At 61.6% G+C, this 57,671-nt stretch carries 46 protein-coding genes, 2 tRNA genes and 1 other RNA gene (1 of these 49 running past the window's edge); 28 read left to right on the forward strand and 21 right to left on the reverse strand.

Features of this window, described 5'->3' with window-relative positions; translation table 11 throughout:
- Positions 1 to 232: 232 nt before the first annotated feature.
- The 5 genes from ssrA to ACI2KG_RS22385 form a co-directional block, all read right to left on the reverse strand.
- Positions 233 to 624, reverse strand: a transfer-messenger RNA (tmRNA) gene (ssrA, locus tag ACI2KG_RS22365).
- A gap of 99 nt (positions 625 to 723) precedes the next feature.
- Positions 724 to 1,020, reverse strand: coding sequence for a hypothetical protein (locus tag ACI2KG_RS22370; protein ID WP_404663334.1), 297 nt, complete (start codon positions 1,018 to 1,020; stop codon positions 724 to 726).
- A gap of 302 nt (positions 1,021 to 1,322) precedes the next feature.
- Positions 1,323 to 4,133, reverse strand: a complete 2,811-nt coding sequence (locus tag ACI2KG_RS22375; protein WP_404663335.1) for an FAD-binding and (Fe-S)-binding domain-containing protein — start codon at positions 4,131 to 4,133, stop codon at positions 1,323 to 1,325.
- 75 nt (positions 4,134 to 4,208) lie between these two features.
- Positions 4,209 to 5,354, reverse strand: coding sequence for an FMN-dependent L-lactate dehydrogenase LldD (gene lldD, locus ACI2KG_RS22380; RefSeq protein WP_404663336.1), 1,146 nt, complete (start codon positions 5,352 to 5,354; stop codon positions 4,209 to 4,211).
- Positions 5,355 to 5,417: 63 nt separating this feature from the next.
- Positions 5,418 to 7,088 carry a lactate permease LctP family transporter gene (locus ACI2KG_RS22385; protein WP_400618394.1) on the reverse strand — a complete coding sequence of 557 codons (1,671 nt, stop codon included), beginning with the start codon at positions 7,086 to 7,088 and terminating at the stop codon, positions 5,418 to 5,420.
- Between the two features lie 256 nt (positions 7,089 to 7,344).
- On the opposite strand from ACI2KG_RS22385, the gene ACI2KG_RS22390 reads away from it, so the two are divergent.
- On the forward strand, positions 7,345 to 8,112 hold the full coding sequence (locus tag ACI2KG_RS22390; protein ID WP_201200044.1) for a GntR family transcriptional regulator: 768 nt from the start codon (positions 7,345 to 7,347) through the stop codon (positions 8,110 to 8,112).
- 71 nt (positions 8,113 to 8,183) lie between these two features.
- Here ACI2KG_RS22390 and smpB read toward each other — a convergent pair whose 3' ends face one another.
- Positions 8,184 to 8,666, reverse strand: a complete 483-nt coding sequence (gene smpB / locus ACI2KG_RS22395) for an SsrA-binding protein SmpB (RefSeq protein ID WP_266031246.1) — start codon at positions 8,664 to 8,666, stop codon at positions 8,184 to 8,186.
- A gap of 163 nt (positions 8,667 to 8,829) precedes the next feature.
- Here smpB and ACI2KG_RS22400 point away from each other — a divergent pair, with 163 nt between their 5' ends.
- The gene (locus ACI2KG_RS22400; protein ID WP_400618398.1) at positions 8,830 to 9,264 is read left to right on the forward strand and encodes a type II toxin-antitoxin system RatA family toxin; all 435 of its coding nucleotides are present in this window, start codon (positions 8,830 to 8,832) and stop codon (positions 9,262 to 9,264) included.
- 57 nt (positions 9,265 to 9,321) lie between these two features.
- Here ACI2KG_RS22400 and ACI2KG_RS22405 read toward each other — a convergent pair whose 3' ends face one another.
- Positions 9,322 to 9,858: an outer membrane protein assembly factor BamE gene (locus ACI2KG_RS22405; RefSeq protein WP_404663337.1), complete on the reverse strand. Its 537-nt coding sequence runs from the start codon at positions 9,856 to 9,858 to the stop codon at positions 9,322 to 9,324.
- Between the two features lie 97 nt (positions 9,859 to 9,955).
- Between ACI2KG_RS22405 and fur the strand changes: the two genes are divergently transcribed.
- Positions 9,956 to 10,360 (forward strand): ferric iron uptake transcriptional regulator, encoded by a 405-nt coding sequence (fur, locus tag ACI2KG_RS22410; protein WP_400618404.1) that lies wholly within the window; start codon positions 9,956 to 9,958, stop codon positions 10,358 to 10,360.
- 225 nt (positions 10,361 to 10,585) lie between these two features.
- On the opposite strand, the gene recN is transcribed toward fur, so the two are convergent.
- The gene (recN, locus tag ACI2KG_RS22415) at positions 10,586 to 12,259 is read right to left on the reverse strand and encodes a DNA repair protein RecN (protein ID WP_404663338.1); all 1,674 of its coding nucleotides are present in this window, start codon (positions 12,257 to 12,259) and stop codon (positions 10,586 to 10,588) included.
- Between the two features lie 192 nt (positions 12,260 to 12,451).
- Between recN and grpE the strand changes: the two genes are divergently transcribed.
- The 8 genes from grpE to ACI2KG_RS22455 all read left to right on the forward strand — a co-directional run bounded on the left by grpE (position 12,452) and on the right by ACI2KG_RS22455 (position 22,908).
- Entirely contained in the window at positions 12,452 to 13,009 is a 558-nt protein-coding gene (gene grpE / locus ACI2KG_RS22420; RefSeq protein ID WP_400618409.1) for a nucleotide exchange factor GrpE, read from the forward strand.
- A 101-nt stretch (positions 13,010 to 13,110) separates the two neighbouring features.
- Positions 13,111 to 15,036, forward strand: coding sequence for a molecular chaperone DnaK (dnaK, locus tag ACI2KG_RS22425; RefSeq protein WP_400618412.1), 1,926 nt, complete (start codon positions 13,111 to 13,113; stop codon positions 15,034 to 15,036).
- Between the two features lie 197 nt (positions 15,037 to 15,233).
- The gene (gene dnaJ, locus ACI2KG_RS22430) at positions 15,234 to 16,358 is read left to right on the forward strand and encodes a molecular chaperone DnaJ (RefSeq protein WP_201200031.1); all 1,125 of its coding nucleotides are present in this window, start codon (positions 15,234 to 15,236) and stop codon (positions 16,356 to 16,358) included.
- Positions 16,359 to 16,371: 13 nt separating this feature from the next.
- Positions 16,372 to 17,175, forward strand: a complete 804-nt coding sequence (dapB, locus tag ACI2KG_RS22435; protein WP_404663339.1) for a 4-hydroxy-tetrahydrodipicolinate reductase — start codon at positions 16,372 to 16,374, stop codon at positions 17,173 to 17,175.
- 372 nt (positions 17,176 to 17,547) lie between these two features.
- Entirely contained in the window at positions 17,548 to 18,684 is a 1,137-nt protein-coding gene (gene carA, locus ACI2KG_RS22440) for a glutamine-hydrolyzing carbamoyl-phosphate synthase small subunit (protein WP_400618419.1), read from the forward strand.
- 105 nt (positions 18,685 to 18,789) lie between these two features.
- Positions 18,790 to 22,011 carry a carbamoyl-phosphate synthase large subunit gene (carB, locus tag ACI2KG_RS22445; RefSeq protein WP_404663340.1) on the forward strand — a complete coding sequence of 1,074 codons (3,222 nt, stop codon included), beginning with the start codon at positions 18,790 to 18,792 and terminating at the stop codon, positions 22,009 to 22,011.
- Complete coding sequence (greA, locus tag ACI2KG_RS22450; protein ID WP_016501645.1) at positions 22,008 to 22,490, forward strand: transcription elongation factor GreA; 483 nt, start codon at positions 22,008 to 22,010, stop codon at positions 22,488 to 22,490. Before carB ends, greA begins: the two co-directional genes overlap by 4 nt.
- Positions 22,468 to 22,908, forward strand: a complete 441-nt coding sequence (locus ACI2KG_RS22455) for an MFS transporter (protein ID WP_085625696.1) — start codon at positions 22,468 to 22,470, stop codon at positions 22,906 to 22,908. Before greA ends, ACI2KG_RS22455 begins: the two co-directional genes overlap by 23 nt.
- Before the next feature lie 159 nt (positions 22,909 to 23,067).
- Here the strand turns inward: ACI2KG_RS22455 and ACI2KG_RS22460 are convergent, their stop codons facing one another.
- Positions 23,068 to 23,376 (reverse strand): YhbY family RNA-binding protein, encoded by a 309-nt coding sequence (locus ACI2KG_RS22460; protein WP_400618426.1) that lies wholly within the window; start codon positions 23,374 to 23,376, stop codon positions 23,068 to 23,070.
- A 102-nt stretch (positions 23,377 to 23,478) separates the two neighbouring features.
- On the opposite strand from ACI2KG_RS22460, the gene rlmE reads away from it, so the two are divergent.
- The 16 genes from rlmE (at position 23,479) to ACI2KG_RS22540 (ending at position 39,447) form a co-directional block, all read left to right on the forward strand.
- A complete protein-coding gene (gene rlmE / locus ACI2KG_RS22465; RefSeq protein ID WP_201200023.1) occupies positions 23,479 to 24,105 on the forward strand; it encodes a 23S rRNA (uridine(2552)-2'-O)-methyltransferase RlmE in 627 nt (208 codons plus the stop codon).
- Positions 24,106 to 24,308: 203 nt separating this feature from the next.
- Positions 24,309 to 26,213 carry an ATP-dependent zinc metalloprotease FtsH gene (gene ftsH / locus ACI2KG_RS22470; RefSeq protein WP_404663341.1) on the forward strand — a complete coding sequence of 635 codons (1,905 nt, stop codon included), beginning with the start codon at positions 24,309 to 24,311 and terminating at the stop codon, positions 26,211 to 26,213.
- 8 nt (positions 26,214 to 26,221) lie between these two features.
- Positions 26,222 to 27,073 carry a dihydropteroate synthase gene (gene folP / locus ACI2KG_RS22475; protein ID WP_404663342.1) on the forward strand — a complete coding sequence of 284 codons (852 nt, stop codon included), beginning with the start codon at positions 26,222 to 26,224 and terminating at the stop codon, positions 27,071 to 27,073.
- 16 nt (positions 27,074 to 27,089) lie between these two features.
- The gene (glmM, locus tag ACI2KG_RS22480; RefSeq protein WP_404663343.1) at positions 27,090 to 28,430 is read left to right on the forward strand and encodes a phosphoglucosamine mutase; all 1,341 of its coding nucleotides are present in this window, start codon (positions 27,090 to 27,092) and stop codon (positions 28,428 to 28,430) included.
- Between the two features lie 65 nt (positions 28,431 to 28,495).
- On the forward strand, positions 28,496 to 29,251 hold the full coding sequence (tpiA, locus tag ACI2KG_RS22485; RefSeq protein ID WP_201200014.1) for a triose-phosphate isomerase: 756 nt from the start codon (positions 28,496 to 28,498) through the stop codon (positions 29,249 to 29,251).
- 4 nt (positions 29,252 to 29,255) lie between these two features.
- Entirely contained in the window at positions 29,256 to 29,654 is a 399-nt protein-coding gene (gene secG, locus ACI2KG_RS22490; protein WP_016489169.1) for a preprotein translocase subunit SecG, read from the forward strand.
- 21 nt (positions 29,655 to 29,675) lie between these two features.
- A tRNA-Leu gene (locus ACI2KG_RS22495) sits at positions 29,676 to 29,761 on the forward strand.
- A 100-nt stretch (positions 29,762 to 29,861) separates the two neighbouring features.
- Positions 29,862 to 29,938, forward strand: a tRNA-Met gene (locus ACI2KG_RS22500).
- 130 nt (positions 29,939 to 30,068) lie between these two features.
- Positions 30,069 to 30,527 (forward strand): ribosome maturation factor RimP, encoded by a 459-nt coding sequence (gene rimP / locus ACI2KG_RS22505; RefSeq protein ID WP_400618438.1) that lies wholly within the window; start codon positions 30,069 to 30,071, stop codon positions 30,525 to 30,527.
- 59 nt (positions 30,528 to 30,586) lie between these two features.
- Positions 30,587 to 32,068: a transcription termination factor NusA gene (gene nusA / locus ACI2KG_RS22510; protein ID WP_201200013.1), complete on the forward strand. Its 1,482-nt coding sequence runs from the start codon at positions 30,587 to 30,589 to the stop codon at positions 32,066 to 32,068.
- A 27-nt stretch (positions 32,069 to 32,095) separates the two neighbouring features.
- Entirely contained in the window at positions 32,096 to 34,624 is a 2,529-nt protein-coding gene (gene infB, locus ACI2KG_RS22515; protein ID WP_404663344.1) for a translation initiation factor IF-2, read from the forward strand.
- A 116-nt stretch (positions 34,625 to 34,740) separates the two neighbouring features.
- The gene (gene rbfA / locus ACI2KG_RS22520) at positions 34,741 to 35,139 is read left to right on the forward strand and encodes a 30S ribosome-binding factor RbfA (protein WP_201200009.1); all 399 of its coding nucleotides are present in this window, start codon (positions 34,741 to 34,743) and stop codon (positions 35,137 to 35,139) included.
- 3 nt (positions 35,140 to 35,142) lie between these two features.
- Positions 35,143 to 36,060, forward strand: a complete 918-nt coding sequence (gene truB, locus ACI2KG_RS22525; protein ID WP_404663345.1) for a tRNA pseudouridine(55) synthase TruB — start codon at positions 35,143 to 35,145, stop codon at positions 36,058 to 36,060.
- A 147-nt stretch (positions 36,061 to 36,207) separates the two neighbouring features.
- A complete protein-coding gene (gene rpsO / locus ACI2KG_RS22530) occupies positions 36,208 to 36,477 on the forward strand; it encodes a 30S ribosomal protein S15 (RefSeq protein WP_012274241.1) in 270 nt (89 codons plus the stop codon).
- Between the two features lie 250 nt (positions 36,478 to 36,727).
- Positions 36,728 to 38,833, forward strand: coding sequence for a polyribonucleotide nucleotidyltransferase (gene pnp / locus ACI2KG_RS22535; protein WP_400618451.1), 2,106 nt, complete (start codon positions 36,728 to 36,730; stop codon positions 38,831 to 38,833).
- Positions 38,834 to 39,096: 263 nt separating this feature from the next.
- Complete coding sequence (locus ACI2KG_RS22540; protein WP_021784324.1) at positions 39,097 to 39,447, forward strand: BON domain-containing protein; 351 nt, start codon at positions 39,097 to 39,099, stop codon at positions 39,445 to 39,447.
- A gap of 77 nt (positions 39,448 to 39,524) precedes the next feature.
- On the opposite strand, the gene ACI2KG_RS22545 is transcribed toward ACI2KG_RS22540, so the two are convergent.
- Positions 39,525 to 39,827 carry a putative quinol monooxygenase gene (locus tag ACI2KG_RS22545; protein ID WP_404663346.1) on the reverse strand — a complete coding sequence of 101 codons (303 nt, stop codon included), beginning with the start codon at positions 39,825 to 39,827 and terminating at the stop codon, positions 39,525 to 39,527.
- A gap of 60 nt (positions 39,828 to 39,887) precedes the next feature.
- On the opposite strand from ACI2KG_RS22545, the gene ACI2KG_RS22550 reads away from it, so the two are divergent.
- On the forward strand, positions 39,888 to 40,301 hold the full coding sequence (locus ACI2KG_RS22550) for a VOC family protein (RefSeq protein WP_404663347.1): 414 nt from the start codon (positions 39,888 to 39,890) through the stop codon (positions 40,299 to 40,301).
- 121 nt (positions 40,302 to 40,422) lie between these two features.
- On the opposite strand, the gene ACI2KG_RS22555 is transcribed toward ACI2KG_RS22550, so the two are convergent.
- The 11 genes from ACI2KG_RS22555 to ACI2KG_RS22605 all read right to left on the reverse strand — a co-directional run.
- A complete protein-coding gene (locus ACI2KG_RS22555) occupies positions 40,423 to 43,359 on the reverse strand; it encodes a DUF748 domain-containing protein (RefSeq protein WP_404663348.1) in 2,937 nt (978 codons plus the stop codon).
- Positions 43,360 to 43,437: 78 nt separating this feature from the next.
- Entirely contained in the window at positions 43,438 to 44,307 is an 870-nt protein-coding gene (locus ACI2KG_RS22560) for an oxygenase MpaB family protein (protein ID WP_404663349.1), read from the reverse strand.
- Between the two features lie 42 nt (positions 44,308 to 44,349).
- A complete protein-coding gene (acs, locus tag ACI2KG_RS22565) occupies positions 44,350 to 46,284 on the reverse strand; it encodes an acetate--CoA ligase (protein WP_404663350.1) in 1,935 nt (644 codons plus the stop codon).
- A 260-nt stretch (positions 46,285 to 46,544) separates the two neighbouring features.
- Complete coding sequence (pgi, locus tag ACI2KG_RS22570) at positions 46,545 to 48,209, reverse strand: glucose-6-phosphate isomerase (RefSeq protein WP_404663351.1); 1,665 nt, start codon at positions 48,207 to 48,209, stop codon at positions 46,545 to 46,547.
- Positions 48,210 to 48,395: 186 nt separating this feature from the next.
- The gene (panC, locus tag ACI2KG_RS22575) at positions 48,396 to 49,259 is read right to left on the reverse strand and encodes a pantoate--beta-alanine ligase (RefSeq protein WP_400618469.1); all 864 of its coding nucleotides are present in this window, start codon (positions 49,257 to 49,259) and stop codon (positions 48,396 to 48,398) included.
- Positions 49,256 to 50,056, reverse strand: coding sequence for a 3-methyl-2-oxobutanoate hydroxymethyltransferase (panB, locus tag ACI2KG_RS22580; protein WP_404663352.1), 801 nt, complete (start codon positions 50,054 to 50,056; stop codon positions 49,256 to 49,258). The genes panC and panB overlap by 4 nt, the downstream gene beginning before the upstream one ends.
- A 262-nt stretch (positions 50,057 to 50,318) precedes the next feature.
- Positions 50,319 to 50,798: a 2-amino-4-hydroxy-6-hydroxymethyldihydropteridine diphosphokinase gene (folK, locus tag ACI2KG_RS22585; RefSeq protein ID WP_404663353.1), complete on the reverse strand. Its 480-nt coding sequence runs from the start codon at positions 50,796 to 50,798 to the stop codon at positions 50,319 to 50,321.
- Positions 50,795 to 52,186, reverse strand: a complete 1,392-nt coding sequence (locus tag ACI2KG_RS22590; RefSeq protein WP_404663354.1) for a polynucleotide adenylyltransferase PcnB — start codon at positions 52,184 to 52,186, stop codon at positions 50,795 to 50,797. The genes folK and ACI2KG_RS22590 overlap by 4 nt, the downstream gene beginning before the upstream one ends.
- Positions 52,187 to 53,177: 991 nt before the next feature.
- A complete protein-coding gene (locus tag ACI2KG_RS22595; RefSeq protein WP_404663355.1) occupies positions 53,178 to 54,620 on the reverse strand; it encodes a sigma-54-dependent transcriptional regulator in 1,443 nt (480 codons plus the stop codon).
- Between the two features lie 4 nt (positions 54,621 to 54,624).
- Entirely contained in the window at positions 54,625 to 57,600 is a 2,976-nt protein-coding gene (locus ACI2KG_RS22600; protein ID WP_400618484.1) for an ATP-binding protein, read from the reverse strand.
- Positions 57,584 to 57,671 carry the 3' end of a hypothetical protein gene (locus tag ACI2KG_RS22605; protein WP_003250005.1) on the reverse strand. Its footprint extends 89 nt past the window's final position, so only the last 88 of its 177 coding nucleotides appear in the window; its start codon lies off the right edge, out of view — the gene reads right to left on this strand; it ends in the stop codon at positions 57,584 to 57,586. The genes ACI2KG_RS22600 and ACI2KG_RS22605 overlap by 17 nt, the downstream gene beginning before the upstream one ends.

The raw sequence follows: 57,671 nt of genomic DNA on the forward strand, positions 1-57,671 counted from the left end.
GGGCGGCCCGAGGTGATCTCACAGGAAAGACTGGCCCGAAACAGATGTGGGAGCGGCCTTGTGCCGCGAAGCGCCGCGCGGGCGGCGCTCGATCTAACAGGCAACCAAAATCCCAAGGCAAACACCCGAAAGCCCCTGCCGCTTATTCGTGTGGCCCTGGTTTTCATCCTCACTTCCGGCAAATTTCAGACACAAAAAAAAAGACGCCCGAGGGCGTCTTCTTTTTTGGATTTGGTGGAGCCGGGGGGATTTGAACCCCCGTCCGCCAGTACTCCGCTGTCGGTACTACATGCTTAGCCGTGTCTACTGAGTTAATCCGCAGCCGCCCGACGGGCAGGGTGCTTTGGACGAGTTGGGTAAGTTTTAGTCGCTTTGCCCCCAACGTGCTACACGACGATCCTGTTCTGTATGACAATCATTTCGGGTTTACAGGCATCCCCTGATGATTGCTGGAGCCGAAGCTACCAGGAGAGCGGGCTCAGCTGCTTACGCAGCGAGAGCGTAACCCTCGTAGTTTTCGTCATTGGCAACTATAGAAAGTTGCAACAGTGGATTTACGAGTTCTGTTACCAACTCGGCATGCACCTAGAGTTTCGCTACCGGCGTCGAATCCTAATCGGCCCCGCACTAGCTCTTGGCTAACGCACCTTACGGCACGTAGGGCGGAGTATACGCCATTGTGCGGGCGACGTCGACAGCCGGTCCTGTCGCCCGCGCTTTGGCTCATGCGCCGCCGCTGCCACCGGCCGAACCGCTGCCTTTCTCGGTTTTTTCCAGACGCTCCAGCACTTTGCTGGTGATGGCGATGCATTCTTTGGTGTCGCCCGAGGCCTGGGCGGCCTTGGCTTTGTCGACGTGCTCGGTGATGGCTTTGTCCAGGCCTTCGGAGGTGGCGCCGGCGGTGGCCATGCTGTTGTCGATCTTCTGCAGGTTGATGGTGCACAGGTCTTCAGCGGCGAACACCGGCGAAGCCAGCAGGGTAGCGGCCGCGAACAGGGCCGAAAGCGCGGTACCTTTCATGGGAGTCTCCTCTGGGGCCTCGGGAAGGTGGGCCTGTAGGGTGGACTGTGGGGAAATGGCGGGGGTTCAATCGGGATGGTGGCGGGGGGGGATGGCACCGGCGTTGCCGGTGTTCGCGGCTGAAGCCGCACACAGGGATCGCGGTTGGCCCAGGCTTGCGCTGTACCTTTGTAGGAGCGGCCTTGTGTCGCGATCGGGCTGCGAAGCAGCCCCATGATGTCAGCGTGGGTGCGTAAATCGTGGGGCCGCTTTGCGGCCCGATCGCGACACAAGGCCGCTACAAAGGGGAAAGGTGTCTGCCTTTAGATGCTACGCGGCCGGGTAACCCGGTCAACCAGATAGACCAGGCCGTGGTAGTCGATGCCGCTGTGGCTCGACAGGCCAATTTCGCAGGTGCGGCTGGTGGAGATACCTTCGCTGCAGTACTGCACGGCATCTTTCAAGCTGCGCAGCGAGTGGGCATTCAGCTCGGGGGTGGTGAAACCTTTGTCACCGGCAAAGCCGCAGCAATGAATGCCTTCCGGGATCACAACCTGCTTGCTGCAACGCTGCGCCAGGTCGATCAGGGCCTGGCTTTCACCCAGGTGCTGGGTGCTGCAGGTTACGTGCACGGCCACAGGTTCGTCCTGGGGGGTGAACTCCAGGCGCTCGACCAGGTGCGTGCGGATGAAGCGTACTGGGTCGTACAGGTCCAGCCGGCTTTCACCCTGGTCCTGCACCAGGCGCAGGGTGCAGGGGCTGGTGTCGCAATAGATCGGGTCGAGGCCGCCGCGGCTGGCGTGCAGCAGGGCGTTGATCAGTTCCTGGCGCTTGTGTTCGGCCTGCTCGGGGTAGCCCTTGGAGGCGAACGGCTGGCCGCAGCACAGGCTGTCGGCGTTTTCGGGGAACACCACCTGGTAGCCGGCCTTTTCCAGCAAGGCGCGGGTCTTGTCCAGCAGCGAGCTTTGCTCGCGGTCGGCATAGGATGGGCCCATTACGCGCGAGACGCAGGCGGCCAGGTACACCACGCGGGGACGGGCGTCGTTGCTGGCCGGGCCGAAGTCCAGTGGGCGCAGGGGTTGCGGCATGGCCGGCGTCCACTGTGGCAGGCGGCCTTTGCTGGCTTTGCTCAGCGAGGCGCTCAGGCGACTCAGGCGCGGGGCGCCCAGCAGCTTGCGTGCGCCGTTGGCGGCGGTCAGGGTCAGGCGGGCGCCACCCAGGGCGGTGTGGAAATGGTCTGCCAGCCAGTGGGCGGCCTTACCATGGTCGGCGGCCTGGCTGCGCAGTTTTTTCACCAGCTCGCCGGTGTTGATGCCGACCGGGCAGCGCTGGGCGCACAGGCCGGTGGCGGCGCAGGTGTCGATGCCCTGGTACTGGTAGGTTTGCATCAGTTGGCGGGTGTCGATGCCGGCGCGCTGTTTGGCCTGGATGTCCCGCCACATGACGATGCGCTGGCGCGGGCTGAGGGTGAGGCCCTTGGACGGGCACACCGGTTCGCAGAAACCGCACTCGATGCACTTGTCGACGATCTCGTCGGCAGCCGGCAGCGGCTTGAGGTTTTTCAAGTGGATATCCGGGTCTTCACTCAGCACCACGTCGGGGTTGAGGATGCCGTTGGGGTCGAGCAGGCGCTTGAGCTGCCACATCAGCTGGTAGGCGTCCTGGCCCCATTCCAGCTCGACGAACGGCGCCATGTTGCGCCCGGTGCCGTGCTCGGCCTTCAGCGAACCGCCAAACTCCACGGCCACCAGTTGTGCCACGTCGTCCATGAATGCCTGGTAACGGGCGACTTCCTCGGCACTGTTGAAGCCTTGGGTAAAGACGAAGTGCAGGTTGCCTTCCAGCGCGTGGCCGAAAATGATCGCTTCGTCGTAGCGGTGCTTGTCGAACAGCTGGATCAGGCGGTTGACGCCCTCTGCCAGTTGCTCGACGGGGAACGTCACGTCTTCGATGATGACCGTGGTGCCGGTCTGGCGCACGGCGCCGACGGCGGGGAAGGTGTCCTTGCGGATTTTCCACAGCTGGTTGTACACCGCCGGGTCTTCGCTGAAGTCGACCTGCTGTTCCAGCGGGAAGTCGGCGATCGAGGCCATTACCTGCTGCAATTGCTCGTGCAGCAGGCTCTGGCTGGCGGCACGCGATTCGATCAGCAGGGCGCAGGCGTTGTCCGACAGGCCTTTTACCCACAGCGGCATGGCGGGCATGTTCTGCACCGAGCGCAGGCTGCGGCGGTCGAGCAGTTCCACGGCGGACACCGGCTGGCGCTTGAGTACAGTGACTGCACGGCAGCAGCTTTCAACGCTGGGGAACACCAGCAGGGCGCTGGCCTTGTGCGGGTGATCGGGCACGGTGTCGTAGGTGACGGCACTGATGAAACCCAGGGTGCCTTCGGAACCGACCAGCAAGTGCTGCAGGATATCCAGTGGCTGGTCGTAGTCCACCAGTGCGTTCAGCGACAGGCCGGTGGTGTTCTTCAACCGGTACTTGTGGCGGATGCGCTCCGCCAATGCAGAGTTGGCGCGGGTTTCGCGGCCGAGGCGGGCGAGGGCTTCCAGCAGCTCGGCATGGCTGGCTTCAAAGGCGGCCACGCTGGCCGGGTCTTCGCTATCCAGGCGGGTGCCGTCGGCCAGCACCAGGCGCAGGCCGGCCAGGGTGTGATAGGTGTTCTGTGCAGTGCCGCAGCACATGCCGCTGGCGTTGTTGGCGACAATGCCGCCAATCTTGCAGGCGTTGATCGAGGCCGGGTCGGGGCCGATCTTGCGGCCGAACGGGGCCAGCCAGGCATTGGCCTGGGCGCCGATAACACCGGGTTGCAGGCGGATCTGCTCGCCCTGGCCACGAATTTCGCGGCCGTTCCAGTTATCACCCAGTACGATCAGTACCGAGTCGCTGATGGCCTGGCCGGACAGGCTGGTGCCGGCGGCACGGAAGGTGACCGGCACCCGCTCGCGCTGGGCCAGCTTGATCAGGCCGACCACTTCGTCCTCGGACTCGACACGCACCACCAGCTTGGGGATCAGCCGATAGAAGCTGGCGTCGGTACCGAAGGCCAGGGTGGAGGTGGGGTCGTCGAAACGGCGTTCGGCGGGGATCAGGCGCTCGGCATCACGCAGGAATGCGGCGGGCAGGCTCATGCAGTCTCCTCGCGAGGCTGTGGCGTCTGTGCGCCACATGCCCCGGGTCAATCAGGCGGTCGTTGTTGCAGGCGGTCAGACGCCCAGTTCGCGTACCAGCGAGTCGCGGGTGATCTCGCTGACCGACTTGGCGCCGGTCAGCACCATGGCCACGCGCATTTCCTTTTCGAACAGCTCCAGCAGGTTCTTCACCCCGGCTTCGCCATGCACGGCCAAGGCCCAGAGGAAGGCGCGGCCGATCAGCACGGTGTCGGCGCCCATGGCGATCATGCGCACCACGTCGAGGCCGCTGCGGATGCCGGAGTCGGCGAGAATCTTCAGGTCACCTTTGACCGCATCGGCGATTGCCGGCAAGGCACGGGCGCTGGACAGCACGCCGTCGAGCTGGCGGCCTCCGTGGTTGGACACGACGATGCCGTCGGCACCAAACTTGACCGCGTCGCGGGCGTCATCGGCATCGAGAATGCCTTTGATGATCATCGGGCCGTCCCAGTAGTCGCGGATCCACTCCAGGTCTTTCCACGAGATGGACGGGTCGAAGTTGTTGCCCAGCCAGCCGATGTAGTCGGCCAGGCCGGTGGGGTTGCCACGGTATTTGGAGATGTTCCCCAGGTCATGCGGGCGACCCATCACGCCGACATCCCACGCCCATTCCGGGTGAGTCATGGCTTGCAATACACGGCGCATTGGCCCGTTCTTGCCGCTCATGCCGGAGTGTGCGTCGCGGTAACGGGCGCCTGGCACCGGCATGTCGACCGTGAACACCAGAGTCTTGACCCCGGCTGCCCTGGCCCGCTCAAGGGCGTTGCGCATGAAACCGCGGTCCTTGAGCACGTACAGCTGGAACCACATCGGCCGGTCGATGGCCGGGGCCACTTCTTCGATCGGGCACACCGACACCGTCGACATGGTGAACGGGATGCCATGCGCCGCCGCCGCACGCGCCGCCTGCACTTCGCCACGGCGGGCGTACATGCCGGTGAGGCCGACCGGGGCCAGGGCCACGGGCATGCTCAGGGTCTCGTCGAACAGCCTGGTTTCAAGGCTGAGCTCGGACATGTTCTTCAGCACGCGCTGGCGCAGGGCAATGCTGGCCAGGTCGGAGACGTTGTGGCGCAGGGTGTGCTCGGCGTAGGCGCCGCCGTCGGCATAGTGGAACAGGAAGGGAGGCAGCTTGCGTTGGGCCGCGGCGCGATAGTCGGTAGAGGCAGAAATGATCATGGATTCTCGCAGCGTTGCTTGTGGGGAATGCCGGGCGCGCGATGGCGCACGGCCCCTTTCACTTTAGTGATGAACCAGCATGCCGGTCAGCCAGTAAGCCTGGATCAGGGTGATCAGGCCGACGATGGTGGCGAAGAACAGGCTGTGCTTGACGGTGAAGCGGAACAGGTCGGATTCCTTGCCGACCAGGCCGGTGGCGGCGCAGGCCACGGCAATCGACTGCGGCGAGATCATCTTGCCGGTTACGCCGCCGCTGGTATTGGCCGCTACCAGCAGGGTGTCGTTGACCCCAATCTGGTGTGCAGTGGTGGCCTGCAGCGAGCTGAACAGGGCGTTGGACGAGGTGTCCGAGCCGGTCAGAAACACGCCCAGCCAGCCGAGGAATGGCGAGAAGAACGGGAACGCCGCGCCGGTGCCGGCTAGCACCAGGGCCATGGTCGAAGACATGCCCGAGTAGTTGGTGACGAAGGCAAAGGCCAGCACCATGCCGATCGACAGGATTGGCCAGCGCAGTTCCCAGAAGGTCTCTTTGAAAGTGGTCAGACCAGTTTTGAAGTTGATCTTCAGCACAGCCATGGAGATCAACGCCGAGAGGAAGATCGCGGTGCCGGTGGCGGAGATCGGGTCGAGCTTGAACACGGCTGGCATGGCGGTTGGCGCGGCAACGATCGGTGCGGTCTTGATTACCAGCTGGTCGAGGTGCGGGATGGCGAAGTTGAACACGAAGTTGTACATCGCGCCGCCCGGGGCGAAGGCCGCCTTGAACGGCTTCAGGGTCCAGATGGTGACCAGCACGGTAAGGATCAGGAACGGCGACCAGGCCTTGAAAATCTCACCGAAGCTGTACGGGCTAGGCTGGCTGCCACTGGGCTGTACCACGGCGGCGCCTACGCTGCCTTTGGCTTCGGCGAACGAGCGCTTCGGCTGCCAGACTTTCAGGAACAGGGTCAGGCAGATCAGGCTGGCCAGCGCCGAGGTGATGTCGGGCAGTTCCGGGCCGATGAAGTTCGAGGTGAAGTACTGTGTAACGGCAAAGCTCAGGCCGGCGACCAGGGCGGCAGGCCAGGTTTCCTTCACGCCGCGCAGGCCGTCCATCATGAACACTAGCCAGAATGGCACGAACAGCGACAGCAGCGGCAGTTGGCGGCCGGTCATGGCGCCGATGTGGAAGGCGTCGATACCGGTGACCTGGCCGGCCACGATGATCGGGATGCCGAGGGCGCCAAAGGCCACGGGGGCAGTGTTGGCGATCAGGCACAGGCCGGCGGCGTACAGCGGGTTGAAGCCCAGGCCCACCAGCAGCGCGGCAGTGATTGCCACCGGTGCGCCAAAGCCAGCTGCGCCTTCCAGGAAGGCACCGAAGCAGAAGCCGATCAGCAATACCTGCAGGCGCTGGTCGTCGGTAATCGACAGCACCGAGCTGCGGATCACCTCGAACTGGCCGCTCTTGACCGTAAGTTTGTACAGGAACACCGCGGCGACGATGATCCAGGCAATTGGCCAGAGCCCGTAGAGGAAGCCGTATCCCGCAGCGGCGAAGGCCATGTCGACAGGCATCTGGAAGGCGAAGATTGCCACCAGGATCGACAGTGCCAGAGTGATGCTGCCGGCCACGTGGCCCTTGAGGCGGAACACGGCCAAGGCCAGGAAGAAGAACACAATGGGAATGACCGCCGCCAGTGCGGACAGGCCAAGACTACCAAGCGGGCTATAGAGTTGTTGCCAGGTTTGCATATGGGGTGGCCCCTAATTGTTGTTGGTCAGGCACTGGCATTGGATAATTGGTAAGACCAATTTACAATGGCTGGTCGCTAGGTTAAAAGCGCTGTCGTGGGTGTGTCAATTTGTCCTGTGCAAAACTTTGGTCGCGTACCGATGAGCGGGCGCCTGATGCGCCGGGAAAATCGCGGTGTGATGGGTGTTTGCGCGGCCTGGATCGGCGAGAATAGGCGCCCCCTGAAATTTGCCGGGGGTTTGTGGAGAGCATGTGATGGTTTTTGATCAGGTCCGCCAACGGCGCCTGTCCGATGACATTGTCGATCGGTTGGAAGCGATGATTCTGGAAGGCACGCTGACTTCGGGGCAGCGGCTGCCGGCCGAACGCGCGCTTGCCGAACAGTTTGGCGTGTCCCGCCCGTCACTGCGTGAGGCGATCCAGAAGCTGGTGGCCAAGGGGCTGTTGGTCAGCCGCCAGGGTGGCGGCAACTTTGTCGCCGAATCATTGGGGTCGACTTTCAGCGACCCGTTGCTGCAGTTGCTTGAACATAGCGCTGAGGCGCAGCGCGACCTGCTTGAGTTCCGCCATACCCTGGAGGCGTCCTGCGCCTATTACGCGGCCCAGCGTGCCACCGAGCCGGATCGTGCGCGGTTGAAGGCGGCATTCGATGTGCTGCAAGACTGCTATGCCAGGGTCGATGAAGTGACGCGGGCGGAGGAGGGCGCGGCCGATGCGCGCTTCCACCTGGCGATTGCCGAGGCCAGCCATAATGCGGTGTTGCTGCACACCATTCGGGGTTTGTTCGACCTGCTCAAGCGCAACGTGGTGACCAACATTGGTGGCATGTATCAGCAACGGACTGAAACCCGGGACATGCTGATCAGTCAGCATCGGGAGCTGTACCTGGCGATTGTCGAGGGCAGGGCGGAGGATGCGCGGGAGGTGTCCAGCCGGCACATTCTGTATGTGCAGGAGGTACTGGAAGAGGCGCATCACGAGGCGCAGCGGGTGGCGCGGGCGGAACGGCGCAGCGGGCGCTGAGCCTTGTGGTGGCAGGGCTGGCCTCTTCGCGTCGAACCGCCGCGAAGAGGCCAGTACAGGCTAAAGAAGATCTAGTCTTCTTTGCCCTTGTTCCGCACCGCACGCTGCAGTTCGCGGTTGGAATCGCGTTCGCGCACGGTGTCGCGCTTGTCGAATTCCTTCTTGCCCTTGCCCAGAGCAATTTCGCACTTGATCAGGTGCTTGCTCCAGTACAGCGACAAGGCCACGCAGGTGTAACCCTTTTGCGCCACCGCAGCTTCCAGGCGCTCAAGCTCGCGCTTGTTCAGCAGCAGCTTGCGCGTGCGGATAGGGTCGGCGATGACGTGGGTGCTGGCCGTGGTCAGCGGGGTGATGTGGCTGCCGAACAGCCAGGCTTCACCGTCCTTGAGCAGCACGTAGCTGTCCACGAGGTGCGCCTTGCCGGCTCGCAGGCTTTTTACTTCCCAGCCGGACAGGACCAGCCCGGCCTCGAACTTATGTTCGATGAAGTAATCGTGTCGCGCTTTCTTGTTCTGCGCGATGGTCCCGGTCGGATGTTTTTTTTGCTTAGCCATAGGGGCGGCATTATAGGCAAGTCCGAGCGCCGTCCGCTATGGGATTTCGGTGTGCTTGAGCCACTGCAATGAATACCGGACAATACAAACCCTGTCATAAGCACAGAATCTGTTTTTGGCACGCTGCGAAGCGCCGCCACCCAGCCTTGGAAGTGACGCCTGGATGACTACCCATATTCAACGTTCCGCTCTGCTGCCATACCCTGCCCAGGCGCTCTACGATCTGGTCAACGATGTGGCCAGCTACCCTGAGTTTCTGCCGTGGTGTTCGGCCTCGACGGTGATCGAAGCCAGCGGCACGCACATGCGCGCCAAGCTCGATGTGGCCAAGGGCGGCATGAGCCAGCATTTCGTGACGCGTAACGTGCTGGTGCCGGGGCAGTCCATCGAAATGAACCTGGAAGAAGGGCCGTTCACCCAGTTGCATGGGCTGTGGGTATTCAAGCCATTGGGTGAGAAGGCCTGCAAGATCAGCCTGGACCTGTCCTTCGATTATGCCGGGTCGATTGTGCGTGCCACGTTGGGCCCGTTGTTCAACCAGGCGGCCAATACGTTGGTCGATGCGTTTTGCCAGCGCGCCAAGCAACTGCATGGCTGATTGAGTTGGCGGCAACAAAAAGCCCGGAACAAGTCCGGGCTTTTTTGTTGCTGTCGATTACCGGGTTTCCAGCGGTGCCGGAGTCGGGACCGGGGTAGTCTCGATGGTATCGATCTCGCGCTGGATGGACTCTTCGGTCGAACCAGGCTTGGCCGGTTTTTCCACAGGCTGCGGGGTTGGCTGCTCGGCCTGGCCTGGCTCGGTAACCGGGGTGACAGTGGTGTCGCTGCTGCCACCAAGGATTTCCTGGTCGCGGCTGACGCCTGGCATGAAGTCGCCAGACAAGCTGACCAACTGGTCGCTTTCGTTGAAGAAAATGCTCATGCGCTCTTGCTGGCGTTTACCGCCACCAGGCTGCAGGCTGTACAGGTAATCCCAACGATTGGTGTTGAAAGTGTCCTGAATAAGCGGGTTGCCCATGATAAACCTTACTTGCCGTCGGGTCATTCCCGGGCGTAATTGGTCTATCATGTCCTGCGTGACGACATTGCCCTGCTGGATGTCGATTTTGTAAACCCCGGGAAACGAGCAACCGGCGAGTGCGAGCAGTCCCGCGAGGGCGAGGCTGTTTAGCAAGAGCTTGGTGTTTTGCATCGGTGGGCGACTTCCACTATCTTGGCTGGACAACGTAAACCCCGATCATACCCGTATTAAGAGAAGCTGCGAAGCAGCATCGGCGAGAAAGCTGACCATGGTTGAAAATAGCGAATTGCGCAAAGCCGGTCTCAAGGTGACCCTGCCTCGAGTCAAGATCCTTCAGATGCTCGACTCCACCGAGCAGCGTCACATGAGCGCCGAGGATGTCTACAAGGCGCTGATGGAAGCTGGCGAAGACGTGGGCCTGGCCACCGTCTATCGCGTACTGACCCAGTTCGAAGCGGCGGGTCTGGTGGTTCGCCACAACTTCGACGGCGGCCACGCGGTGTTCGAGCTGGCCGATGGCGGCCACCACGACCATATGGTCAACGTGGATACCAGCGAAGTCATCGAATTCATGGATGCTGAAATCGAGAAGCGCCAGCGCGAAATCGTGGCCGCGCACGGCTACGAGCTGGTGGACCACAATCTGGTCCTGTACGTGCGTAAAAAGAAGTAACGATTTTTCGTTATGGATAGCAGAGGCGACCTTCGGGTCGCCTTTGTGCTTTCTGGGGGCTTAAGGGCACCGCTGGCCTTTGTAGGAGCGGCCTTGCGTCGCGAAAGGGCTGCGAAGCGGCTCCAAGTGTTTAGCTTCGCAGCCAATACCGCCGGGGCCGCTTTGCGGCCCTTTCGCGACGCAAGGCCGCTCCTACAGGGATCGCGCCAGCCTTACGGCGAAGGGTCAGGCCTTGCCGCTTACAACCATCTTGCGCGCATGCGCCAGGGATTCCTTGGTCAGGTCGATACCGCCAAGCATCCGCGCCACTTCCTCGACCCGCTCACGCTTGCCCAGGCTGGCCACGGCGGTGTGGGTGGTGTCGCTGTTGCGCACTTTGTGCACGAACAGGTGGTGGTGACCTTGCGCTGCCACTTGCGGCAGGTGGGTCACGGTCAGTACCTGACCGCGCTCACCCAGGCGGCGCAGCAACTGGCCGACGATTTCTGCAGTCGGCCCGCCAATGCCCACGTCGACTTCGTCGAACACCAGGGTCGGGATGCGTGAGGTCTGCGCAGTAATGACCTGGATCGCCAGGCTGATACGCGACAGCTCACCGCCCGAAGCCACCTTCGCCAGGCCCTTGAGCGGTTGGCCGGGGTTAGCGCTGACCAGCAGTTCGATCTGCTCCAGGCCGTGCGGCGACAAGTCTGCACCTTCGTTTGCCGTCAATTCGATACAGAAACGCCCGCCGGGCATGCCCAGACGCTGGATTTCCTGTTCCACCGCCACAGCCAGCTGCTGGGCGGCCTGCTGGCGCAGGGCGCTGAGCTCGCGAGCCTTCTCTTTATAGTGCTGGGCGAAAGCTGCCAGCTCTTCACCCAACTGCTCGATCGACTCGTCACTGGCGTTCAGGCCTTCCAGTTCTTCCATCAGTTGCTGCTGCAGGTGGGGCAGTTCGGTCGGGTGTACGCGGTGTTTGCGCGCCAGTGTATAGAGGGTGTCGAGACGCTCTTCCAGTGCCTGCAGGCGCATCGGGTCGGCGTCGAAGTTGTCGAGAAAGCGGTTGAGCTCGCCCATGGCTTCTTCGACCTGGATTTGCGCGCTGGCGATCAGGTTGGCCGCTTCGCCCAGCGCCTTGGGTGAGTTGGTGGCGGCGCCCAGGCGGTTGAGGCTGGCAGTGAGCGCGCTGAGCACATTGCCCGAATCGCTTTCGCTGCACTGGTCGATGACCTGGCGGCAAATGCCGAACAGGGCTTCGGCGCTGGTCAGGTTCTTGTGCTCCTGCTCCAGCTGCTCCAGTTCGTGTTCACCCAGGCCGAGGTTGTCGAGTTCTTCCAGCTGGTAGCTGAGCAACTGGTGGCGGGCGCGCTGCTCGTCACCGGAGTTGGACAGGTGCTCCAGTTCCAGGCGGGTCTGGTTCCAGCGTTTGGCAGCAAGCTGCACCTGGCGGGCCAGGTCGGCGGCGCCGGCGTACTCGTCGAGCAGGCGGCGATGGGTGTCGGTTTTCAGCAGCGACTGGTGTTCATGTTGGCTGTGGATATCAATCAGCAGTTCACCGAGTGCCTTGAGGTCGCCAAGCGGGCAGGGCGTGCCGTTGATGTAGCCACGGCTGCGGCCTTCGGCGGTGATGACCCGGCGCAGGATGCACAGGCCGTCGTTGTTCAGGTCGCGCTCGGCCAGCCACGTATGGGCCTCGGGGATATCCACCAGGTCGAACGTGGCGAGGATGTCTGCCTTGTCGGTGCCGGGGCGCACCACGCCGCTGTCGGCCCGGTCGCCCAGGGCCAGGCCGAGGGCGTCGAGCATGATCGATTTGCCGGCACCGGTCTCGCCCGTGATGACGGACATGCCGCGGGCGATTTCGAGGTCGAGGTGCTCGACGATGGCGTAGTTGTGAATGGACAGGTGCACCAGCATGGGGCGGCTCCCGAAAGGTCAGGTCTGGTTATTTATACAGTACTTTTTTCAGGCCTGCCAATGCCCCTTGGCAGATTCTGTTTCTGGCTGGAAACCACCTTGCCCCTTGAAGCTGGTTTTTCCGGCCCCATATAGCCGACATCCAATGGCGAGCCTGGCTCGCAGTCCACAAAATTGCGCAGGAGAGACCCCATGGCTGACGAACAGCTGAACGAAAAAGACCTTAACGTTGAAGAAACCGGTGCAGAAACCACTGCTGACGCCCGTGTTCTGGAACTCGAGGAACAGCTGGCCGCCGCCAAGGACCAGTCGCTGCGCGTTGCTGCAGAAGCGCAGAACAGCATTCGTCGCGCTGAGCAGGAGGTCGACAAGGCTCGCAAGTTCGCCCTGGAGAAGTTCTCCAGCGACCTGCTGCCGATTATCGACAGCCTCGAGCTGGCCCTGGCCCACTCCAGCGCCGAAGACGAGCACGTCAAGCAGATCCGCGAAGGTGTCGAGCTGACCTTGAAGATGTTCCAGGACACCCTCAAGCGCTACAACCTCGAAGCTGTCGACCCGCACGGCCAGCCGTTCAATCCTGAGCACCACCAGGCCATGGCCATGCAGGAAAGCGGCGACGTCGAGCCAAACAGCGTGCTGAACGTGTTCCAGAAGGGCTACCTGCTGAACGGCCGTCTGCTGCGCCCCGCCATGGTGGTGGTCAGCAAGGCGCCGAGCGCGGCGCAACCCTCGATCAATGAGAAGGCTTGAAATCCGTCGGGGCACCCCCATCTAGGTGTCAAGCCTTCAAGTATTACCGCAGTTGGCCAAAGTAGTCGCTGCTACCAAATTCAAGTTTCGGGAGAGTTAACATGGGTAAAATCATCGGTATCGACCTGGGGACCACCAACTCGTGCGTCTCCATCCTGGAAAACGGTAACGTCAAGGTCATCGAAAACGCCGAAGGCGCGCGTACTACCCCTTCGATCGTGGCCTACGCCAACGATGGCGAAATCCTGGTAGGCCAGTCGGCCAAGCGCCAGGCTGTTACCAACCCGCACAACACCCTGTTCGCAGTGAAGCGCCTGATCGGCCGCCGCTTCGAAGAAGACGTCGTGCAGAAAGACATCAAGCTGGTGCCGTACAAGATCGTCAAGGGCGGTAACGGCGACGCTTGGGTACAGGCCAGCGGCAAGGACATGGCGCCACCACAGATCAGCGCCGAAGTCCTGAAAAAGATGAAAAAGACTGCCGAAGACTACCTCGGCGAGCCTGTCACCGAAGCGGTCATCACCGTTCCGGCCTACTTCAACGACAGCCAGCGCCAAGCTACCAAGGATGCCGGTCGCATCGCCGGCCTGGACGTCAAGCGCATCATCAACGAGCCGACCGCTGCTGCACTGGCCTACGGCATGGACAAGGCCAAGGGCGACCACACTGTCATCGTTTATGACCTGGGTGGTGGTACCTTCGACGTTTCGGTCATTGAAATCGCCGAAGTCGACGGTGAGCACCAGTTCGAAGTACTGGCCACCAACGGCGATACCTTCCTGGGTGGCGAAGACTTCGACATGCGCCTGATCGATTACCTCGTTGACGAGTTCAAGAAAGAGTCCGGCATGGACCTGAAGAACGATCCACTGGCCCTGCAGCGTCTGAAAGAAGCTGCTGAAAAAGCCAAGATCGAGCTGTCCTCCGCTCAGTCGACCGACGTCAACCTGCCGTACATCACTGCAGACGCCACCGGTCCTAAGCACCTGAACGTGAAGATCTCCCGCGCCAAGCTGGAGTCGCTGGTCGAAGACCTGGTCAACCGCACCATCGAGCCTTGCCGCATCGCCCTGAAAGACGCCGGCATCGACGCCAGCAAGATCGACGACGTGATCCTGGTCGGTGGCCAGACCCGTATGCCGATGGTGCAGAAGGCCGTGGCCGACTTCTTTGGTAAAGAAGCGCGCAAGGACGTCAACCCGGACGAAGCCGTGGCCATGGGTGCTGCCATCCAGGGTGCTGTTCTGGCTGGTGACGTGAAAGACGTATTGCTGCTGGACGTCAGCCCGCTGACCCTGGGTATTGAAACCATGGGTGGCGTGATGACCGCGCTGATCGAGAAGAACACCACCATCCCGACCAAGAAGTCGCAGGTGTTCTCGACTGCCGACGACAACCAGGGCGCCGTGACCATTCACGTGCTGCAGGGTGAGCGTAAGCAGGCTGCACAGAACAAGTCGCTGGGCAAGTTCGACCTGGCTGACATTCCACCGGCTCCACGTGGTGTGCCACAGATCGAAGTAACCTTCGACATCGACGCCAACGGCATCCTGCACGTCGGCGCCAAAGACAAGGCCACCGGCAAGGCTCAGTCGATCGTGATCAAGGCCAACTCCGGTCTGTCGGACGAAGAAATCGAGCGCATGGTGCGTGACGCCGAGGCCAACGCCGAGGAAGACCGCAAGTTCGAAGAGCTGGCCGCTGCTCGTAACCAGGGTGACGCGCTGGTTCACTCGACCCGCAAGATGGTCGCTGACGCAGGTGACAAGGTTACCGCAGAAGAGAAAACTGCCATCGAGGCTGCTGTTGTTGCCCTGGAAGCTGCTGTAAAAGGCGACGACAAGGCTGCCATCGACGCCAAGGTCGAAGAGCTGTCCAAGGTCTCGGCGCCGGTTGCCCAGAAGATGTACGCCGAGCAGTCGGCCGAACAGCCTCAGGGTAGCGCGCAGCAGGCCGAGCCAGAAGCCAAGCACGATGACGTGGTTGACGCCGAGTTCGAAGAAGTAAAAGGCGACGACAAGAAGTAATCGTTGCATGTTGTCGGCCAGTTCACCGTCGTTTGCCGGTGAACTGGTAGGATGTCGCCGCGCGGGGGCTTGCTCCCGCGTTGGCGTATCTGGAATTCGAGAATTTTTACAGCATCTGTCAGCCGCCCTGGTGGGTCGCGAGCAGGTGCTGACGGCGTGGCGCAGATGCCACACGCCCAACAAGGTGCAAATGACCTATGTCCAAGCGTGATTATTATGAGGTTCTGGGTGTCGAGCGCGGCGCCAGTGAAGGTGACCTCAAGAAGGCTTATCGCCGCCTGGCGATGAAGTACCACCCGGACCGCAACCCGGGCGATAAAGAATCGGAAGACAAGTTCAAGGAGGCCAACGAGGCCTACGAGGTGCTGTCTGACGCGAGCAAGCGCGCAGCCTTCGACCAGTACGGCCATGCCGGCGTCGACCCAAGCATGGGTGGCGGTGGTGCCGGCTTCGGTGGTGCCAACTTCTCCGACATCTTCGGTGATGTGTTCAGCGACTTCTTCGGTGGTGGCCGCGGGGGCGGACGTGGCGGTGCACAGCGTGGCAGCGACCTGCGCTACACCCTGGAGCTGAACCTGGAAGAAGCAGTGCGTGGCACTACGGTCAGCATCCGTGTGCCTACGCTGGTCAACTGCCAGCCTTGCGACGGTTCTGGTGCGAAGAAGGGTTCGACCCCGTCGACCTGCCCGACCTGCGGCGGCATCGGCCAGGTGCGCATGCAGCAGGGCTTCTTCTCGGTGCAGCAGACCTGCCCGCGTTGTCATGGCCAGGGCAAGATCATCACCGACCCGTGCACCTCGTGCCACGGCGAAGGCCGTGTCGAGGAATACAAGACCCTGTCGGTCAAGGTGCCGGCGGGTGTCGATACTGGCGACCGCATCCGCCTGTCGGGCGAGGGCGAGGCCGGTACCCATGGTGGCCCGACCGGCGACCTGTATGTGGTGATCAGTGTGCGTGAGCACGAGATCTTCCAGCGTGACGGGAAGCATCTGTATTGCGAAGTACCGATCAGTTACACCGATGCTGCCCTGGGCGGCGAGCTGGAAGTGCCGACCCTGGATGGCCGCGTTAAGCTGAAAATTCCGGAAGGCACCCAGACCGGCAAGCAGTTCCGCCTGCGTGGCAAGGGTGTGGCGCCGGTGCGTGGCGGTGGTGCGGGTGACCTGCTGTGCCGTGTGGCGGTGGAAACACCGGTCAACCTCAGCCGTCGTCAGCGCGAACTGCTGGAAGAGTTGCGTGACTCGCTGGAAGGCGACAGCTCGCATTCGCCCAAGGCCAGTGGCTGGTTCGATGGCGTGAAGCGCTTCTTCGGCGATCTCTGACAAGGAACAGGTTATGCGACGTATTGCAGTGATGGGTGCGGCAGGTCGGATGGGCAAGACCCTTATCGAGGCCGTACAGCAAACCCCGGGTGCCGGCCTGACGGCGGCGATCGATCGCCCTGACAGCTCGCTGGTCGGTGCGGATGCCGGTGAGTTGGCGGCCCTTGGTCGGATCGGCGTACTCCTGTCCGATGACTTGGCCAAAGTTGCCGACGAGTTCGATGTGCTGATCGATTTCACGCACCCGTCGGTAACCCTCAAGAACCTGGCGTTCTGCCGCAAGCACGGCAAGGCAATGATCATCGGTACCACGGGGTTCTCTGTCGAGGAGAAGCAACTGCTGGCCGACGCGGGCAAGGACATTCCAATCGTGTTCGCCGCCAACTTCAGTGTCGGCGTCAACCTCAGCCTCAAGCTGCTGGATATGGCAGCGCGGGTGCTGGGCGATGATGTTGATATCGAGATCATCGAGGCGCACCACCGGCACAAGGTCGATGCGCCCTCGGGTACAGCGCTGCGCATGGGTGAAGTGGTTGCCAATGCGCTGGGTCGAGACCTGCAGGAAGTGGCCGTGTATGGCCGTGAAGGGCAAACCGGTGCGCGTGATCGCAAGACCATCGGCTTCGCTACCGTGCGTGCTGGCGACGTGGTCGGTGACCATACCGTGCTGTTTGCCGCTGAAGGCGAGCGCCTGGAAATCACCCACAAGGCCTCCAGCCGCATGACATTCGCCAAAGGTGCTGTGCGTGCGGCACTGTGGCTGGATGGGCGTGAGCCTGGGCTGTATGACATGCAGGATGTGCTCGAGCTGCGTTAAGCCGTTCCCCGGGGTATGCGCGATCCCTGTAGGAGCGGCCTTGTGTCGCGAAAGGGTCGCGCAGCGGCCCCAAAGATCTCGGCAGCGCCGCAGAAAGCTGGGGCTGCTACGCAGCCCGTTCGCGACACAAGGCCGCTCCTACACGGGCGTGCAATGCCCAATAAGGTCAGCCTGTCGCATTGATGTGTTTTAGAGACACATATGCGGTAGACCGAAAACGCACTTTTCTGTAAGCTACAGCTTTAGTGTGTCCACTAAAAGCGCGCAGCGAATTGAATTCAGCACATGAAAGCGGGGTGACGTGTCCATACGTCACTCCGCTTTTTTGCAACCTGCGATCGCCCTTTCATGCTTGATTTACGGGAGGTCTTCTTGACAAAGCCAGCCATACTCGCCCTTGCCGACGGCAGTATTTTCCGCGGTGAAGCCATCGGTGCCGACGGTCAGACCGTTGGTGAGGTGGTATTCAACACCGCTATGACCGGCTACCAGGAAATCCTTACAGACCCTTCCTACGCGCAGCAAATCGTTACCCTGACCTACCCGCACATCGGCAACACCGGTACCACCCCGGAAGACGCCGAGTCGAACCGCGTTTGGTCCGCTGGCCTGGTCATCCGTGACCTGCCGCTGCTGGCCAGCAACTGGCGTAACACCCAGTCGCTGCCTGAATACCTCAAGGCCAACAACGTCGTTGCCATCGCCGGCATCGACACCCGTCGCCTGACCCGTATCCTGCGTGAAAAGGGCGCCCAGAACGGCTGCATCCTCGCCGGTGACAACATCAGCGAAGAAGCCGCCATCGCCGCAGCCCGTGGTTTCCCGGGCCTGAAAGGCATGGACCTGGCCAAGGTCGTTTCCACCAAGGAACGCTACGAGTGGCGCTCCAGCGTGTGGGAGCTGAAAACCGACAGCCACCCGACCCTCGACGCTGCCGACCTGCCGTACCACGTGGTTGCCTTCGACTACGGCGTCAAGCTGAACATCCTGCGCATGCTGGTTGCCCGTGGCTGCCGCGTGACCGTGGTCCCGGCCCAGACCCCGGCCAGCGAAGTGCTGGCACTCAACCCGGACGGCGTGTTCCTGTCCAACGGCCCGGGTGACCCGGAGCCATGCGACTACGCCATCCAGGCGATCAAGGAAATCCTCGAGACCGAGATCCCGGTATTCGGCATCTGCCTTGGCCACCAGCTGCTGGCCCTGGCTTCCGGTGCCAAGACCGTGAAAATGGGCCATGGCCACCACGGTGCCAACCACCCGGTCCAGGACCTGGACACCGGTGTGGTCATGATCACCAGCCAGAACCACGGCTTTGCCGTTGACGAGGCCACCTTGCCGGGCAACGTCCGCGCCATCCACAAGTCGCTGTTCGACGGCACCCTGCAGGGTATTGAGCGTACCGACAAGAGCGCGTTCAGCTTCCAGGGCCACCCTGAAGCGAGCCCAGGCCCGACCGACGTCGCGCCACTGTTCGATCGTTTCACCGATGCCATGGCCAAGCGCCGCTGAGCATCCTGCTTCAAGGCCCCGGGCCGGCACACGCCGCGCCCGGCAGCGCCTGACCCAGATTGTTCAAAGCGGCTTGCCGACTGACCCCGGATTTGAGTGACCACCATGCCAAAACGTACAGACATCAAAAGCATCCTGATTCTCGGCGCTGGCCCGATCGTGATCGGCCAGGCCTGCGAATTCGACTACTCCGGCGCCCAGGCCTGTAAAGCCCTGCGCGAGGAAGGTTTCCGCGTCATCCTGGTGAACTCCAACCCAGCCACCATCATGACTGACCCGGCCATGGCCGATGCCACCTACATCGAGCCGATCAAGTGGCAGTCGGTGGCCAAGATCATCGAGAAAGAGCGCCCGGACGCCGTCCTGCCGACCATGGGTGGCCAGACTGCCCTGAACTGCGCCCTGGACCTGGAGCGCCACGGCGTTCTGGAAAAGTTCGGCGTAGAGATGATCGGTGCCAACGCCGACACCATCGACAAGGCTGAAGACCGTTCGCGCTTCGACAAGGCCATGAAGGACATCGGCCTGGAGTGCCCGCGCTCCGGTATCGCCCACAGCATGGAAGAGGCCAATGCGGTCCTCGAGAAGCTCGGCTTCCCATGCATCATCCGCCCATCGTTCACCATGGGCGGCACTGGCGGCGGTATTGCCTACAACCGTGAAGAATTCGAAGAAATCTGCACCCGTGGTCTGGACCTGTCGCCGACTAAAGAGCTGCTGATCGACGAATCGCTGATCGGCTGGAAAGAGTACGAGATGGAAGTGGTCCGTGACAAAAAGGACAACTGCATCATCGTCTGCTCGATCGAGAACTTCGACCCGATGGGCGTGCACACCGGCGACTCGATCACTGTTGCCCCGGCGCAGACCCTGACCGACAAGGAATACCAGATCATGCGCAACGCCTCGCTGGCGGTGCTGCGTGAAATCGGTGTGGAAACCGGCGGTTCGAACGTGCAGTTCGGCATTTGCCCGGACACCGGCCGCATGGTCGTGATCGAGATGAACCCGCGCGTTTCGCGTTCGTCCGCTCTGGCTTCGAAAGCTACCGGCTTCCCGATCGCCAAGATCGCCGCCAAGCTGGCCATCGGTTACACTCTCGACGAACTGCAGAACGACATCACCGGCGGCCGCACTCCGGCTTCCTTCGAGCCGTCGATCGACTACGTTGTCACCAAGCTGCCACGTTTCGCCTTCGAGAAATTCCCGAAAGCCGACGCCCGCCTGACCACCCAGATGAAATCCGTGGGTGAAGTCATGGCCATCGGCCGTACCTTCCAGGAATCCCTGCAGAAAGCCCTGCGCGGCCTGGAAGTGGGCGCCTGTGGCCTCGACCCGAAAGTCGACCTGGCCAGCCCGGAAGCCGCCAGCATCCTCAAGCGCGAATTGACCGTGCCGGGTGCCGAGCGTATCTGGTATGTCGCCGACGCCATGCGTTCGGGCATGACCTGCGAAGAAATCTTCAACCTGACCGGCATCGACATGTGGTTCCTGGTGCAGATGGAAGACCTGATCAAGGAAGAAGAGAAGGTCAAGACCCTGGCCCTGTCGGCGATCGACAAGGACTACATGCTGCGCCTCAAGCGCAAGGGCTTCTCTGACCAGCGCCTGGCTGTGCTGCTGGGTATCACGGACAAGAACCTGCGCCGTCACCGGCACAAGTTGGAAGTGTTCCCGGTGTACAAGCGCGTCGACACCTGCGCCGCCGAGTTCGCCACCGACACCGCTTACCTGTACTCCACCTACGAGGAAGAGTGCGAGGCCAACCCGTCGACCCGCGACAAGATCATGATCCTGGGTGGCGGGCCGAACCGTATTGGCCAAGGCATCGAGTTCGACTACTGCTGCGTACACGCAGCCCTGGCGTTGCGTGAAGACGGTTACGAGACCATCATGGTCAACTGCAACCCGGAAACCGTCTCCACCGACTACGACACCTCCGACCGCCTGTACTTCGAGCCGCTGACCCTGGAAGACGTGTTGGAAGTGTGCCGCGTCGAGAAGCCGAAAGGCGTTATCGTCCACTACGGCGGCCAGACCCCGCTGAAGCTGGCCCGCGCCCTGGAAGAAGCCGGCGTACCGATCATCGGTACCAGCCCGGACGCCATCGACCGCGCCGAAGACCGTGAGCGCTTCCAGCAGATGGTTCAGCGCCTGAATCTGCTGCAGCCGCCAAACGCCACCGTGCGCAGCGAAGAAGAAGCCATCCGCGCGGCTGGCGGCATCGGCTACCCGCTGGTGGTGCGCCCGTCCTACGTACTGGGCGGCCGCGCCATGGAAATCGTCTACGAACTGGACGAGCTCAAGCGCTACCTGCGTGAAGCGGTACAGGTGTCCAACGACAGCCCGGTGCTGCTCGACCACTTCCTCAACTGCGCCATCGAGATGGACGTGGATGCGGTATGCGACGGTACCGATGTGGTGATCGGCGCCATCATGCAGCACATCGAACAGGCGGGCGTTCACTCCGGTGACTCGGCGTGCTCGCTGCCTCCTTACTCGCTGAGCAAGGAAGTGCAGGACGAAGTCCGCGTACAGGTCAAGAAAATGGCCCTGGAGCTGGGCGTGGTCGGCCTGATGAACGTGCAGTTGGCCCTGCAGGGCGACAAGATCTATGTGATCGAAGTCAACCCGCGTGCTTCGCGTACCGTTCCGTTCGTGTCCAAGTGCATCGGCACTTCCCTGGCGATGATCGCGGCCCGCGTCATGGCGGGCAAAACCCTGAAAGAGCTGGGTTTCACCCAGGAAATCATCCCGAACTTCTACAGCGTCAAGGAAGCCGTTTTCCCGTTCGCGAAGTTCCCGGGGGTTGACCCGATCCTCGGCCCTGAGATGAAATCGACCGGTGAAGTCATGGGTGTCGGTGACAGCTTCGGTGAAGCCTTCGCCAAGGCCCAGATGGGTGCCAGCGAAGTGCTGCCGACCGGCGGTACTGCGTTCATCAGCGTGCGTGACGACGACAAGCCACAAGTGGCTGGCGTTGCCCGCGACCTGATCGCCCTGGGCTTCGAAGTGGTTGCTACTGCCGGCACCGCCAAGGTTATCGAAGCGGCTGGCCTGAAAGTGCGCCGTGTGAACAAAGTGACCGAAGGTCGCCCGCACGTGGTCGACATGATCAAGAACGACGAAGTCTCGCTGATCATCAACACTACCGAAGGCCGCCAGTCGATCGCCGATTCCTACTCGATTCGTCGCAATGCGCTGCAGCACAAGATTTACTGCACCACTACCATTGCGGCTGGTGAAGCCATCTGCGAAGCGCTGAAATTTGGTCCGGAAAAGACCGTTCGTCGCTTGCAAGATCTGCATGCAGGACTCAAAGCATGAGCATTACCAAGTACCCGATGACCGTCCAGGGCGCTCGCGCCCTGGAAGAGGAGCACCTGTTCCTGAGCAAGACCGAGCGCCCGCGCCTGAGCCAGGCCATCGGTGAGGCCCGTGAGCTGGGTGACCTCAAGGAAAACGCCGAATACCATGCTGCCCGCGAAGAGCAGGGCATGGTCGAGGCGCGTATCCGTGATATCGAAGGCCGCCTGCAGAACTCGGTGGTAATCGATGTGACCACCATTGCCCACACCGGCAAGGTCATCTTCGGAACCACTGTAGAACTGGCCAATACCGAAACCGACGAGCGGGTTAAATACCAGATCGTTGGTGAGGATGAAGCCAACATCAAGCTCGGCAAGCTTTCGGCCAGCGCGCCGATTGCCCGTGCCATTATCGGCAAGGAAGAAGGCGACATCGTCGTCATCAAGACGCCAAGCGGCACGGTCGAGTACGAGATTGTCGAAGTCCAGCACATCTGACCGGCGCCTGCGGGCGCCATCCCTCGAGGGGATCCTCTGGCAACTGGCCCAGGTATTCTGGGTCGGGGGCCTGTGGGTGTTCCATGTGGGCCTGGTGCCTGCGCTCAAGGTCAGTGGCCTGGCGCCGCTGCTGGTGCAGGATATCGCCGGGCAGATCGACCGCTGGTTGATCGGCGTGGCGTTGCTTGGCTTGTTGACCCAGCTGGCAGTGCTGGCAAGGGTGGACGGCCTGGCGGCCTGGTGGCGGCAATTCCGTGGCCAGATGCTGTTGCTCGGCTTCGGCGCTTGCGTGGGGTATTACACCTTGCGCTACGGCATTTCCGTAGGCGAGCGCTGGCAGATGTTTTGCTTCCTGGTACTGGGCTTTTCCGGCATCGTGCTGGTGGCCCAGCCGGTGCCGGTCAAGGCCCGGCGCTAGCCCAGGCTACCGCGGGCCCTTGTAGGAGCGGCCTTGTGTCGCGATGGGCTGCGAAGCAGCCCCCAGATATCAGCTTAACCACAGATATTGCAGGGGGCTGCTTCGCAGCCCATCGCGACACAAGGCCGCTCCTACACAGGTCTCGTGCTGTCTGTGCCGTTACTTGTAACGGTGGATGTTGGACAGCTGCTTGTTCGGCTGCGGGTTCTTGCGGTAGATCAGGGCTTTCTTGCCGATGGTCTGCACCAGCTCGGCACGGCCGGCCTTGCACAGCTCGGCAATGGTCACGGCGCGCTCTTCACGATCTTCCGAACGGATTTCGACCTTGATCAGCTCGTGGTCGACCAGCGCGCGCTCCAGTTCGGCGATGACGCCTTCATTTAAACCGTTGCCAGCAACGATCAGGACCGGCTTCAGGTCATGACCAATGGACTTGTATTGCTTCTTCTGCTCGTTATTGAGCGGCATAATCTGACCCTTTCCGTCTGATTCTGTAAAATTGACCGGCATTTTACCCGAGGGCCACCGGCTCCGCCCAGTCAATCACGACGCATATCATCGAGGTGCCCCGTGGTACAACGTTCCAAAAGCAGCGCAAACTGGCTGCGAGAGCATTTCAACGATCCTTTTGTGAAACAGGCACAGAAGGATGGCTACCGCTCGCGTGCGAGCTACAAACTGCTGGAGATCCAGGAGAAAGACCGCCTGATTCGCCCCGGCATGAGTGTAATCGACCTTGGCGCGGCCCCCGGTGGCTGGTCGCAGGTGACCAGTCGTCTGATTGGTGGCCAGGGCCGCCTGATCGCTTCCGACATCCTGGAAATGGACTCGATCCCTGACGTGACCTTCATTCAGGGCGACTTCACCGATGACGCCGTGCTGCAGCAGATCCTGCAGGCGGTCGGTGATTCTCATGTAGACCTTGTGATTTCCGACATGGCCCCCAATATGAGTGGTACGCCCGAAGTGGACATGCCGCGCGCCATGTTCCTCTGCGAGCTGGCCCTGGACCTGGCAACCCGCGTGCTGAAGCCTGGCGGTGATTTCCTGATCAAGATTTTCCAGGGTGAAGGCTTCGACATGTACCTGAAGGATGTGCGCACCAAGTTCGACAAGGTGCAAATGCGCAAGCCGTCCTCTTCGCGGGATCGTTCGCGTGAGCAGTACTTGTTGGGTAAAGGTTTCAAAGGCGCTTGAAAGGCGTGAAGCGTGGTGGCTGATAGTTATTTCCAATCGGCCACCGCGTCAGGATCGTCCGAACTTCGTGTAGTCTAGCTTTCACAAAGGGTTACAGACGGTGCCTGCGGCTGCGTAGGTAATGTAGTAAGTTAGGGCGATGAATATCATGCGAGGCACGGCTGCGTCGTGCGCCGGCCTCAGAGGGTAGCGAATTGAACGACATGGCAAAGAATCTGATCCTGTGGTTGATCATCGCAGCTGTCCTGGTGACAGTGATGAACAACTTCTCCAGCCCTAACGAGCCGCAGACCCTCAACTACTCCGACTTCATCCAGCAGGTCAAGGATGGCAAGGTCGAGCGTGTGACCGTCGATGGCTACATCATTACCGGCAAGCGCGCTGACGGCGACAGTTTCAAGACCGTGCGCCCGGCCATTACCGACAATGGGCTGATCGGCGACCTGGTCGACAATCACGTGATTGTCGAGGGCAAGCAGCCCGAGCAGCAGAGTATCTGGACGCAGCTGTTGGTTGCGAGCTTCCCGATCCTGGTGATCATTGCCGTGTTCATGTTCTTCATGCGCCAGATGCAAGGCGGTGCAGGCGGCAAGGGCGGGCCGATGAGTTTCGGCAAGAGCAAGGCGCGCCTGCTGTCCGAAGACCAGGTCAAGACTACCCTGGCTGACGTTGCTGGTTGCGACGAGGCCAAGGAAGAGGTTGGCGAGCTGGTCGAGTTTTTGCGCGACCCGGGCAAGTTCCAGCGCCTGGGTGGCCGTATTCCGCGTGGCGTGCTGATGGTTGGCCCGCCCGGTACCGGTAAGACCCTGCTGGCCAAGGCCATTGCTGGTGAAGCGAAAGTGCCGTTTTTCACCATTTCCGGTTCGGACTTCGTGGAAATGTTCGTCGGTGTCGGTGCCAGCCGTGTACGCGACATGTTCGAACAGGCCAAGAAGCACGCCCCATGCATCATCTTCATCGACGAGATCGACGCCGTGGGTCGCCACCGTGGCGCCGGCATGGGCGGTGGTCACGACGAGCGTGAGCAAACCCTCAACCAGTTGCTGGTAGAGATGGACGGCTTCGAGATGAACGATGGCATCATCGTCATCGCTGCCACCAACCGCCCGGACGTACTCGACCCTGCACTGCTGCGCCCTGGCCGTTTCGACCGCCAGGTGGTGGTCGGCCTGCCGGATATCCGCGGTCGCGAGCAAATCCTCAAGGTACACATGCGCAAGGTGCCGGTTGGCGAAAACGTCAACCCGGCCGTCATCGCCCGTGGTACCCCGGGCTTCTCCGGTGCCGACCTGGCCAACCTGGTCAACGAAGCTTCGCTGTTTGCTGCACGCTCCAACAAGCGCCTGGTCGAAATGAAAGAGTTCGAACTGGCCAAGGACAAGATCATGATGGGCGCCGAGCGCAAGACCATGGTCATGTCGGAAAAGGAAAAGCGCAACACGGCCTATCACGAGGCTGGCCACGCCATCGTCGGTCGCCTGGTGCCTGAGCACGACCCGGTCTACAAGGTTTCGATCATCCCGCGGGGTCGCGCCCTGGGTGTGACCATGTTCCTGCCGGAGGAAGACCGCTACAGCCTGTCCAAGCGTGCGCTGATCAGCCAGATCTGCTCGCTGTATGGGGGCCGTATTGCCGAAGAGATGACCCTGGGCTTCGATGGCGTGACGACTGGCGCGTCCAACGACATCATGCGTGCAAGCCAGATCGCTCGTAACATGGTTACCAAGTGGGGCCTGTCCGAGAAGCTCGGCCCGCTGATGTATGCGGAGGAAGAGGGTGAAGTGTTCCTTGGTCGCAGTGCCGGCAGCCAGCACGCCAGTGTGTCCGGCGAAACGGCCAAGCTGATCGACTCCGAGGTGCGCAGCATCATCGATCAGTGCTACGCCACGGCCAAGCAACTGCTGGTCGATAACCGCGACAAGCTCGAAGCGATGACCGAAGCGCTGATGAAGTATGAGACCATTGATGCCGATCAGATCGACGATATCATGGCTGGGCGTACGCCGCGTGAGCCGCGTGACTGGGACGATGACAAGGATTCGGGCACGCCTGCTGCCCAGAATGATCGTCCGGAATCGCCAATCGGCGGCCCGGCAGCTCAACACTAAGGGCATCTATGAGCTCAGTGCAGTACCCGACCCGGTTGCCTTGCGGCAACCGGGTTCTTGATTTGTCGCGTACCCATGTCATGGGTATTCTCAATATCACCCCCGATTCCTTCTCCGATGGCGGGCGCTTCAATCAGCGCGACGAGGCCTTGCGCCATGCCGAGGCGATGGCTGCCGCTGGCGCCACGCTGATTGACATCGGTGGCGAGTCCACCCGCCCGGGTGCACGTGCCGTTTCGGTAACCGAAGAGCTGGAGCGCGTGGCACCCATGGTCGAGGCGATCAACAGCCGTCTCGATGTGGTCATCTCGGTCGATACCTCCACGCCGGCCGTCATGCGGGAGTCTGCGCGCCTTGGTGCCGGGCTGATCAACGACGTGCGTGGTCTGGAGCGTGATGGCGCCCTGGATGCTGCTGCCGCTACCGGCCTGCCGGTGTGCCTGATGCATATGCGTGGCGAGCCGGGCAACATGCAGGACAATCCGCATTACGACGATGTGACTGCCGACGTTGCGCGCTATCTTGAACAGCGTATGGCCGCTTGCGCATTGGTAGGCATCCCGGCGGAACGCATCATCCTTGACCCGGGCTTCGGGTTCGCCAAGACGCTGGCGCACAACCTGAGCCTGTTCAAACACATGGAAGCGCTCTATCGCCTTGGGCGGCCGCTGCTGGTGGGTGTTTCACGAAAGAGCATGATCGGCCTGACGCTGGAACGTCCGGTCGGTGAGCGTTTGTACGGCAGCCTGGCGCTGGCAGCATTGGCCATGACCAAGGGCGCTAGCATCCTGCGTGTTCATGACGTGGCCGAAACTGTCGATGTCGTGCGCATGATCGCTGCAGTGCAGAACGCCGAATAAGAACCTTGGAGTCCCTATGAGCAGAAAATACTTTGGTACCGACGGCATTCGTGGCCGCGTCGGCGAATACCCGATCACACCGGACTTCATGCTGAAGCTTGGCTGGGCGGCCGGCATGGCCTTCCGCAAGCTGGGCCACTGTCGGGTCCTGGTGGGTAAGGACACGCGTATCTCCGGCTACATGTTCGAGTCCGCACTTGAGGCCGGCCTGTCTGCCGCAGGTGCCGACGTGATGCTGCTCGGGCCGATGCCGACACCGGCCATCGCCTATTTGACACGTACCTTCCACGCTGAAGCCGGTATCGTCATCAGCGCCTCGCACAACCCGCACGATGACAACGGCATCAAGTTCTTCTCGGGGCAGGGCACCAAGCTGCCAGATGAAGTCGAGCTGATGATCGAGGAACTGCTCGACCAGCCGATGACCGTTGTCGAGTCGAGCAGGCTGGGCAAGGTTTCGCGCATCAACGATGCCGCTGGCCGCTACATCGAATTCTGCAAGAGCAGCGTACCGAGCAGCACCAGCTTTGCCGGCCTCAAGCTGGTGGTCGATTGTGCCCATGGTGCCACCTACAAGGTTGCCCCAAGCGTGTTCCGCGAGCTAGGCGCCGACGTAACCGTGCTGCACGCCCAGCCGGACGGCCTGAACATCAACGAAGGCTGCGGCTCGACCCATATCGAATCGCTGCAGGCTGCGGTGCTGGTAGGCCATGCCGACCTCGGTATCGCCTTTGACGGTGACGGCGACCGCGTGCTGATGGTCGACCACACCGGCGCCATTGTCGATGGTGACGAATTGCTGTTCATCATCGCCCGCGACTTGCATGACCGTGGGAAGCTGCAGGGCGGGGTAGTGGGTACGCTCATGAGCAACCTGGGCCTTGAGCTTGCGCTGAAAGACCTGGATATCCCGTTTGTACGGGCCAAGGTCGGCGACCGTTACGTCATGGCCGAGCTGCTGGAGCGTGAGTGGCTGATCGGTGGCGAAAACTCCGGCCACGTCGTGTGCTGCAACCACACCACTACCGGCGACGCGATCATCGCCGCGCTGCAGGTGCTGATGGCGCTCAAGCGCCGCGGGGAGACCCTGTCCCAGGCCCGTCAGGCCCTGCGCAAGTGCCCGCAGGTGCTGATCAATGTGCGCTTCGGGGCGAGCAAGGTCGACCCGCTGGAGCACCCGGCGGTCAAGGAAGCCAGCGCCAAGGTCACCGAAGCTCTGGCCGGTCGTGGGCGTGTGCTGTTGCGCAAATCCGGCACCGAGCCGCTGGTGCGGGTCATGGTCGAGGGTGAAGACGAAAGCCAGGTGCGCGGCCATGCCGAAGCATTGGCCAAACTGGTCAGCGAAGTTTGTGTCTGAAGGCGCTTGCCAGCGCAGATCTGGTTGGGTAAGATCTGCGCCCACTTTGACCGACGAGGTAAAGCATGCGTCGCCCTATGGTAGCTGGTAACTGGAAGATGCACGGTACCCGCGCTAGCGTCGCTGAGCTGACCGAAGGCTTGAGCAATCTCGCCTTGCCGAGCGGAGTGGAAGTCGCGGTATTTCCACCGGCCCTGTTCATCAATCAAGTGGTTGATGGCCTGGCAGGTAAAGAAATTACTGTCGGCGCACAGAATTCTGCTGTACAACCCGAACAGGGTGCGCTGACCGGGGAAGTTGCTCCCGAGCAGCTGGTTGAAGCAGGTTGCAAGTTGGTGTTGATTGGTCACTCGGAGCGCCGCCAGATCATTGGTGAAACCGACGAAGTGCTCAATCGCAAGTTTGCAGCGGCCCAGGCCAAAGGTTTGAAGCCAGTGCTTTGCATCGGGGAAACCCTTGAAGAGCGCGAGGCTGGCAAAACGCTCGAAGTTGTCGGGCGTCAACTAAGCAGTATCATCGAAGCATTCGGTGTTAAGGCTTTTGCCAATGCAGTAATTGCCTATGAGCCTGTATGGGCCATCGGCACCGGCCTTACGGCCACGCCACAGCAGGCCCAGGATGTGCACGCCGCCATCCGCGGCCAGCTGGCGGCAGAAGATGCTGAAGTGGCTGCGAAGGTGCAGTTGCTCTACGGCGGCAGCGTGAAGGCGGCCAATGCGGCCGAACTGTTCGGCATGCCGGATATCGATGGGGGGCTCATTGGTGGGGCTTCCCTGAACGCAGACGAATTCGGTGCAATTTGTCGCGCCGCAGGAAACTGAACAAATGCTGGAAACAGTCATCGTTGTTTTTCATCTGTTGGCAGCGCTGTCGCTTGTAGTGCTGGTGCTGTTGCAACAGGGTAAAGGTGCTGAAGCAGGTGCATCTTTCGGCGCGGGTGCTTCTAATACCGTGTTCGGGAGCCAAGGCTCTGCAACGTTCCTAAGTAAATTCACTGCTATACTCGCTGCCACTTTCTTTTTGACAGCACTTGGGTTAGGATACTTCGCGAAGCAACAAGCTCACCAGCTTAGCCAAGCAGGTCTTCCAGATCCAGCTGTGCTAGAAGTGAAAGAGCCGCAAAAACCGGCAGTTAATGATGATGTACCGGTGCTCCAGCAGCAGAAGAGTGAAACCACCAATAACACGGGTGATGTACCTCCTCCGGCACAAGAGCAGAAGTAACGGGTTTCAAGTAGTAGTATTGCCGAGGTGGTGGAATTGGTAGACACGCAACCTTGAGGTGGTTGTGCCCATAGGGTGTAGGGGTTCGAGTCCCCTTCTCGGTACCAATTGAAGCTTGAGAGCCCGCTTTAGCGGGCTTTCTTGCAGGTGAAGGTTAAGATTTGACCCTCAACAGGGTTCGGTCTTATACTTTCGCCCCAGCTTTGTCGCGGGGTGGAGCAGCTTGGTAGCTCGTCGGGCTCATAACCCGAAGGTCGTTGGTTCAAATCCAGCCCCCGCAACCAGCTTCAGCGGAGCCCCTTTTCAGGGGCTTTTTGCTAACCGAACAGTTTTCGGCGTCGTTGTCCAACGGCGCTTTCAGGGATGGGCGCTTCGCCCATTTTTTATTTGCACAGCATGCACGAGGGGGTTCAGGTGTCGAGCAAGCTAGAACAGTTGCAGGCCTTGTTGGCCCCGGTTGTCGAGGGTCTGGGCTATCAGTGCTGGGGGATCGAGTTCGTTTCCCAGGGTAAGCATTCGGTACTGCGCATCTACATCGACAAGGAAGGCGGCATCCTGGTGGAGGACTGCGAAGCGGTCAGTCGTCAGGCCAGCGCCATTCTCGATGTGGAAGATCCAATCAGCAGTGAGTACACCCTCGAGGTGTCTTCTCCCGGCATGGATCGCCCACTGTTCACTTTGGAACAGTTTGCCTCGCATGCCGGCGAACAAGTGAAGATCAAGCTGCGCTCACCCTTCGAGGGTCGTCGTAACTTCCAGGGCCTTCTCCGCGGTGTGGAGGAGCAGGACGTGGTGGTCCAGGTGGACAACCAGGAATTCCTTCTGCCGATCGACTCGATCGACAAGGCCAATATTATTCCCAGTTTTGACTGAGACGTGCCGGGCCCGGCGCACTATCCGGGCCCAATGGCTTGCGCAAGGCGAGGCGTACGATGAGCAAAGAAGTACTGCTGGTTGTTGAATCGGTATCCAACGAAAAAGGTGTACCGCCCGGCGTCATTTTCGAAGCGCTGGAAGTGGCCTTGGCCACTGCAACCAAAAAACGTTTTGAGGACGAAGTCGACCTGCGTGTGGAAATCAACCGCCACACCGGTAGCTACGAGACGTTCCGTCGCTGGACCGTGGTCGACGAAAACGACCTGGACGATCCGGCGATCGAAACCTGGCTGGACAAGATCAAGGACACTCACCCGGAAGCGAAAATCGGTGACGTGATCGAAGAAAAGATCGAGTCCATCGAGTTCGGCCGTATCGCCGCGCAGACCGCCAAGCAGGTCATCGTGCAGAAGGTCCGTGAGGCCGAGCGTGCCCAGGTGGTCGATGCCTATCGCGAACGCGTTGGCGAGATCATCTCCGGTACCGTGAAAAAGGTTACCCGCGACAACGTCATCGTTGACCTGGGCAACAACGCCGAGGCCTTGCTGGCCCGCGAAGACATCATTCCGCGCGAAACCTTCCGTGTTGGCGTGCGCCTGCGTGCGCTGCTCAAGGAAATTCGCACTGAAAACCGTGGCCCTCAGCTGATCCTGTCGCGCACTGCGCCACAGATGCTGATCGAGCTTTTCCGCATTGAAGTGCCGGAAATTGCCGAGGGCCTGATCGAAGTCATGGCCGCTTCCCGTGATCCGGGTTCGCGAGCCAAGATCGCCGTCCGCTCCAAGGACAAGCGCATCGACCCGCAAGGTGCCTGTATCGGCATGCGGGGTTCGCGCGTCCAGGCCGTATCCGGGGAGTTGGGTGGTGAGCGTGTGGATATCGTCCTGTGGGACGATAACCCGGCGCAGTTCGTCATCAACGCCATGTCGCCGGCTGAAGTCGCGGCGATCATCGTTGATGAAGATGCCCATGCCATGGACATCGCCGTCGCCGAGGACAACCTGGCCCAGGCCATTGGCCGTGGCGGTCAGAACGTTCGTCTTGCCAGTCAGCTGACCGGCTGGACCCTGAACGTGATGACCGAGAAGGATATCCAGGCCAAGCAACAGGCCGAAACCGGTGACATCCTGCGCAATTTCATCGATGAACTGGAAGTCGACGAGGAGCTGGCCCAAGTGCTGGTCGACGAAGGCTTTACCAGCCTCGAAGAAATTGCCTACGTACCGTTGGAAGAAATGCTCAACATCGATGGCTTTGACGAAGATATCGTCAATGAGCTCCGCGCTCGAGCCAAGGACCGTTTGTTGACCAAGGCCATCGCTACCGAAGAAAAACTGGCAGACGCCCACCCGGCCGAAGACCTGCTCTCCCTTGAGGGCATGGACAAGGACCTGGCGGCTGAACTGGCGGTGCGCGGCGTGGTTAACCGCGAAGACCTGGCCGAGCAGTCGATCGACGATCTGCTCGACATCGACGGCATCGACGAAGAGCGTGCCGGCAAGTTGATCATGGCCGCCCGAGCCCACTGGTTCGAGTAATTAGGCGCGGCCTGAGGAGAGAAGTGCATGACGCAAGTCACGGTGAAAGAACTGGCCCAAGAGGTCGAGGCACCGGTAGAGCGCCTGCTGCAGCAGATGCGTGAGGCAGGTCTGCCGCACACCGACGCCGGTCAGGTAGTGACCGACAATGAGAAGCAGACCCTGCTGACTCATTTGAAAAGCAGCCACAAGAGCAAGGCGGAAGAGCCGCGCAAGATTACCTTGCAGCGCAAAACCACCAGCACCCTGCGTGTCGCCGGTAGCAAGAGCATCAGCGTAGAAGTACGCAAGAAGAAAGTTTTCGTTCAGCGTAGCCCGGAAGAAATCCAGGCTGAGCAGAAGCGTGAGCTGGAAGAGCGTCGCGCGGCTGAAAATGCCGCTCGCGACAAGGTTGACGCTGAAGTTCGCCAGCGCAACGAGGAGCAGGCTCGCCGTCAGGCGGCCGAAGCCCCGGCTGCTGCCCCTGCGCCTGCCGCCAAGCCTGCACCAGCCCCGGCTGCTGCACCGGCCCCGGTGGTCGCTGACGCACCTGCGTCCGAAGACGCCGCAGCCCGTGCTGCCGAGCGCAAGAAGGACGAGACCCGTCGCAACGAAAGCCGCACCCGTGATGACGACCGTCGTCGTGGCGAGGCCCCTCGTGTGTCGATCAAGGTCAAGGTCAAGGAGAAGGAAAAGGCTCCGACTCCACGTGCCGCTCCGCGCACTACCGACGAAGAGAGCGATGGCGCTCGTCGTGGTCGCGGTGGCAAGGGCAAGCTGAAGAAGCGTAACCAGCACGGCTTCCAGAACCCGACCGGTCCTGTCATCCGTGACGTGACCATCGGCGAAACCATCACGGTTTCCGAGCTGGCCAACCAGATGTCCGTGAAGGGCGCTGAAGTGGTCAAGTTCATGTTCAAGATGGGTACCCCGGTTACCATCAACCAGGTACTCGACCAGGAAACCGCTCAGCTGATCGCAGAAGAGCTGGGCCACAAGGTCACCCTGGTCAGCGATACCGCCCTGGAAGACTCCCTGGCCGAATCGCTGAAGTTCGAAGGCCAGACCGAGTCGCGCGCGCCAGTGGTTACCGTCATGGGTCACGTTGACCATGGCAAGACCTCGCTGCTCGACTACATCCGTCGTGCCAAGGTTGCTGCTGGCGAAGCCGGTGGTATTACCCAGCACATCGGCGCCTACCACGTGGAAACCGACCGCGGCATGGTCACCTTCCTCGACACCCCAGGCCACGCTGCGTTTACCCAGATGCGTGCCCGTGGTGCCAAGGCGACCGACATCGTCATCCTGGTGGTGGCGGCGGACGACGGCGTGATGCCGCAAACCCGTGAAGCGGTGCAGCATGCCAAGGCAGCTGGCGTTCCACTGGTTGTTGCCGTGAACAAGATCGACAAGCCGGGTGCCGACCTCGATCGCATCCGTAACGAACTGTCGGTCGAAGGCGTGACCTCCGAGGAATGGGGTGGTGACACGCCATTCGTCAAGGTTTCGGCGAAGATGGGTACCGGTGTAGACGAACTGCTCGAAGCCGTCCTGCTGCAGGCCGAGATCCTTGAGCTGAAGGCTACCCCGACCGCTCCAGGTCGTGGTGTCGTGGTCGAGTCGCGCCTGGACAAGGGCCGTGGCCCAGTGGCAACCATCCTGGTTCAGGACGGTACCCTGCGTCAGGGCGACATGGTCCTGTGCGGTTCCAACTATGGCCGCGTGCGTGCCATGCTCGACGAGAACGGCAAGCCTGTGAAGGAAGCCGGCCCGTCGATCCCGGTCGAAATCCTCGGCCTGGACGGTACCCCGGAAGCCGGTGACGAGCTGTCCGTGGTGGCTGACGAGAAGAAAGCCCGCGAAGTTGCCCTGTTCCGTCAAGGCAAGTACCGCGAGGTCAAGCTGGCCCGTGCTCACGCCGGCAAGCTGGAAAACATCTTCGAGACCATGGGTCAGGAAGAGAAGAAAACCCTCAACATCGTTCTCAAGACCGATGTGCGTGGTTCTCTGGAAGCACTGCAGGGCTCGCTCGGCGGCCTGGGCAACGACGAAGTGCAAGTGCGCGTAATTGGTGGTGGTGTCGGTGGTATCACCGAGAGCGACGCCAACCTGGCACTGGCTTCGAACGCAGTACTGTTCGGCTTCAACGTGCGTGCCGATGCCGGCGCGCGCAAGATCGTCGAGCAGGAAGGTCTGGATATGCGTTACTACAACGTGATCTACGACATCATCGAAGACGTCAAGAAGGCCCTGACCGGTATGCTCGGCAGCGATGTTCGCGAGAACATCCTGGGTGTCGCCGAAGTACGTGACGTGTTCCGTTCGCCGAAGTTCGGCGCCATCGCTGGCTGTATGGTCATCGAGGGTACCGTGTACCGCAACCGTCCGATCCGCGTACTGCGCGACGACGTTGTGATCTTCGAAGGCGAACTGGAATCGCTGCGTCGCTTCAAGGACGACGCCTCCGAAGTCCGTTCGGGCATGGAGTGCGGTATTGGCGTCAAGAGCTACAACGACGTCAAGGTCGGCGACAAGATCGAAGTCTTCGAGAAAGTCCAGGTGGCTCGTACCCTTTAAGGGCGAGCAAGCCGCAAGCGCCCGCTACAGGGCGGCTTGCGGTACCTCTTCAGGTGGCGCCCGGTCAGGCTCAGGTCTGTCCGGGCGTTTGCCGCTTTAAGTTACAGGTAGCAAGAATGGCCAAAGAATATAGCCGTACCCAACGTATTGGCGATCAGATGCAGCGCGAGCTGGCCGAGCTGATCCGCCGCGAAGTCAAGGACCCGCGTGTCGGCCTGGTGACCATCACCGCCGTGGATGTCAGCCGTGACCTGGGCCATGCCAAGGTGTTCATCACCGTCATGGGCGAGGAAACCCCGGACGCCGTGCAGCAGTCGCTGAAGGCACTGAACAGCGCTGCCAGCTTCCTGCGTTTGCACCTGGGGCGTTCGATGCAACTGCGCAGCGTGCCGCAACTGCACTTCCACTTCGATGAAAGTGTCAGCCGCGGTGTACACCTGTCGGCGCTGATCGAGCGTGCAGTGGCCGAAGACCGCCAGCACAAGGAAGCTGACGAGCCGGACACCAAGGAGTAAGCGGTGGCCCAGGTCAAACGTATCCGCCGCAACGTCAGCGGCATCATCCTGCTCGACAAGCCGCTGGGCTTTACCTCCAACGCCGCGCTGCAGAAAGTGCGCTGGCTGCTCAACGCGGAAAAGGCCGGCCACACCGGTAGCCTCGACCCGTTGGCGACCGGCGTACTGCCGTTGTGCTTCGGCGAAGCGACCAAGTTTTCGCAGTACCTGCTCGATTCCGACAAGGGCTACGAAACCGTCATGCAGATGGGGCAGACTACCAACACCGGCGACGCCGAAGGAGAGGTACTGCGAACCCGCGAGGTGACCGTTGGTCGCACCGACATCGAGGCCCTGCTGCCACGTTTTCGTGGCCCGATCAGCCAGATACCGCCGATGTACTCGGCGCTCAAGCGTGACGGCCAGCCGCTGTACAAGCTGGCACGTGCAGGAGAGGTAGTGGAGCGCGAGGCGCGTTCTGTTACTATTAACCGCTTGGAGTTGCTCGAGTGCGAAGGCACCCGTGCACGGTTGAGCGTAGGATGCAGCAAAGGCACCTATATCCGTACCCTGGTGGAGGATATTGGCGAGGCCCTTGGTTGCGGCGCCTATGTCGCCGAGTTGCGCAGGACCCAGGCCGGGCCCTTCGCGCTGGCACAGACGGTCACCCTCGAGGAACTCGAACAGGCCCACGCCGAAGGCGGCAACGAAGCGCTCGATCGCTTCCTGATGCCATCGGACAGCGGCTTGCAGGACTGGCCAATGGTCAGCCTGTCCGAACACAGTGCGTTCTACTGGCTGCATGGGCAGGCGGTACGTGCGCCGGACGCGCCACAGTTTGGCATGGTCCGGGTACAGGATCACAATGGGCGCTTCATCGGTATCGGTGAAGTGAGCGAAGACGGGCGCATTGCGCCGCGTCGGCTAATTCGGTCGGAATGACCGAAACCGCAGGGTAAAGCAGTTGCCGAACCCTACGGAATCAAGGGTGGCTGTCAGTAGGCACGGTCACACCTTTTTTATTAATACAGGGATTTGTCCCTGGCCTATTGGACCCCGCTTGCGGGATCCGTTATCAGGAGAAGCCAAATGGCCCTCAGCGTTGAAGAAAAAGCTCAAATCGTTACCGACTTCCAGCAAGCCGCTGGCGACACTGGTAGCCCGGAAGTTCAGGTTGCTCTGCTGACCGCGAACATCAACAAGCTGCAAGGCCACTTCAAGGCCAACGGTAAAGACCACCACTCCCGTCGTGGCCTGATCCGTATGGTTAACCAGCGTCGTAAGCTGCTGGACTACCTGAAGGGCAAAGACACCACTCGTTACAGCGCCCTGATCGGTCGCCTGGGCCTGCGTCGCTAATAGCGGCCAGGTCAGTGGTGTGCCTGGCGTGTCGCAAGCTTCGGCTATGCTGTTTCGCAGCATCGTCGTCGGTCACGCCACGCGTATCTCCGAGGTTGGCAGCCTGGTTGTGCTGAGCGGTTTACCGCGCAGCAGCCAGGCTCCCAGCCTCGTGTTGTATCTGGACGGTCAATGGGGCCGATTCCCCGTTCTGCCCAAGAATTCGCAAGAAACCAGTTCCCCCAAGAGCCACTGAAAAAGGTAGGAAACCGTGAACCCGGTAATCAAGACTTTCCAGTTCGGTCAATCGACCGTTACTCTCGAAACGGGCCGTATTGCCCGTCAGGCAACCGGCGCCGTGCTGGTTACCGTCGACAACGACGTCACCGTGCTGGTGACTGTGGTAGGCGCCAAACAGGCTGATCCAGGCAAGGGCTTCTTCCCGCTGTCGGTTCACTACCAGGAAAAGACCTACGCCGCCGGCAAGATCCCGGGTGGCTTCTTCAAGCGTGAAGGCCGTCCTTCCGAGAAAGAGACGCTGACCTCGCGCCTGATCGACCGTCCGATCCGCCCGCTGTTCCCGGAAGGCTTCATGAACGAAGTGCAGGTCGTCTGCACCGTGGTTTCCACCAGCAAGAAGACCGACCCGGACATCGCTGCGATGATCGGTACCTCGGCTGCCCTGGCCATCTCCGGCATTCCGTTCGAAGGCCCGATCGGCGCCGCCCGTGTTGCCTTCCATGAAAGCACCGGCTACCTGTTGAACCCGACCTACGAGCAACTGGCTGCCTCGAGCCTGGACATGGTCGTTGCCGGTACCTCCGACGCCGTACTGATGGTTGAATCGGAAGCACAAGAGCTGACCGAAGACCAGATGCTGGGTGCCGTACTGTTCGCCCACGACGAATTCCAGGCTGTTATCCAGGCTGTCAAAGAGCTGGCTGCCGAAGCCGCCAAGCCGACCTGGGACTGGAAACCTGCCGTTGCCAACACCGAGCTGTTCAACGCCATCCGCGCCGAGTTCGGCGAAGCGGTTTCGCAGGGCTACACCATCACCGTCAAGGCTGACCGCTACGCGCGCCTGGGCGAGCTGCGTGACCAAGCTGTTGCCAAGTTCTCCGGTGAAGAAGGCCAGCCTTCGGCCTCCGAAGTCAAAGACATCTTCGGCGAAATCGAATACCGCACCGTTCGCGAAAACATCGTTAACGGCAAGCCACGTATCGACGGCCGCGACACCAAGACCGTACGCCCGCTGAACATCGAAGTAGGTGTGCTGCCGAAAACTCACGGTTCGGCGCTGTTCACCCGTGGTGAAACCCAGGCCCTGGTCGTTGCGACCCTGGGTACTGCCCGTGACGCCCAGCTGCTGGACACCCTTGAAGGCGAGAAGAAAGACCCCTTCATGCTGCACTACAACTTCCCACCGTTCTCGGTAGGTGAGTGTGGCCGCATGGGCGGTGCTGGCCGTCGTGAAATCGGCCACGGCCGTCTGGCCCGCCGTTCGGTCCAGGCCATGCTGCCTGCCGCTGACGTGTTCCCGTACACCATCCGCGTGGTTTCGGAAATCACCGAATCCAACGGTTCCAGCTCCATGGCTTCGGTCTGCGGTGCTTCCCTGGCCCTGATGGACGCCGGTGTACCGATGAAGGCGCCAGTAGCCGGTATCGCCATGGGTCTGGTCAAGGAAGGCGACAAGTTCGCGGTCCTGACCGACATCCTCGGTGACGAAGACCACCTGGGCGACATGGACTTCAAGGTAGCTGGTACCGCCAAAGGCGTTACCGCGCTGCAGATGGACATCAAGATCAACGGCATCACCGAAGAGATCATGGAAATCGCCCTGGGCCAGGCCCTGGAAGCGCGCCTGAACATCCTCGGTCAGATGAACCAGATCATCGGTCAGTCGCGTACCGAGCTGTCGGCCAACGCCCCGACCATGATCGCGATGAAGATCGACACCGACAAGATCCGTGACGTGATCGGCAAAGGCGGCGCCACCATTCGCGCCATCTGCGAAGAAACCAAGGCTTCGATCGACATCGAAGACGATGGCTCGATCAAGATCTTCGGCGAAACCAAGGAAGCGGCAGAAGCTGCCAAGCAGCGCATCCTGGGCATTACCGCAGAAGCCGAGATCGGCAAGATCTACGTCGGCAAGGTTGAGCGCATCGTCGACTTCGGCGCCTTCGTCAACATCCTGCCTGGCAAGGACGGCCTGGTGCACATCTCCATGCTGAGCGATGCTCGCGTCGAGAAAGTCACCGACATCCTGAAAGAAGGCCAGGAAGTCGAAGTACTGGTACTGGACGTGGACAACCGCGGCCGTATCAAGCTGTCGATCAAAGACGTTGCTGCGGCGAAAGCCTCGGGCGTCTAAGCGACAGACGCAACATGGAAAGGGCCCTTCGGGGCCCTTTTTTTTCATGCGTCGCGGGAACCTTTTGCGGACTTGCATCTTGCATGCAGGTTTACCGCGCGGATTGCAAAATGCACGAAACCGCAAAGGGCGGCTTATAGCTAACTTATTGATTTATAAGGGTTTAAGCGAAACGGTAAAGCTGGCACAACGCATGCAACTACCTTCATATCTGACGCCAGGACATACGGCGCAGACCTTTCAAATAAACAGGAGTGACTCACATGAAGAAGTTCGCCATTGCTGCCGCTACTGCAACCGCTCTGACCCTGACCATGGCTAACGGTGCCTTCGCTGCCGAGCCAACCCAGGCTCCAGTCATGTTGGCTGCCAACACTGTTGACAACGCCAAGCAAGAAGGCTCCGACACTTGGATCACCACCAAGGTCAAAGCTGACCTGCTGACTGAAAAAGGCATTCCAGGCAGCGACATCAAAGTCGAGACCAGCCAAGGTGTTGTTTCCCTGTCTTCCGATGTAAAAGTCACCGAATCGCAGAAAGAAGAAGCTGTACGCATTACCAAGAACATCAAAGGCGTCAAGAGCGTAATGTCTGACGGCCTGAAAGCTGAATAAGGAATGTCCCGTCGGCCAAATGGATTTGGCCACCGTTACCGAAAGCCCTGGCCCATGCCAGGGCTTTTTCTTTCAACTCAGCACACCGGATTACGCGCGATAACATCGCTCTCAAAACATTCCTGCTCGACGATCAGCGGCTCCACCAGCGGTCTGCTGTCACGGAAGTGCGCCGTTTGGGTGTGTGCCTCATAGGCGGCATCGTCGCAGTAGATCTCGTACAGGTAGATGACCTCCGGGTCTGCGCGGTCTTGCGACACATCGAACACCAGGCAACCCGGCTCAGTGGCCACCGAAGCGGCGGCATTGACCTTGATCGCGCTAAGGAAAGCGTCGACACATCCGGGTTTCACGCGGGTCTTGATGAACAGGCTATACACAAATCTTTCCTTTTGTTTTAAATTCAATATCGAATTGTATACAAAAAAGGAGCCTAGCCAATGTCCCAATTGCCTGCACGCCCTGGTCGCTTGAATGGCCTGCGCCATATTGCCTTGCTGGTACCCAACCTTGAGGAGTGCGAACGCTTCTATGTCGATGTGCTGGGTATGGAAGTGCTGAACCGCGCCAATGAAGACTTGGTGTACCTGACCTGCGGTAATGACAACCTGTCGCTGGGGCGCGGAGCAGGGGCGGCCAATGGGCTGCAGACCCTGGACCACTATGGGTTCATCGTCGACAGTGTCGAGGAACTGGAGGCCTGGTATGCGTACTTCAAGGCCCGAGGGGTGACCTTGCTTGACCGGCCATTCAACCATGGGGACGGTGCGCGCAGCTTCCACCTGCTGGACCCGGCGGGGAACAAGGTACAACCGCTGTATCACCCGGCGGTGTCGGGGCAGCGGTTGGTCTGACGCCTGTGCCGGCGTCTTCGCGGGTGAACCCGCTCCCACAGGGATTGCGCATGGCTCAAGGCCTGTGTGTTACCTGGGGGAGCGGGTTCACCCGCGAATGGGCCGGGCCTGCTATCAGAGTTTACTCGGCATCCAGATGCATCGGCGTCACCACTCGGCCATCGCTTTCTGGCTGCCCCAGGCTGGTATCGATGAAATACACCCGGTCATCTTCCAGCTTGCCCTTGTCGACCAGGTAGTCCTTGATGCTGCTGGCCCGTTCCTGGCCCAGTGTACGCAGTAACGCGGTGCTTTCGGCCCACGACTTGATCACCGCCTCGCGCAGCTTGGCAGTGCGCTCATCGCGCCCCAACTGTTCCCAGTCGGCCGGCGGTTGCTGCTTCAGACGGGTGCGGTAAATGCCTTCGAGCATCGCCGGTTTGTCACTGTCATCAACAATCAGCATCGAAGCATTAGGCGGCACCTTGTCACCACGGCGCTGCAGGATCTTGTACCAGGTGGCCTGGTACTCACGCTCCAGGCGCTGCTGGGCGATCAGTGGGCCGTCGCTGGCCTGGGCGCTGGTGCCTTCGATTTCCAGGCGCAGTTCCGGGCGTTCTTTCAGCGCCGATGCCAGCTTGTCCAGCGACGATTGGGCATCGCCGCTGAGTTCGCTGGAGCCCGGTGCGAAGGCCACATTACCGAGGTCTTGCGAACCACCCCCGGTAATCAGCCCGCCAATGAACTTGAACGGCGCTTGCGCCGCACGCAGCACCAGGTTGCGCAGGGTTTGCCAGACAATCGGCATTACGCTGAACTGTGGGTTATTGAGGTCGCCCGTCACCGGCAGCTCGATCGAGATCTTGCCCTCGGTGTCCTTCAGCAATGCCACCGCCAGGCGGATCGGCAAGTCGACCGCATCCGGGCTGTCGACTTTTTCGCCCAGTTGCAACTGCTCCACCACGACTTTGTTCTCGGCCTTGAGCTGGCCGTTGGTGATCAGGTAATGCAGGTCGAGATTGAGCCGGCCCTTGCGGATACGGAAACCGGCGAACTTGCCGGAGTAGGGGGTCAATGTGGTCAGCTCGACGCGCTTGAAGCTGGTGGCGATGTCCAGGCTGGCCAGCGGGTTGAACGGGTTGAGGGCGCCTTTGATGGTCACCGGTGCATAGCGGTCGACCTTGCCCTTGACGTCAACCTTGGCCGGAGCTGGCGTGCGGTTGTCGATGGTGCCGATCTGGCCGTTGAGCTGCTGGATGGCCGTGGCGAAGTTGGGGGTCAGCGACAGGTCGGCAAAGTTGGCCGAGCCGTCATTGATGTCGACCTGGCCGATGTGGATGCCCAGCGGTTTGCTGTTGCTGGCCGGGGCTGATTTCGCCTGGCTGCTCGACGGTGCGCCAGCCGGCTGCGGGATCAGCAGGTCGTTGACGTTGGTGGTGCGGTCTTCGTTGATGATGAAGCGTGCATAGGGTTGCAGCAGGGTCACCTTGTCGATCGACAGCGCATCACCATGCACGTAGGACAGGCCGTCCACGTTCACCTGCTGCCATTTGACGAAGTCGCGGCTCTTGATCGTGTCGAGGGTGTGCAACTGACTGACCTGGGCCTTGCCGGTAACATTGAAGGCCAGCGGCGCGGTGTTTTTCAGGTCGACCTTGAGATCGCTGGAGAGCATGCCGCTGCGCAGCTCCAGCAGGATGAACGGGCTGATGTAGGCCTGGGCCACGCGCAGGTCGATATCGCGGGTGCTGACATCCAGCTTGGCCCAGATCGGCGCCAGGTTGACCTGGCCGGCTGCCTGCAGCTTGCCTTGCTTGCCCACACCGGTATCGAGCTTGAGGGTGAAGGGCGTCTGGTTAAGGCTGTCAAACCCTTGCAGGTCGGCGTTGAGCGGGCCGATATCGAGGGCCACAGGCTCCTTTTGCGTACGGTCTGCCAGGTGCACCAGGTAGTTGCGCAACTGGACGTCCTTGAGCAGCACCTGCCAGGGCTTGCTCGGCTCCTTGGCCGCTTTTTCTTCAGGCGTAGGCTCGGCGGTAGCCGGCTCGGCCTTTTCTTTCGGCGTGGCTTTGGCCGGTTGGCTGGCGAACAGCTTCTGCCAGTCGAGCTGGCCGTCTTTTTCCAGCGCAGCCCAGGTTTCCAGTTTTTCGCTGCGGATCTTGCCGACGGTGACCCGTTGCTTGACCAGGTCGACAGAGGTTTCGCTCACCTCCAGGCTGGCCAGGCGCGCCAGCGGCCGACCATCCGGTGCCTTGATGGCGAACGGTGCGATCCGCACGGAGGCATTGTCCAGGAGCAGTTCTGTCTGTTTGGCGAGGTTGAGCTTGTAGTGGGTGTCGAGGCTGACCACGCCGTCTTCCAGCACCAACGGCACGGCATCGCGCACATAGGGCCAGAATGCCTTCATCTTGCCTTCGGTGATCTTCAGCGTGCCTTCAGAGGCGATCGGCGCCAGGCTGAGAGTACCTTTCCAGTCGATACGCCCGCCGTTGGGGCCAAGGGCCACCAGGGACATGTCGGCATTGTCGTTGGGCAAGGTGCTGAGGTTTTTCAGCTCCAGGTTCATGTTGTCGTAGAGGAACTCGATCGGCTCGCTGGGGCGCTGGTCCTCGAAATGCAGGTAGCCATCGATCAGCTTGATGCTGCCGATGCGCAGCGGGAACGGGTCGCTGGGTGGTTCGTCGGGCTTGGCTTCACTGGCTGGCAGCTTGAACAGCCCGGTCAGGTTGAGCGTACCGTCCTTGGCGAACAGTACCTCGTTGCGCGGTTTGTCGAGCTCGACCGCTTCCAGGTGCAGGGCGCGGGTCCACAGGCTGTCGAGCGAGAGGTTGGCATATAGCCGTTCGAAGCCCACCTGCTCCTTGCCGGGTTCGCCGATCTGCAGGCCCCACAGTGTCAGCTCGAGGCTGAAGGGGTTGAGCTCGATCCGTTCGAGGTGGGCCGGTACGGTAGCGTACTGGGCCAACTGCTGATTGGCGACGCGCAGTGCGACACCGGGAAGTATGAGAAAGCCGAGCAGGCTGTAAAGGGCCACCAGGGCCACGATTGCGCCAGCGGCGCGAGTCAATCCTTTGTACATGTGTCGCTTCGTCTGTCTAAGCAGGAGTGCTTGGAGTATGGCACGTTAAATCAGTTCCGCTGGGCGGACCAACTGGCGTCAGTCGATACCCATGCGTCGCTTGGCCCGGTGCGCCGAGCCATCGCGCATCGCCCAGCGCAATACCGGTGCGGTGCGCTTCAGGCCCAGGCGGATCAGGCGCTGTTGCAGGGGCCCATGCTGCAAGCCGAGCATCACCTGGGCCCAGCCCGGTAGCAGGTCGATACCGGCGAGTAGCATCAACTTGCCGACTGGTTGAGCCAGGCGGCTGGGCGCCGGGGCGTCGAGCAGAATCCGAATCACCTCGTGGCTGCGTGCGTCGCAGTGCAGTTGCGGGCGTATGCGCTGCAGGTAATCTTCCACCTGCTGGCAGGAACGTGGCACGTCTCGGGCGCCAAGGCGCTCGGCAATCAGGGCGATCTCGTTGTAGTAGGCATCCTGCTCACTGCGCGGCAGGTGCGGGTTGCGGTAACGCAAGTGGGCAGCGAGGAAGCTGCTGACCTCCGCCACATGCACCCAGGTCAGCAAGTCCGGGTCGCTGGCCGCATAGGGACGGCCGTCCGGCGCGGTACCGGTGACCTGAAGGTGAATGGTGCGCACCTTGTCGATCAGCCATTCGGCGTCGCCCGTGGCACCGAAGGTAGTCCCGGAGATGAACTGGCTGGTACGGCGCAAGCGGCCGAGCAGGTCTTCACGGAAATTGGAATGATCCCACACACCGGCCAATGCCAGTGGATGCAGCAATTGCAGCATGAGCGCGCTGATGCCGCCGACCAGCATGCTGGGAAAGTCGCCATGCACCTGCCAGCTGATGCTGTGCGGGCCGAACAGCCCAGGGTCGCCCTTGGGCGATTCCAGGTCGAGCTGGCCGAGGGCCAGCCCGGTAAGGCTCATGACCTGGGTTTCGATGCGGCGGCGAAGGGCTTCCATGGCGACCTGCGTGGCAGGGCGGCCATGAACAGTGGCCGCCGGTTACTGGTTGAGGCGTTTGTCGATCAGGCCCTGCACTACGCTGGGGTCGGCCAGGGTCGAGGTATCGCCCAGGTTGTCCAGCTCGTTGCAGGCGATCTTGCGCAGTATACGCCGCATGATCTTGCCTGAGCGCGTCTTCGGCAGCGCCGGTGCCCACTGGATCAGCTCGGGCTTGGCGAAACTGCCGATTTCCTTGCTGACCAGGGCCAGCAGCTCGGTTTTCAGTGCGTCGTCTGGCGTTACACCATTCATGGGCGTGACGAAGGCGTACACACCCTGGCCCTTGAGGTCATGCGGGTAGCCGACCACGGCGGCTTCGGCAACGCTGTCATGCAGTACCAACGCGCTTTCCACTTCGGCAGTGCCGATGCGGTGGCCGGACACGTTGATCACATCATCGATGCGCCCGGTGATCCAGAAGTCGCCGTCGGCATCGCGGCGGGCACCGTCGCCGGTGAAGTAATAGCCGGGCATGGGTTTGAAGTAGGTGTCGACCATGCGTTGGTGGTCGCCATAGACGCTGCGGATCTGCCCTGGCCAACTGGCCTTGATGACCAGCAGACCGGCGCCGGGGCCCTCAATCAGTTGGCCTTTTTCGTCCAGCAGCACCGGTTGCACGCCGAACATGGGCTGGGTGGCGCAGCCAGGCTTGAGCGAGGGTGAGCCAGGCAGCGGGGTTAGCATGATGCCGCCGGTTTCGGTCTGCCACCAGGTATCGACAATCGGGCAGCGCTTCTGCCCGACTTCCTCGAAGTACCACTCCCAGGCTTCTGGGTTGATCGGCTCGCCGACACTGCCCAGCAGGCGCAGGCTTTTGCGCGTGGTGCTCTGCAGCGGTGCCGAACCTTCGCGCATCAGCGCACGCAGGGCGGTCGGGGCGGTGTAGAAGATGTTCACCTGGTGCTTGTCCACCACCTGCCAGAAGCGCGAGGTGTCCGGGTAGTTGGGCACGCCTTCGAACATCAGCGAGATCGCACCATTGGCCAGCGGGCCATAGACGATGTAGCTGTGGCCGGTTACCCAGCCGACGTCGGCGGTGCACCAGAACACTTCGCCGTCCCGGTAATCGAACACTACGTCGAAGGTCATGGCCGCCTGCAGCAGGTAGCCGCCGGTGGTGTGCAGCACGCCTTTGGGTTTACCAGTGCTGCCAGAGGTATAGAGGATGAACAGCGGGTCTTCGGCTTCCATCGGCTCGGGGGCGCAATCATCGCCTGCCTTTTCCGTTGCCTCGTGGTACCAGAGATCGCGGCCCTCGGCCCAGGCAACATCGCCATCGGTGCGGCGTACCACGAAGACGCTGCTGACTGCGGGGCAACTGGCCAGGGCCTTGTCGACGTTGTGTTTGAGCGGGATGCGCTTGCCGCCGCGCACGCCTTCATCGGCGGTGATCACCGTGCGGCAGTCGGCATCGAGAATGCGGTCGCGCAGGGCGTCTGGCGAGAAACCACCGAACACCACCGAGTGGATGGCGCCGATGCGGGTGCAGGCGAGCATGGCGAAGGCGGCCTCGGGGATCATCGGCATGTAGATGCACACCCGGTCGCCTTTTTTCACCCCGCGTGCTTTAAGGGCGTTGGCCAGGCGGCAGACCTGGCGGTGCAGCTCGCGGTAGCTGATGGCCTTGGAATCTTGCGGGTCGTCACCTTCCCACAGCAGGGCGGTCTGCTCGCCGCGCTGGGCCAGGTGGCGGTCGATGCAGTTGTAGCTGACGTTGAGCTGAGCACCGTCGAACCAGCGCGCTTCGCCGGTCTTCAGGTCGCCTTGCTGCACGCTTGACCAGGGCTTGATCCAGTCCAGGCGCTTGGCTTGTTCGGCCCAGAAGGTGTCGGGGTCGTCGACCGACTGACGGTAGAGGCGGCGGTAGTCGTCGGGGGTGAGGGCGGCGGCCTGGCTGACGGCCAGGGCCTGGGGGTAATTGCGGATATCGAACATGGCGGGTGGTCCTGCTCTTGTAAGGGGCGAGGGACTGCAACGGCTATTCGATAGGACAGTGTAGCTGGGGAAGGTGTTCCGCCTGTGCCACCTCCCCAGTTGAGGTTTGCGCGGTCCCTGTAGGAGCGGCCTTGTGTCGCGATGGGCCGCAACGCGGCCCCAGGATTTCAGCATTTGTGCATCAATTTTTGGGGCCGCTTCGCGGCCCATCGCGACACAAGGCCGCTCCTACAAAGAGCGACCATGTGTCGGCATTGGGATCACCCGCGGTGACGGCCGCGGAAGTAGTTGATCAGGCCTTGGGTCGAGCCATCTTCAGCGCTGTCTTCCAGGCTGCCAACCAAGCGCTGGTAAACGCCCTTGCCCAGCTCCTTGCCCAGCTCCACGCCCCACTGATCGAAGGCGTTGATACCCCAGATCACGCTCTGCACGAACACCTTGTGCTCGTACATCGCCACCAACGCGCCCAAGCGGCGCGGGCTGATGCGCTCGACCACCAGTGTGTTGCTCGGGCGGTTGCCCGGGATCACCTTGTGCGGGGCCAGCTTTTCGATGTCCGCTTCGTTCAGGCCTTTGCCACGCAGTTCGGCTTCGGCTTCTTCGCGGGTTTTACCCAGCATCAGCGCCTGGCTCTGCGACAGGCAGTTGGCATACAGCCACTGGTGATGGTCGGCTACTGGGTTGAAGCTCACGACCGGCACGATGAAGTCGGCCGGAATCAGCTGGGTGCCCTGGTGCAGCAACTGGTGGTAGGCGTGCTGGCCGTTACAGCCGACGCCACCCCAGATGACCGGGCCGGTATCGGTTTTCACCGGGGTGCCATCTTGCAGCACGCTTTTGCCATTGGACTCCATGTCCAGCTGCTGCAGGTGCTTGGTGATGTTACGCAGGTAATGGTCGTAGGGCAGGATCGCGTGGCTGCTGGCGCCCCAGAAATTGCCGTACCACACGCCCAGCAGGGCCAGCAGCACGGGCATGTTCTTGTCGAACGGCGCGGTCTGGAAATGCTGGTCCATGGTGTAGGCACCGGACAGCAGCTCCTTGAAGTTGGCGGTGCCGATGGCCAGGGCAATTGGCAGACCGATGGCCGACCACAGCGAGTAGCGCCCGCCGACCCAGTCCCACATCGGGAAGATGTTCTCTTCGCGGATGCCGAAGGCCACGGCGGCGGCCTTGTTGCTGGAGACCGCAATGAAGTGGCGGTACAGCTCGGCTTCCGAGCCGCCCTGTGCCAGGTACCAGGTGCGTGCGGCCATGGCGTTTTTCAGAGTCTCGAGGGTGTTGAACGACTTCGACGAGACGATGAACAGGGTGGTTTCGGCGCGCAGGTTGGCCGACAGCTCGTGGAACTCACTGCCGTCGATGTTGGCCAGGTAGTGGCAGCGCACGCCGCGCTGAGCGTAGGGCAGCAACGCCTCGGAGACCAGCTCGGGGCCGAGGAACGAGCCGCCGATGCCGATGTTGACCACGTCGGTGATCGGCTTCTCGCTGTAGCCACGCCACAGGCCGTCATGGATGCGGCCAACCAGTTCGGTGATCTGGTTGAGTACCTTGTGCACTTCCGGCATGACGTTCACGCCGTTGACGCTGAGTTTGTCACCTACGGGCCGGCGCAGGGCGGTATGCAGCACCGGGCGGCCTTCGGAGGCGTTGATGATTTCGCCGCTGAACATCGACTTGATGGCGTCCTGCAGGCCAACTTCGTTGGCCAGGTTGACCAGCAGGTCGCGGCTTTGTTCGGTAATCAGGTTTTTCGAATAGTCGAGGAACAGACCGCAAGCGCTAAGGGAGAACTGGTCGAAGCGCTTGGCATCGGCGGCAAAGGCTTCGCGCATGCTGAAGCACTGCATGGCATCGCGGTGTTGCTGAAGCGCCTGCCAGGCGGGCAGGGCCGTCACATCGTGGGGAGTACGGTAATACGCCATTGCGCGGGGTTCCCTTGGTGCGTGGTGAGACCTTGGACACGGCAGTCGTTGCCGGGTTCAGGCTGGCATCATTATAGGCAAAGGCCACGCGCTGGGAATGGGTATGACAGGGGGATTTTGGGAGCGCTTTGCGCCCCTGTGGGAGCTGGCTTGCCGGCGAATGGGCTGCAAGGCAGCCCCATGCCATTACGCGGTCTTCTCTTCCACATGCAGGTAAAGGTTGTCGATCAACCGGGTGTTACCCATGTAAGCCGCCGCAATCACCACCAGGTCGCGATCATCGATCACCGCCGGGCGCAGGCTCACGGCATGGCGCACTTCCAGGTAGTCCGGGCGGAAACCCGCCGCAGCCAGTTGCGCCTGCCCTTCGGCAACCAGCGCAGCAAAATCCCGCTGTCCCCGGCCAATGCCCGCCGCAATCTGCTGCAACGTGCGGTACAGCGCTGGTGCAGCACTACGCTGCTCCGGCGTGAGGTAACCATTGCGCGACGACAGCGCCAGGCCATCTTCGGCCCGCACGGTGGGCTCGCCAATGATCTGCACCGGCATGTTCAGGTCGCGCACCATGGCGCGGATCACCGCCAGTTGCTGGAAGTCCTTTTCACCGAATACCGCAAGGTCCGGCTGGACCATGTTGAACAGCTTGCTGACCACCGTGGCTACACCTTCGAAATGCCCGGGCCGGCTGGCGCCGCACAGGCCTTCGGAAAGCTGGGGCACGCTGACGCGGGTTTGCACGCTCATGCCGTCGGGGTACATCTCGTCCACGGTGGGCGCGAACAGCAGGTTACAGCCGGCCTGCAGCAGGCGCTCCTGGTCGGCGGCGAGTGTGCGTGGGTACTTGTCGAGGTCTTCGTTGGCGCCGAACTGCAGCGGGTTGACGAAGATACTGGCGACCACGAAGTCGGCGCGCTGCGCGGCCTTGGTTACCAGCGCAGCGTGGCCGCTGTGCAGGTTGCCCATGGTTGGAACGAAGCCGATGCGCTTGCCCTCACCGCGGGCGCGGGCCACTGCTGCGCGTAGTTCGCGGACGGTCTTGACTGTATTCATGCACTGAACCCGTGTTCGCTGCCTGGGAAGCTGACTTGCTTGACCGCCTCGACGTACGCGACGAGGGCGCTGTGGATATCCGGCTGGCCTTGCATGAAGTTCTTCACGAACTTTGGTACCCGACCAGTCAGCGACAGGCCGAGCATGTCGTGCAGTACCAGTACCTGGCCATCGGTGGCGCTGCCGGCGCCAATGCCGATTACCGGGATGCCTACGGCATTGGTGATTTCCGCCGCCAGTTCGCTGGGCACGCATTCCAGCAGCAGCATGGCTGCACCGGCTTGCTCCAGGGCAATGGCGTCGGCACGCATCTGCCGGGCCTGGGCTTCCTGGCGGCCTTGCACTTTGTAGCCGCCCAGCACGTTGACGGTTTGTGGGGTCAGGCCCATGTGCGCGCACACCGGCACGCCACGTTCGGCCAGCAGGCGAATGGTCTCGGCCAGCCAGGCGGCGCCCTCGATCTTGATCATGTGGGCGCCGGCCTGCATCAGCGAAGCGCTGTTGGCAAAGGCCTGCTCAGGGGTGGCGTGAGCCATGAACGGCAGGTCGGCAAGAATCAGCGCGCCATCGTTGCCGCGTTTTACGCTGGCGGTATGGTAGGCCATGTCCGCCGTGGTTACCGGCAAGGTGCTGTCGTGGCCCTGCAGGACCATCCCCAGCGAGTCGCCCACCAGCAACACTTCAATGCCAGCCTGGCTGGCGACCTTGGCGAAGGTTGCGTCGTAGCAGGTCAGCATGGTGATTTTTTCACCCTTGGCCTTGAGGCCATTGAGGGTGGTGAGGGTTACTTCAGGCATGTAGGAAATTCCTCGTTCAGGCGCTGTAAAAAACGACTGCATTCAACGCGTGTAGTCATCTTCCGGAGCGGCACATCATCGCGCGTGATGTTCGGGCACAGGTCCGTCCGGGCCTAAATACGGGTATGCGGCACTTTGGTGCCACACGGGACGCCTATAGTCGTGAGCGAGGTGGGGGAAGTCAATCACCCTGTTACCGCATTGTTACGATCAGGGTGTTACTGGCGTTACCGTAGCGGTACGGCAGGCTGGAACGCCCGGTTTACAGGCGTTCCAGGCCGACGAACGGGCAATCGTCGAGTAGTTGCGCAAGTGCGCGGCCATCGGCCAGGCGGAAATCGCCGGGTACCAGTTCGGCCAGTGGGTACAGCACGAAAGGGCGGGCGTGCATGTGGTAATGCGGCACTTTCAGGCGGGGCTGGTCGAGTACCTGGTCGCCGAACAGCAGGATGTCCAGGTCCAGCGTGCGTGGGCCCCAGCGTTCCTTGCGTACCCGGCCCTGGCCGTTCTCGATGGCCTGCAGCGCGTCGAGCAGGGCCAGCGGTGCCAGGGTGGTGTCCAGCGCGGCGACGGCGTTGGTGTAGCGGGGCTGGCCAGGCAGCAGCGAATCGCTGGTGTACAAGGCCGAGGCCGCTACCAGGCGTGTGGCTTCGAGCTGGTCCAGCGCCTGCAAGGCGCTGCGCAGCTGCTCGGCAGGTGCATCCAGGTTGCTGCCCAGGCCAACGTAGGCGCGGGTGGTCACTCGAACAGCGCCTCGTCGCCACCGCGCTTGCGTTTGCTACCGCTGCGCTTGCGTTTGCGCGGGCCGGCGCCAGTGCCTTCATCACGGCTGCCCAGCTCGCGGATCATCTCGCGGCGCTCGCTGTCGTTGGCATCTTGGTAGTCGGTCCACCACTGGCCGAGGTCGTCGGTTTCCTCACCGGCGCTTTCACGCAGCAGCAGGAAGTCGTAACCGGCACGGAAACGCGGGTTGTCCAGCAGTATGTCGGCGCGCTTGCCGCTGCGGCGTGGCAGGCGTTCCTGCATGTCCCAGATCTCGCGGATCGGCAGGGTGAAGCGCTTGGGGATGGCAATGCGCGCGCACTGTTCGGCAATCAGGTCGTGGGCTGCGCCGTTCATGGCCGGAATTGGCGGCACACCCTGGTTCTGCAGGTGCAGTACACGGGACGGCAGGGCAGGCCACAGCAGTGCAGCGAACAGGAAGGCTGGCGTCACCGGTTTGCCCTGCTTCACGCGCAGGTCGGTGTTGTTCAGTGCCTGGCTGATCAGCGTGTGGGTGTAGGTAGGGCGCTCTTCCAGGGCGTGTGCACTGGCCGGGAACAACGGCTCGAACAGTTCCAGGTCGACCAGCATCTCGAAGGCAATGGCGCCCTGGCCGGAAAGGAACAGCTTCAGGCACTCTTCGAACAGGCGTGCTGGCGGGATTTCGCGCAGCAACGGGGCCAGTTCGCGGATCGGCTTGAAGGTGTGCTTCTCGATGCCGAAGTCCAGCTTGGCGGCGAAACGCACCGCGCGCAGCATGCGCACCGGGTCTTCCTGGTAACGGTGGGTCGGGTCGCCGATCAGCCGCAGCAGGCGGTTGCGCACGTCATGTACGCCGTTGGCGTAGTCGAGGATGCGCTCGCTAACCGGGTCGTAGTACAGGGCGTTGATGGTGAAGTCGCGGCGTTGCGCGTCCTCTTCCAGGGTGCCGTACACGTTGTCACGCAGGATGCGCCCACTGGCGTTATGCGACGAACGGTGGCTGTCACCCTGGTCGTCTTCCGAGTGCGGCGCGCGGAATGTGGCGACTTCGATGATCTCACGGCCGAAATGCACGTGGACCAGCTTGAAGCGGCGGCCAATGATACGCGCGTTACGGAACTCGGCACGGACCTGTTCGGGCGTGGCACTGGTGGCCACGTCGAAGTCTTTTGGTGTGATGCCCAGCATCAGGTCGCGGACGCAGCCACCGACCAGGTAGGCCTGGTAACCCGCACTTTGCAGGCGCTCGACGATGTTCACCGCATGGCGGCTGAACTGGTGGCGCTGCAGCGAGTGCTGGCTCTTGTTGATCACCTCAGGCGTGGTGCGCCTGTGGTGCTGGCCCGGTACGGGCGGGCGGAACGACTGGAACAGCTTCTTCAGCATGGGATGCACTGTTTGAAGGAATGTTCGGCCAAGAATAGGAGAATGGCCGCATGATGGGCGGGGATTCTAGCATTTACTCAGGGAATGGTGTAGGCGGGTAGCAGGATGCCTGCAGGAATGACAGAAACGACAAGGGGAGCCTAAGCTCCCCAAGAAGTGTCGTTGCGTGCTCTTATTATTTTTTTGCTGGGCTTTTTGTTTTTGTTGAGTGCCCTGCCCACAAATCTCGAAACTTGTGGACGACCCCCAAACCGGGGGTAAAGAGCAAACGGATTGCTTTGGCCGCTGATGTCACGTTGATCTGTCGATCCAACCAGTTCAGGCGCTGCTTTTTAGTGCAGTTTTTGTTGTTCTCTGCCTGGTCGTGGGGCAAGCCCCAAACACGCATCCTCTCCAAAAGAATCAGTTAGCTGCGCCTCCGCCGTCTTGTTTTTATTGTGCGTGAGCCGTTTCGTCTTGTTCTTATTTTAGATTTCAGTGCTTGTTATTGTTTTTGTACTAAGCATATAGCAGGTGCCGTGCCAACTTTTCGAAACCCAGTAAAATCAAGGGGTTGGGAGGATTTGGCGATTTCCGATGGGCCGTAAATGTCGGGATTTCGTTACCGTACGCCTCGGGAACTGTTACGGCTGAAAGGTTGGGTAACAGATTTTTTGCGGGAGTGAGGTGTTACCTGGGGTGCTCGGCGTTACAGGTGCGGTGCCCGGGGGATCGAGCGCCGCCCGCGCGGCGCTTCGCGGCACAAGGCCGCTCCCACATCTGTTTCGGGCCAGTCTTTGCTGTGAGATCACCTCGGGCCGCCCTGTTTGTTCCCTTCGACATCGGCATTGCCGCTGCTCTTCATCAATCTCCAGCCATGCACCCAGGGTGCGAGTGCGCAGGTGGCAGGAGTAACTGGCCCGAAACAGATGTGGGAGCGGCCTTGTGCCGCGAAGCGCCGCGCGGGCGGCGCTCGATCTCACAGGCGCCGCATAAGCTACGGCGAACAGCGTTACTCGCTGACAGCATTACTCTTACGCCGCGGAATGCCCAGACGCTGGCGGCGTTCCCACAGGCACTTGCGGCTGACGCCGAGCTTGCGTGCCAGCTCGGTCTCGGTCATATGGTCTTGATGCTCAAGCACAAAGTGCTGGAAGTAGTCCTCCAGCGACAGGTCCTCGGTCGGCTCGTGGCTGGCGCTGGCCGCGCTCGCCACTACCAGGGCCTTGTCGAGGATGTCGTCTTCCTCCAGGTCGCTCAGTTCGATGTCGATGCCCAGCAGCTCGGCAGAAATTTCCGCACTCTCGCTGAGGATCACCGCACGCTCCACGGCGTTTTCCAACTCACGCACGTTACCCGGCCAGCTGTAGTGACGAATGGCCTGCTCGGCTTCTGCCGAGAAATGCAGGTCGTCACGGCCGATGCGCGCGCTCTGGCGGGCCAGGAAGGCGCTGGCAATTTCGTTGACGTCGCTGCCGCGCTCGCGCAGGGCCGGTAGCTTCAGGGCAATCACGTGCAGGCGGTAATACAAGTCTTCACGGAACTGGCCGGCCTTGGCCAGGTTCTTCAGGTCGCGGTGGGTCGCCGCGATCAGGCGCACGTCGACCTTTTGCGACTGCACCGAACCCACCCGGCGAATCTCGCCCTCCTGCAGCACGCGCAGCAGGCGGGCCTGGGCTTCCAGGGGCAGTTCACCAATTTCATCGAGGAACAGCGTACCGCCATCGGCGGCTTCGACCAGGCCGGCACGACCGGCGCTGGCGCCGGTGAAGGCACCTTTTTCGTGGCCGAACAGTTCGGATTCGATCAGGGTCTCGGGGATGGCTGCGCAGTTCACCGAAATCATCGGCGCCTTGGCCCGTCGTGACAAGTTGTGCAGGGCGCGGGCTACCAGTTCCTTACCGGTACCCGATTCGCCCTGGATCAGCACATTGGAGTCGGTCGGCGCGACCTTGCGGATCTTGCTGTACATGTCCTGCATGGGCGGGCACGAGCCGATGATGCCGATTTCGCCATTGGCCGCTGCCGCGCTGGCTTTGTCGGCCGGGGCGGCCTTGCCGTTGCTGGCGCGTGGCTCGGCAGCCGGAACAGCGGCGGGGGCGTTCTGCCGGTCGCGCAGGATGCGCGCCACCGCTTGCAGCATTTCGTCGTGGTCGAAGGGCTTGGCGATGTAGTCCACCGCGCCCATTTTCATCGAGTCCACCGCCGAGCGCAGGCTAGCGTAGCTGGTCATGATCAGCACCGGGGTGCCTTGGCCAAGCTTGATCAGTTCGGTGCCCGGCGCGCCTGGCAGGCGCAGGTCACTGACGATCAGGTCAAAGGTGGCAATGCTGAAGCGTTCCTGGGCTTCCTGCACCGAGCCGGCTTCGCTGACCTGGTACTGGTTCCGCTCAAGCAGACGACGCAAGGCCGAGCGGATGATGGTTTCGTCTTCGACGATCAGAATGTGCGGCATTGATTCAATTCTCTCGACGGTCTCGAATTTCAGGGGACGTCGCTACGACATGCCGGGGCAGGGTCACGCGGATCCGGGTGCCACGTTGCCGTTCGATGTCGGCCGGGCTGTCGATGGTGATTTGCCCATAATGCTCTTCCACGATGGAATAGACCAGAGCGAGCCCCAGTCCGGTTCCTTCGCCCGGGTCCTTGGTGGTGAAGAACGGTTCGAACAAGCGGTCCTGGATGTTCTTCGGGATCCCGCTGCCCTCGTCCTCGACGATCAGGTCGACGGTGTGCTCGCTGACTTCGCTGCGCACGCGCACGGCGCTGCCCGGCGGTGAGGCGTCGCGGGCGTTGGAGAGCAGGTTGATCAGCACCTGGGCCAGGCGCTGCGGGTCCCCTTCGGCCCAGTGGTCCGGGTCGCAGAGGTTGAAGAACTGTACTTCGAAATTGCGCCGGTTCAACGCCAGCAGACCGATGGCGTCCTGCGCCACTTCGGCCAGGCACACCGGCTCTTCGCTGTTCTGGTGGCTGCCACCGGCATGGGCAAAGCTCATCAGTGACTGGACGATGCGCGACACCCGCTTGGTCTGGTCGAGAATCTGGCTGGACAGCTCGATGATTTCGCCATCGCCGTCGCGTTCCTCGCGCAGGTTCTGCGCCAGGCAGGCGATGCCGGTGATCGGGTTGCCGATCTCGTGGGCCACGCCCGCAGCCAGGCGGCCAATGCTGGCCAGCCGCTCGGAATGCACCAGCTTGTCTTCCAGGGCCTGGGTTTCGGTAAGGTCCTCGACCAGCAGCACCAGGCCACTGTTACCGGGCGCCAGCGGTTCGTCAATGGCTGCCTTGTGCAGGTTCAACCAGCGCGGCTGGCCGTCGAGTGCCAGGCGCTGTTTGTGCAGGTGTTCGTCGGGTACGTTGATGAAGCCTTGCAGCAGCCCGCGCCAAGGTTCGGCGATGGTGACCAGGCGTGAGCCGACCACGTGCTTGGCGGCGATGCCGGTGAGTTCCTCCATGGCCTTGTTCCACATCAGGATTTCCTGGTCCTTGGCCAGCGAGCAGACGCCCATGGGCAGCTCCTGCAGGGTCTGGCGGTGGTAGCGGCGCAGGGCATCGAGTTCGGCGGCCAGGCCGGTAAGGCGCGAGTGGTAGTCTTCCAGGCGGCTTTCGATGAAGTGAATGTCCTCGGTTACGTAGTTTTCGTTACCGGACTTGTATGGCAGGAAGGTTTCGACCATGTCCTGGGCCACGCTCGGCCCCATCAGGCCCGACAGGTTGGCTTCGATGCGGTCACGTAGGCGGCGCAGGGCATAAGGGCGGCGCTCGTCGAACGGCAGGTACAGGTCGCGCAGGGCTTGCTCCACTTCCTTTTGCGCGGCCTTGGCACCCAGTGGCTTGGCCAGCTGGGTGGCGAATTCCTGCGGCGAGGCAGCGTGCAGCTCGCGGCGCTGTGGCCGGCGCACGTTGTCCACCGCGCAGGCTTCAGCGGCGCTGACCTCTTCGGTGCTGGCGTTGGTGAACAGCGAGATCAGGGTGAACAGCAGCACGTTGGCTGCCAGCGACGCGATGGCCGCCATGTGCCAGCTGGTATCGTCCAGCACATAGATCATGTCCAGCAGCGGAATGTAGAAGCCCTGCAGGTTGCCCAGCAGCGGCAGCAGCATGGTAACAGTCCACACCAGTGTCCCGGCCAGCAACCCGGCGATGAAACCGCGGCGGTTAGCGGTTGGCCAGTACAGTACCGAAAGGACGCCTGGCAGGAACTGCAAGGTGGCGACGAAGGCGACGATACCGAGATTGGCCAGGCTCTGATGGTTGTTCTGGGTCAGGTAGAACATGAAGCCGGCAGTGATGATGGCGACGATCAGCGCGCGGCGGGTCCACTTCAGCCAGCGGTAGATATTGCCCTCGGCAGGCGGCTGGTACAGCGGTAGCACCAGGTGGTTGAGGGCCATGCCTGACAAGGCCAGGGTCGTGACGATAATCAGCCCGCTGGCAGACGCAAGCCCGCCCACGTAGGCCAACAGTGTCAGCGCCTGATTGTTGGCGGCGATACCCAGCCCCAGGGTGAAGTACTCGGGGTTGGTGCTGGCGCCCAGGCGCAGGCCGGCCCACAGCACCAGCGGCACGGCCAGGCTCATCAGCAGCAGGAACAGCGGCAGGCCCCAGCTGGCGCTGACCAGCGAGCGCGGGTTGAGGTTTTCGGTAAAGGCCATGTGGTACATGTGCGGCATGACGATGGCCGAGGCGAAGAACACCAGCAACAGGGTGCGCCATGGGCCTTCCTGCAGCGGGGTGTGCAGGGCCGCCAGGGCGGTCTGGTTCTGCAGCAGCCAGACTTCCAGCTCGTGCGGGCCGCCAAATACGCCGTACAAGGCGTACAACCCGATGCCGCCCAGCGCCAGCAACTTGATCACCGACTCGAAGGCAATGGCGAATACCAGCCCTTCGTGCTTTTCGCGCGTGGCAATGTGCCGCGAGCCGAAAAAGATGGTGAACAGGATGATCAGCACGCAGAAGGCAAAGGCCACCCGGGCCTTGACCGGCTCACCGGTGAGGATGCTGATTGAGTCGGCCACCGCCTGGATCTGCAGGGCCAGCAACGGCAGTACGCCGATCAGCATGATGATGGTGGTCAATGCCCCTGCCCAGGTGCTGCGGAAGCGGAACGCCAGCAGGTCGGCCAGCGATGAAAGCTGGTAGGTGCGGGTGATCTTCAGGATCGGGTACAGCAGCACCGGTGCCAGCAGGAACGCCCCGGACACCCCCAGGTAACAGGCGAGGAAGCCGTAGCCGTATTGGTAGGCCAGGCCCACCGAGCCATAGAAGGCCCAGGCACTGGCGTACACACCCAGCGACAGGGTGTAGGTGAGCGGGTGGCGAATGATGGCGCGCGGGATCAACCCGCGCTCACTGATCCAGGCCACGCCGAACAGCACCATGAGGTACCCGGCGCTGATCAGGATCATCTGGGTCAGGCTAAAGCTCATCGGCATCTCGTTGGCTCTGCAGGATGAAGGTGACGACGATCAGGATCAGCCAGAGCAGGTAGGGGCGGTACCAGGCT

It is taken from the genome of Pseudomonas sp. NPDC089407, assembly GCF_044900445.1.
Classification (GTDB): Bacteria; Pseudomonadota; Gammaproteobacteria; order Pseudomonadales; family Pseudomonadaceae; genus Aquipseudomonas.

What these genes read in the sequence shown, in the direction of transcription:
- folP (WP_404663342.1), top strand. Translation starts at nt 26,222, where the DNA reads ATGAGCTCAGTGCAGTACCCGACCCGGTTGCCTTGCGGCAACCGGGTT.
- dnaK (WP_400618412.1), top strand. Translation starts at nt 13,111, where the DNA reads ATGGGTAAAATCATCGGTATCGACCTGGGGACCACCAACTCGTGCGTC.
- ACI2KG_RS22560 (WP_404663349.1), bottom strand. Translation starts at nt 44,307, where the DNA reads ATGGAAGCCCTTCGCCGCCGCATCGAAACCCAGGTCATGAGCCTTACC.
- ACI2KG_RS22555 (WP_404663348.1), bottom strand. Translation starts at nt 43,359, where the DNA reads ATGTACAAAGGATTGACTCGCGCCGCTGGCGCAATCGTGGCCCTGGTG.
- ACI2KG_RS22460 (WP_400618426.1), bottom strand. Translation starts at nt 23,376, where the DNA reads ATGCCGCTCAATAACGAGCAGAAGAAGCAATACAAGTCCATTGGTCAT.
- ACI2KG_RS22595 (WP_404663355.1), bottom strand. Translation starts at nt 54,620, where the DNA reads ATGCCGCACATTCTGATCGTCGAAGACGAAACCATCATCCGCTCGGCC.
- nusA (WP_201200013.1), top strand. Translation starts at nt 30,587, where the DNA reads ATGAGCAAAGAAGTACTGCTGGTTGTTGAATCGGTATCCAACGAAAAA.
- pgi (WP_404663351.1), bottom strand. Translation starts at nt 48,209, where the DNA reads ATGGCGTATTACCGTACTCCCCACGATGTGACGGCCCTGCCCGCCTGG.
- dnaJ (WP_201200031.1), top strand. Translation starts at nt 15,234, where the DNA reads ATGTCCAAGCGTGATTATTATGAGGTTCTGGGTGTCGAGCGCGGCGCC.
- rpsO (WP_012274241.1), top strand. Translation starts at nt 36,208, where the DNA reads ATGGCCCTCAGCGTTGAAGAAAAAGCTCAAATCGTTACCGACTTCCAG.
- rbfA (WP_201200009.1), top strand. Translation starts at nt 34,741, where the DNA reads ATGGCCAAAGAATATAGCCGTACCCAACGTATTGGCGATCAGATGCAG.
- ACI2KG_RS22370 (WP_404663334.1), bottom strand. Translation starts at nt 1,020, where the DNA reads ATGAAAGGTACCGCGCTTTCGGCCCTGTTCGCGGCCGCTACCCTGCTG.
- dapB (WP_404663339.1), top strand. Translation starts at nt 16,372, where the DNA reads ATGCGACGTATTGCAGTGATGGGTGCGGCAGGTCGGATGGGCAAGACC.
- tpiA (WP_201200014.1), top strand. Translation starts at nt 28,496, where the DNA reads ATGCGTCGCCCTATGGTAGCTGGTAACTGGAAGATGCACGGTACCCGC.
- ACI2KG_RS22540 (WP_021784324.1), top strand. Translation starts at nt 39,097, where the DNA reads ATGAAGAAGTTCGCCATTGCTGCCGCTACTGCAACCGCTCTGACCCTG.
- acs (WP_404663350.1), bottom strand. Translation starts at nt 46,284, where the DNA reads ATGTTCGATATCCGCAATTACCCCCAGGCCCTGGCCGTCAGCCAGGCC.
- ACI2KG_RS22400 (WP_400618398.1), top strand. Translation starts at nt 8,830, where the DNA reads ATGACTACCCATATTCAACGTTCCGCTCTGCTGCCATACCCTGCCCAG.
- greA (WP_016501645.1), top strand. Translation starts at nt 22,008, where the DNA reads ATGAGCATTACCAAGTACCCGATGACCGTCCAGGGCGCTCGCGCCCTG.
- lldD (WP_404663336.1), bottom strand. Translation starts at nt 5,354, where the DNA reads ATGATCATTTCTGCCTCTACCGACTATCGCGCCGCGGCCCAACGCAAG.
- grpE (WP_400618409.1), top strand. Translation starts at nt 12,452, where the DNA reads ATGGCTGACGAACAGCTGAACGAAAAAGACCTTAACGTTGAAGAAACC.
- ACI2KG_RS22405 (WP_404663337.1), bottom strand. Translation starts at nt 9,858, where the DNA reads ATGCAAAACACCAAGCTCTTGCTAAACAGCCTCGCCCTCGCGGGACTG.
- fur (WP_400618404.1), top strand. Translation starts at nt 9,956, where the DNA reads ATGGTTGAAAATAGCGAATTGCGCAAAGCCGGTCTCAAGGTGACCCTG.
- panB (WP_404663352.1), bottom strand. Translation starts at nt 50,056, where the DNA reads ATGCCTGAAGTAACCCTCACCACCCTCAATGGCCTCAAGGCCAAGGGT.
- smpB (WP_266031246.1), bottom strand. Translation starts at nt 8,666, where the DNA reads ATGGCTAAGCAAAAAAAACATCCGACCGGGACCATCGCGCAGAACAAG.
- ftsH (WP_404663341.1), top strand. Translation starts at nt 24,309, where the DNA reads ATGGCAAAGAATCTGATCCTGTGGTTGATCATCGCAGCTGTCCTGGTG.
- recN (WP_404663338.1), bottom strand. Translation starts at nt 12,259, where the DNA reads ATGCTGGTGCACCTGTCCATTCACAACTACGCCATCGTCGAGCACCTC.
- ACI2KG_RS22375 (WP_404663335.1), bottom strand. Translation starts at nt 4,133, where the DNA reads ATGAGCCTGCCCGCCGCATTCCTGCGTGATGCCGAGCGCCTGATCCCC.
- ACI2KG_RS22550 (WP_404663347.1), top strand. Translation starts at nt 39,888, where the DNA reads ATGTCCCAATTGCCTGCACGCCCTGGTCGCTTGAATGGCCTGCGCCAT.
- infB (WP_404663344.1), top strand. Translation starts at nt 32,096, where the DNA reads ATGACGCAAGTCACGGTGAAAGAACTGGCCCAAGAGGTCGAGGCACCG.
- secG (WP_016489169.1), top strand. Translation starts at nt 29,256, where the DNA reads ATGCTGGAAACAGTCATCGTTGTTTTTCATCTGTTGGCAGCGCTGTCG.
- carB (WP_404663340.1), top strand. Translation starts at nt 18,790, where the DNA reads ATGCCAAAACGTACAGACATCAAAAGCATCCTGATTCTCGGCGCTGGC.
- ACI2KG_RS22590 (WP_404663354.1), bottom strand. Translation starts at nt 52,186, where the DNA reads ATGCTGAAGAAGCTGTTCCAGTCGTTCCGCCCGCCCGTACCGGGCCAG.
- ACI2KG_RS22390 (WP_201200044.1), top strand. Translation starts at nt 7,345, where the DNA reads ATGGTTTTTGATCAGGTCCGCCAACGGCGCCTGTCCGATGACATTGTC.
- panC (WP_400618469.1), bottom strand. Translation starts at nt 49,259, where the DNA reads ATGAATACAGTCAAGACCGTCCGCGAACTACGCGCAGCAGTGGCCCGC.
- ACI2KG_RS22385 (WP_400618394.1), bottom strand. Translation starts at nt 7,088, where the DNA reads ATGCAAACCTGGCAACAACTCTATAGCCCGCTTGGTAGTCTTGGCCTG.
- ACI2KG_RS22600 (WP_400618484.1), bottom strand. Translation starts at nt 57,600, where the DNA reads ATGCCGATGAGCTTTAGCCTGACCCAGATGATCCTGATCAGCGCCGGG.
- glmM (WP_404663343.1), top strand. Translation starts at nt 27,090, where the DNA reads ATGAGCAGAAAATACTTTGGTACCGACGGCATTCGTGGCCGCGTCGGC.